This is a genomic window from Streptomyces sp. NPDC006332 (assembly GCF_040612855.1).
Lineage (GTDB): Bacteria > Actinomycetota > Actinomycetes > Streptomycetales > Streptomycetaceae > Streptomyces.
In genome coordinates, this window is sequence record NZ_JBEXRA010000053.1 from 1 (window position 1) to 54,939 (window position 54,939).

Annotated in this window: 55 protein-coding genes and 1 pseudogene (1 of these 56 only partly in view); 25 read left to right on the plus strand and 31 right to left on the minus strand. The window is 71.0% G+C overall.

Features of this window, described 5'->3' with window-relative positions; translation table 11 throughout:
- Positions 1-360: 360 nt before the first annotated feature.
- Positions 361-1,002, minus strand: a complete 642-nt coding sequence (locus ABZ027_RS34470) for a DNA-3-methyladenine glycosylase (protein ID WP_356775331.1) — start codon at positions 1,000-1,002, stop codon at positions 361-363.
- A gap of 137 nt (positions 1,003-1,139) precedes the next feature.
- On the opposite strand from ABZ027_RS34470, the gene ABZ027_RS34475 reads away from it, so the two are divergent.
- The 3 genes from ABZ027_RS34475 (at position 1,140) to ABZ027_RS34485 (ending at position 3,160) form a co-directional block, all read left to right on the plus strand.
- Positions 1,140-1,922: a sporulation protein gene (locus tag ABZ027_RS34475; RefSeq protein WP_356775333.1), complete on the plus strand. Its 783-nt coding sequence runs from the start codon at positions 1,140-1,142 to the stop codon at positions 1,920-1,922.
- 42 nt (positions 1,923-1,964) lie between these two features.
- On the plus strand, positions 1,965-2,507 hold the full coding sequence (locus ABZ027_RS34480) for a YbhB/YbcL family Raf kinase inhibitor-like protein (protein WP_356775335.1): 543 nt from the start codon (positions 1,965-1,967) through the stop codon (positions 2,505-2,507).
- A 146-nt stretch (positions 2,508-2,653) separates the two neighbouring features.
- Complete coding sequence (locus tag ABZ027_RS34485; RefSeq protein WP_356775337.1) at positions 2,654-3,160, plus strand: HNH endonuclease; 507 nt, start codon at positions 2,654-2,656, stop codon at positions 3,158-3,160.
- Between the two features lie 106 nt (positions 3,161-3,266).
- Here the strand turns inward: ABZ027_RS34485 and ABZ027_RS34490 are convergent, their stop codons facing one another.
- The 3 genes from ABZ027_RS34490 to ABZ027_RS34500 form a co-directional block, all read right to left on the minus strand.
- Positions 3,267-4,214, minus strand: a complete 948-nt coding sequence (locus ABZ027_RS34490; RefSeq protein ID WP_356775339.1) for an SPFH domain-containing protein — start codon at positions 4,212-4,214, stop codon at positions 3,267-3,269.
- A 138-nt stretch (positions 4,215-4,352) separates the two neighbouring features.
- Positions 4,353-4,784, minus strand: coding sequence for an NfeD family protein (locus tag ABZ027_RS34495; RefSeq protein WP_356775341.1), 432 nt, complete (start codon positions 4,782-4,784; stop codon positions 4,353-4,355).
- A gap of 95 nt (positions 4,785-4,879) precedes the next feature.
- On the minus strand, positions 4,880-5,677 hold the full coding sequence (locus tag ABZ027_RS34500) for an ABC transporter ATP-binding protein (RefSeq protein ID WP_356775343.1): 798 nt from the start codon (positions 5,675-5,677) through the stop codon (positions 4,880-4,882).
- Between the two features lie 152 nt (positions 5,678-5,829).
- Between ABZ027_RS34500 and ABZ027_RS34505 the strand changes: the two genes are divergently transcribed.
- Positions 5,830-6,618: a hypothetical protein gene (locus ABZ027_RS34505; protein ID WP_356775345.1), complete on the plus strand. Its 789-nt coding sequence runs from the start codon at positions 5,830-5,832 to the stop codon at positions 6,616-6,618.
- A 204-nt stretch (positions 6,619-6,822) separates the two neighbouring features.
- Here the strand turns inward: ABZ027_RS34505 and chpE are convergent, their stop codons facing one another.
- From chpE to ABZ027_RS34520, 3 genes are all read right to left on the minus strand, one after another.
- Positions 6,823-7,065: a chaplin ChpE gene (gene chpE, locus ABZ027_RS34510; protein ID WP_356775347.1), complete on the minus strand. Its 243-nt coding sequence runs from the start codon at positions 7,063-7,065 to the stop codon at positions 6,823-6,825.
- 169 nt (positions 7,066-7,234) lie between these two features.
- Positions 7,235-7,876 carry a response regulator transcription factor gene (locus ABZ027_RS34515; RefSeq protein WP_356775349.1) on the minus strand — a complete coding sequence of 214 codons (642 nt, stop codon included), beginning with the start codon at positions 7,874-7,876 and terminating at the stop codon, positions 7,235-7,237.
- Positions 7,869-9,038: a GAF domain-containing sensor histidine kinase gene (locus ABZ027_RS34520; protein WP_356775351.1), complete on the minus strand. Its 1,170-nt coding sequence runs from the start codon at positions 9,036-9,038 to the stop codon at positions 7,869-7,871. The genes ABZ027_RS34515 and ABZ027_RS34520 overlap by 8 nt, the downstream gene beginning before the upstream one ends.
- Before the next feature lie 182 nt (positions 9,039-9,220).
- Here ABZ027_RS34520 and ABZ027_RS34525 point away from each other — a divergent pair, with 182 nt between their 5' ends.
- From ABZ027_RS34525 to ABZ027_RS34535, 3 genes and pseudogenes are all read left to right on the plus strand, one after another.
- Entirely contained in the window at positions 9,221-9,916 is a 696-nt protein-coding gene (locus ABZ027_RS34525) for an SDR family NAD(P)-dependent oxidoreductase (protein ID WP_356775353.1), read from the plus strand.
- Positions 9,913-11,006: pseudogene (locus ABZ027_RS34530) on the plus strand (S-adenosylmethionine:tRNA ribosyltransferase-isomerase). The gene ABZ027_RS34525 and the pseudogene ABZ027_RS34530 overlap by 4 nt, the downstream one beginning before the upstream one ends.
- A 296-nt stretch (positions 11,007-11,302) precedes the next feature.
- On the plus strand, positions 11,303-12,271 hold the full coding sequence (locus tag ABZ027_RS34535) for a transglycosylase SLT domain-containing protein (protein ID WP_356775355.1): 969 nt from the start codon (positions 11,303-11,305) through the stop codon (positions 12,269-12,271).
- A gap of 88 nt (positions 12,272-12,359) precedes the next feature.
- Here ABZ027_RS34535 and ABZ027_RS34540 read toward each other — a convergent pair whose 3' ends face one another.
- Positions 12,360-14,942 carry an FHA domain-containing protein gene (locus tag ABZ027_RS34540; protein WP_356775357.1) on the minus strand — a complete coding sequence of 861 codons (2,583 nt, stop codon included), beginning with the start codon at positions 14,940-14,942 and terminating at the stop codon, positions 12,360-12,362.
- Between the two features lie 241 nt (positions 14,943-15,183).
- Here ABZ027_RS34540 and ABZ027_RS34545 point away from each other — a divergent pair, with 241 nt between their 5' ends.
- Both ABZ027_RS34545 and serB read left to right on the plus strand, forming a co-directional pair.
- A complete protein-coding gene (locus ABZ027_RS34545; protein WP_356775359.1) occupies positions 15,184-17,193 on the plus strand; it encodes a streptophobe family protein in 2,010 nt (669 codons plus the stop codon).
- Positions 17,194-17,421: 228 nt separating this feature from the next.
- A complete protein-coding gene (gene serB, locus ABZ027_RS34550) occupies positions 17,422-18,645 on the plus strand; it encodes a phosphoserine phosphatase SerB (RefSeq protein WP_356775361.1) in 1,224 nt (407 codons plus the stop codon).
- A gap of 87 nt (positions 18,646-18,732) precedes the next feature.
- Here the strand turns inward: serB and ABZ027_RS34555 are convergent, their stop codons facing one another.
- The 4 genes from ABZ027_RS34555 to ABZ027_RS34570 all read right to left on the minus strand — a co-directional run bounded on the left by ABZ027_RS34555 (position 18,733) and on the right by ABZ027_RS34570 (position 21,286).
- Entirely contained in the window at positions 18,733-19,251 is a 519-nt protein-coding gene (locus ABZ027_RS34555) for a histidine phosphatase family protein (protein WP_356775363.1), read from the minus strand.
- Between the two features lie 65 nt (positions 19,252-19,316).
- Positions 19,317-19,523 (minus strand): hypothetical protein, encoded by a 207-nt coding sequence (locus tag ABZ027_RS34560; RefSeq protein WP_356775365.1) that lies wholly within the window; start codon positions 19,521-19,523, stop codon positions 19,317-19,319.
- Between the two features lie 162 nt (positions 19,524-19,685).
- Complete coding sequence (locus ABZ027_RS34565) at positions 19,686-19,802, minus strand: SGM_5486 family transporter-associated protein (RefSeq protein WP_086023195.1); 117 nt, start codon at positions 19,800-19,802, stop codon at positions 19,686-19,688.
- Positions 19,803-19,939: 137 nt separating this feature from the next.
- On the minus strand, positions 19,940-21,286 hold the full coding sequence (locus tag ABZ027_RS34570; RefSeq protein ID WP_356775367.1) for a CynX/NimT family MFS transporter: 1,347 nt from the start codon (positions 21,284-21,286) through the stop codon (positions 19,940-19,942).
- Between the two features lie 73 nt (positions 21,287-21,359).
- Between ABZ027_RS34570 and ABZ027_RS34575 the strand changes: the two genes are divergently transcribed.
- On the plus strand, positions 21,360-22,079 hold the full coding sequence (locus ABZ027_RS34575; protein ID WP_356775369.1) for a FadR/GntR family transcriptional regulator: 720 nt from the start codon (positions 21,360-21,362) through the stop codon (positions 22,077-22,079).
- Here the strand turns inward: ABZ027_RS34575 and ABZ027_RS34580 are convergent.
- From ABZ027_RS34580 to fabG, 3 genes are all read right to left on the minus strand, one after another.
- Positions 22,030-22,437, minus strand: a complete 408-nt coding sequence (locus ABZ027_RS34580; protein WP_356775371.1) for a hypothetical protein — start codon at positions 22,435-22,437, stop codon at positions 22,030-22,032. The two genes, ABZ027_RS34575 and ABZ027_RS34580, sit on opposite strands and share 50 nt — an antisense overlap.
- 174 nt (positions 22,438-22,611) lie before the next feature.
- Positions 22,612-23,379, minus strand: a complete 768-nt coding sequence (fabI, locus tag ABZ027_RS34585; RefSeq protein WP_356775373.1) for an enoyl-ACP reductase FabI — start codon at positions 23,377-23,379, stop codon at positions 22,612-22,614.
- A 5-nt stretch (positions 23,380-23,384) separates the two neighbouring features.
- Positions 23,385-24,104, minus strand: a complete 720-nt coding sequence (fabG, locus tag ABZ027_RS34590; RefSeq protein WP_356775375.1) for a 3-oxoacyl-[acyl-carrier-protein] reductase — start codon at positions 24,102-24,104, stop codon at positions 23,385-23,387.
- A 274-nt stretch (positions 24,105-24,378) separates the two neighbouring features.
- On the opposite strand from fabG, the gene ABZ027_RS34595 reads away from it, so the two are divergent.
- From ABZ027_RS34595 to tyrS, 3 genes are all read left to right on the plus strand, one after another.
- Entirely contained in the window at positions 24,379-25,902 is a 1,524-nt protein-coding gene (locus ABZ027_RS34595) for a TldD/PmbA family protein (protein ID WP_356775377.1), read from the plus strand.
- 82 nt (positions 25,903-25,984) lie between these two features.
- Complete coding sequence (locus ABZ027_RS34600) at positions 25,985-27,403, plus strand: metallopeptidase TldD-related protein (protein WP_356775379.1); 1,419 nt, start codon at positions 25,985-25,987, stop codon at positions 27,401-27,403.
- A gap of 57 nt (positions 27,404-27,460) precedes the next feature.
- Positions 27,461-28,729, plus strand: coding sequence for a tyrosine--tRNA ligase (gene tyrS, locus ABZ027_RS34605; RefSeq protein WP_356775381.1), 1,269 nt, complete (start codon positions 27,461-27,463; stop codon positions 28,727-28,729).
- Between the two features lie 88 nt (positions 28,730-28,817).
- Here tyrS and ABZ027_RS34610 read toward each other — a convergent pair whose 3' ends face one another.
- A complete protein-coding gene (locus ABZ027_RS34610; RefSeq protein WP_356775383.1) occupies positions 28,818-29,096 on the minus strand; it encodes a GlsB/YeaQ/YmgE family stress response membrane protein in 279 nt (92 codons plus the stop codon).
- Positions 29,097-29,340: 244 nt separating this feature from the next.
- Here ABZ027_RS34610 and ABZ027_RS34615 point away from each other — a divergent pair, with 244 nt between their 5' ends.
- Together ABZ027_RS34615 and ABZ027_RS34620 are read left to right on the plus strand one after the other, a co-directional pair.
- Positions 29,341-29,751, plus strand: a complete 411-nt coding sequence (locus ABZ027_RS34615) for a DUF3099 domain-containing protein (RefSeq protein WP_356775385.1) — start codon at positions 29,341-29,343, stop codon at positions 29,749-29,751.
- A gap of 232 nt (positions 29,752-29,983) precedes the next feature.
- A complete protein-coding gene (locus ABZ027_RS34620) occupies positions 29,984-30,208 on the plus strand; it encodes a hypothetical protein (RefSeq protein ID WP_356775441.1) in 225 nt (74 codons plus the stop codon).
- 31 nt (positions 30,209-30,239) lie between these two features.
- Here ABZ027_RS34620 and moaA read toward each other — a convergent pair whose 3' ends face one another.
- From moaA to ABZ027_RS34635, 3 genes are all read right to left on the minus strand, one after another.
- Complete coding sequence (gene moaA, locus ABZ027_RS34625) at positions 30,240-31,229, minus strand: GTP 3',8-cyclase MoaA (protein WP_356775387.1); 990 nt, start codon at positions 31,227-31,229, stop codon at positions 30,240-30,242.
- Positions 31,230-31,382: 153 nt separating this feature from the next.
- Positions 31,383-33,002: a cation acetate symporter gene (locus ABZ027_RS34630; protein WP_356775389.1), complete on the minus strand. Its 1,620-nt coding sequence runs from the start codon at positions 33,000-33,002 to the stop codon at positions 31,383-31,385.
- On the minus strand, positions 32,999-33,355 hold the full coding sequence (locus ABZ027_RS34635; protein ID WP_356775391.1) for a DUF485 domain-containing protein: 357 nt from the start codon (positions 33,353-33,355) through the stop codon (positions 32,999-33,001). The genes ABZ027_RS34630 and ABZ027_RS34635 overlap by 4 nt, the downstream gene beginning before the upstream one ends.
- Positions 33,356-33,633: 278 nt before the next feature.
- Here ABZ027_RS34635 and ABZ027_RS34640 point away from each other — a divergent pair, with 278 nt between their 5' ends.
- The 3 genes from ABZ027_RS34640 to ABZ027_RS34650 all read left to right on the plus strand — a co-directional run bounded on the left by ABZ027_RS34640 (position 33,634) and on the right by ABZ027_RS34650 (position 38,257).
- On the plus strand, positions 33,634-35,163 hold the full coding sequence (locus tag ABZ027_RS34640; RefSeq protein WP_356775393.1) for a S8 family serine peptidase: 1,530 nt from the start codon (positions 33,634-33,636) through the stop codon (positions 35,161-35,163).
- 115 nt (positions 35,164-35,278) lie between these two features.
- Positions 35,279-36,838 (plus strand): S8 family serine peptidase, encoded by a 1,560-nt coding sequence (locus ABZ027_RS34645; protein ID WP_356775395.1) that lies wholly within the window; start codon positions 35,279-35,281, stop codon positions 36,836-36,838.
- A 39-nt stretch (positions 36,839-36,877) separates the two neighbouring features.
- A complete protein-coding gene (locus ABZ027_RS34650) occupies positions 36,878-38,257 on the plus strand; it encodes a CoA transferase (RefSeq protein ID WP_356775397.1) in 1,380 nt (459 codons plus the stop codon).
- 3 nt (positions 38,258-38,260) lie between these two features.
- On the opposite strand, the gene ABZ027_RS34655 is transcribed toward ABZ027_RS34650, so the two are convergent.
- On the minus strand, positions 38,261-38,971 hold the full coding sequence (locus tag ABZ027_RS34655; RefSeq protein WP_356775399.1) for a VIT family protein: 711 nt from the start codon (positions 38,969-38,971) through the stop codon (positions 38,261-38,263).
- 261 nt (positions 38,972-39,232) lie between these two features.
- Between ABZ027_RS34655 and ABZ027_RS34660 the strand changes: the two genes are divergently transcribed.
- From ABZ027_RS34660 to ABZ027_RS34680, 5 genes are all read left to right on the plus strand, one after another.
- Positions 39,233-40,234, plus strand: coding sequence for a DEDDh family exonuclease (locus tag ABZ027_RS34660; protein ID WP_356775401.1), 1,002 nt, complete (start codon positions 39,233-39,235; stop codon positions 40,232-40,234).
- A 79-nt stretch (positions 40,235-40,313) separates the two neighbouring features.
- On the plus strand, positions 40,314-40,547 hold the full coding sequence (locus tag ABZ027_RS34665) for a hypothetical protein (RefSeq protein ID WP_356775403.1): 234 nt from the start codon (positions 40,314-40,316) through the stop codon (positions 40,545-40,547).
- A gap of 73 nt (positions 40,548-40,620) precedes the next feature.
- Positions 40,621-41,418, plus strand: coding sequence for an SURF1 family protein (locus ABZ027_RS34670; RefSeq protein WP_356775405.1), 798 nt, complete (start codon positions 40,621-40,623; stop codon positions 41,416-41,418).
- Between the two features lie 100 nt (positions 41,419-41,518).
- Positions 41,519-43,306, plus strand: a complete 1,788-nt coding sequence (locus tag ABZ027_RS34675) for a glycoside hydrolase family 15 protein (RefSeq protein ID WP_356775407.1) — start codon at positions 41,519-41,521, stop codon at positions 43,304-43,306.
- Between the two features lie 5 nt (positions 43,307-43,311).
- Positions 43,312-44,067: an SDR family oxidoreductase gene (locus ABZ027_RS34680; protein ID WP_356775409.1), complete on the plus strand. Its 756-nt coding sequence runs from the start codon at positions 43,312-43,314 to the stop codon at positions 44,065-44,067.
- A 45-nt stretch (positions 44,068-44,112) separates the two neighbouring features.
- Here the strand turns inward: ABZ027_RS34680 and amaP are convergent, their stop codons facing one another.
- From amaP to ABZ027_RS34705, 5 genes are read right to left on the minus strand one after another with little or no spacing between them, the layout of a single operon-like run.
- Positions 44,113-44,700, minus strand: a complete 588-nt coding sequence (amaP, locus tag ABZ027_RS34685; RefSeq protein ID WP_356775411.1) for an alkaline shock response membrane anchor protein AmaP — start codon at positions 44,698-44,700, stop codon at positions 44,113-44,115.
- Positions 44,697-45,362: a DUF6286 domain-containing protein gene (locus ABZ027_RS34690; RefSeq protein WP_356775413.1), complete on the minus strand. Its 666-nt coding sequence runs from the start codon at positions 45,360-45,362 to the stop codon at positions 44,697-44,699. Before ABZ027_RS34690 ends, amaP begins: the two co-directional genes overlap by 4 nt.
- On the minus strand, positions 45,359-45,742 hold the full coding sequence (locus ABZ027_RS34695) for a hypothetical protein (RefSeq protein WP_356775415.1): 384 nt from the start codon (positions 45,740-45,742) through the stop codon (positions 45,359-45,361). Before ABZ027_RS34695 ends, ABZ027_RS34690 begins: the two co-directional genes overlap by 4 nt.
- The gene (locus ABZ027_RS34700; RefSeq protein WP_356775417.1) at positions 45,739-45,933 is read right to left on the minus strand and encodes a hypothetical protein; all 195 of its coding nucleotides are present in this window, start codon (positions 45,931-45,933) and stop codon (positions 45,739-45,741) included. The genes ABZ027_RS34695 and ABZ027_RS34700 overlap by 4 nt, the downstream gene beginning before the upstream one ends.
- A gap of 34 nt (positions 45,934-45,967) precedes the next feature.
- On the minus strand, positions 45,968-46,447 hold the full coding sequence (locus tag ABZ027_RS34705; protein ID WP_356775419.1) for an Asp23/Gls24 family envelope stress response protein: 480 nt from the start codon (positions 46,445-46,447) through the stop codon (positions 45,968-45,970).
- An 86-nt stretch (positions 46,448-46,533) separates the two neighbouring features.
- On the opposite strand from ABZ027_RS34705, the gene ABZ027_RS34710 reads away from it, so the two are divergent.
- On the plus strand, positions 46,534-47,259 hold the full coding sequence (locus ABZ027_RS34710) for a nucleopolyhedrovirus P10 family protein (protein WP_356775421.1): 726 nt from the start codon (positions 46,534-46,536) through the stop codon (positions 47,257-47,259).
- 31 nt (positions 47,260-47,290) lie between these two features.
- Here the strand turns inward: ABZ027_RS34710 and ABZ027_RS34715 are convergent, their stop codons facing one another.
- The 3 genes from ABZ027_RS34715 to ABZ027_RS34725 all read right to left on the minus strand — a co-directional run bounded on the left by ABZ027_RS34715 (position 47,291) and on the right by ABZ027_RS34725 (position 50,392).
- Positions 47,291-48,103: an enoyl-CoA hydratase/isomerase family protein gene (locus ABZ027_RS34715; protein WP_356775423.1), complete on the minus strand. Its 813-nt coding sequence runs from the start codon at positions 48,101-48,103 to the stop codon at positions 47,291-47,293.
- A gap of 117 nt (positions 48,104-48,220) precedes the next feature.
- Positions 48,221-48,442, minus strand: a complete 222-nt coding sequence (locus tag ABZ027_RS34720; RefSeq protein WP_004002281.1) for a helix-turn-helix domain-containing protein — start codon at positions 48,440-48,442, stop codon at positions 48,221-48,223.
- 351 nt (positions 48,443-48,793) lie between these two features.
- Positions 48,794-50,392 (minus strand): ABC-F family ATP-binding cassette domain-containing protein, encoded by a 1,599-nt coding sequence (locus tag ABZ027_RS34725; RefSeq protein ID WP_356775425.1) that lies wholly within the window; start codon positions 50,390-50,392, stop codon positions 48,794-48,796.
- Positions 50,393-50,657: 265 nt separating this feature from the next.
- On the opposite strand from ABZ027_RS34725, the gene ABZ027_RS34730 reads away from it, so the two are divergent.
- Complete coding sequence (locus ABZ027_RS34730; protein WP_356775427.1) at positions 50,658-51,071, plus strand: VOC family protein; 414 nt, start codon at positions 50,658-50,660, stop codon at positions 51,069-51,071.
- Between the two features lie 12 nt (positions 51,072-51,083).
- Here ABZ027_RS34730 and ABZ027_RS34735 read toward each other — a convergent pair whose 3' ends face one another.
- From ABZ027_RS34735 to ABZ027_RS34745, 3 genes are all read right to left on the minus strand, one after another.
- Positions 51,084-52,508, minus strand: a complete 1,425-nt coding sequence (locus ABZ027_RS34735; RefSeq protein WP_356775429.1) for a hypothetical protein — start codon at positions 52,506-52,508, stop codon at positions 51,084-51,086.
- A gap of 265 nt (positions 52,509-52,773) precedes the next feature.
- Entirely contained in the window at positions 52,774-53,907 is a 1,134-nt protein-coding gene (locus ABZ027_RS34740) for an alpha/beta fold hydrolase (protein WP_356775431.1), read from the minus strand.
- A gap of 332 nt (positions 53,908-54,239) precedes the next feature.
- Positions 54,240-54,939, minus strand: partial view of a class II aldolase/adducin family protein gene (locus ABZ027_RS34745; protein WP_356775433.1) — the 3' portion only. 32 nt of this gene lie beyond the right edge of the window; the window shows 700 of its 732 coding nt (coding positions 33-732); the start codon falls outside the window, past its right edge; its stop codon occupies positions 54,240-54,242.

Here is a 54,939-nt window from a genome sequence, read left to right on the forward strand (position 1 = left end):
GAACGGACGCTTCCTTTGTACTCACCCGAGAGACTCTCTCGTGGCTTTCCTCCGGGCGCTTCCCTTCGGTCTTGCGTTTCCGACTCTATCAGATCCTTTCGGGTCCGATTCCCTGCCGGAGGGGGTTTGCCGGAAGGCCTTGGCTTTCGCCTGTCGGCCTTTCGACATTCACTACGTTAGCCGATTCCCGAGCCAACTCATAATCGAGTTCCGCAGGTTCCGAATTCGGACGTGCGGACACGTCGAACTCGCCCCCGCTGGAGGGAGTCGTAGGTAGTGGGTTGGCCACTTCCGGCTGCAGGCGATCGCCGTACCCGGTTCAAGCGGCTGGAGCTACGTTACGCATCTTGGGGAGGTGCGTCAACTTCGGCGACGCCTGGGCACGTGGGCCCGATAGGGGCTCACGGTCGGGTCGTTGGCGATCCAGTAGCGCCAGGGGTGCACGCCTCCGTCGCCGGCCACACCGGTGCGGGGGCCGTTCAGTACCTGGTCGGAGGGGACGGGCGTACCGGTCAGGACCCGTAGCGGGGTGTCCTGCGAGGTGCAGGCGTCGGTGCCGTTCAGGGATCGGTCCACGCCCAGGGCGGTGGCGAGGCGGGCCGGGCCTTTGGCCAATTCCTTGTCATTTCGGGCTGATAGGCGACGTTTCCGCGCAAGTTCGGCGCCGTCGACGATCTCGCCGGCACGGAGCAGAACGGCGCTCGCCCTGTCCTCGGGGCCGCACACCAGGTTCATGCAGAACCACATGCCGTAGGTGAAGTAGACGTACACGTGTCCGGGGGGACCGAACATCACGTCGTTGCGGGCGGTGCGGCCGCGATAAGCGTGTGAGCCGGGGTCGTTCGGGCCGTCGTAGGCCTCGACCTCCGTGAGGCGGAGAGCGATCGGGCCGTCCGGCGTGGTGCGTACGAGCGTGCGGCCCAGGAGGTCGGGGGCGACTTCCAGGACAGGTCGGTCGAAGAACTCCCTGGAGAGGGGCGTACGGTCGGGGGTCGCGATCATGCAGTCCGAGGGTAGTGCAGACGGGTGGGCGCAACGGGGTGGTGCGGGGGCCTTCGCCTTGCCAGGGTGAGGACCCGGAACCGGTCGCGACCGGAGCGCGTTTCTAAGGATCAAGGATCCACACGAGAGGGAGAGACATGGCGTTCAAGAAGCTGCTCGCGAGCCTGGGGGCCGGCGGGGCTTCGGTGGAGACGGTGCTGACCGAGGTCAACGTCGTTCCGGGTGGTGTCGTCCAGGGTGAGGTGCGGATCCAGGGCGGGTCCGTCGACCAGCAGATCGAGGCACTGTCGGTCGGTCTGCAGGCCAAGGTCGAGGTCGAGAGCGGTGACCAGGAGTACAAGCAGGACATCGAGTTCACCAAGCAGCGGCTCGGCGGCGCCTTCGAGCTGAAGTCGGGCGCCGTGCACGCGGTGCCTTTCGGGCTGGAGATCCCGTGGGAGACGCCGATCACGACGATCGACGGATACTCGCTGCCGGGGATGCACATCGGAGTGAGCACGGAGCTGGAGATCGCACGAGCGGTGGACTCCGGTGACCTGGACCCGGTCAACGTGCACCCGCTGCCCGCGCAGAAGGCGATCCTGGACGCCTTCATCCAGCTGGGCTTCCGGTTCAAGAGCGCGGACATGGAGCGGGGCGTCATCCGCGGTACGCGCCAGAGGCTGCCCTTCTATCAGGAGATCGAGTTCCTGCCGCCGCAGCAGTACCGCGGCCTGAACCAGGTCGAGTTGAGCTTCGTCGCGGACGCGAACGCGATGGACGTCATCCTGGAGATGGACAAGAAGCCGGGCCTGTTCAGTGAGGGCAGTGACACCTTCCGGTCGTTCCAGGTGGGGCTGCACGACTACCAGGGCACCGACTGGGCCGCGTACCTCAACCAGTGGCTGTCCGAAGTCGGCAGCAGGCGCAACTGGTTCTAGGCTCGGAACCACAGACTCCAGAACCGATCAGGAGGTACCGAGGTGCCCGAGCTCAAGAGGCGGCCACTCCCCCACGACTTCCATCCGCCCGTGCCGTCGTTCACGGTGGCGAGCGAGGAGGTCGCGGAGGGCGCGACGCTCAAGGACGCTCAGGTCCACGCGGTCGGCAACACCTCGCCGCACCTGCGGTGGGAGGGCTTCCCGCCCGAGACCAAGAGCTTCGCCGTGACCTGCTACGACCCCGACGCTCCCACCGGCAGCGGGTTCTGGCACTGGGTCGTGTTCGACATCCCGGCCTCAGTGACGGAGTTGCCGACCGGTGCGGGCAGCGGCAAGTTCGAGGGGCTGCCGGAGGGTGCCGTACAGGCGCGGAACGACTACGGGACGAAGGAATTCGGTGGGGCCGCCCCTCCGCCGGGGGACGGGCCGCACCGGTACGTGTTCACGGTGTACGCGGTGGACCAGGAGAAGCTCGGTCCGGACTCGGACGCCTCTCCCGCCGTCGTGGGCTTCAACCTGAGGTTCCACGCCATCGCGCGTGCCCAACTGGTCGGTGAGTACGAGGTGCCCGCCGAAGAAGCCTGACGTTCATGGAACGTTTGCCCGCCCCTGGTCATGGAAGTGATCAGGGGCGGGCACTTTTTATTTCGTTGTCCATCTCGGCGTGCCCGGCCAGAGTTGATCCCAGTCCGCCGAGGGGTGGGCGGGTGCACACGGGAGGTGGGCTGGTCATGCGGGACACGCTGGTACTGAACGCGAGCTTCGAGCCGCTGTCGACGGTGACGTTGAACCGAGCCGTCGTTCTGGTGCTCCAGGACAAGGCCGTCGTCGAACAGTCCCACCCGGAACTGCGCATGCGCGGAGCCGCGGTCGACATACCGGCGCCCCGGGTGATCAGGCTGTGCAGGTACGTGAGGGTGCCCTTCCGAAGACAAGCACCGTGGTCGAGGCGCGGTGTCCTGGTGCGGGACCGGCACAGGTGCGCGTACTGCGGCAGACGGGCGACGACCGTGGACCACGTGGTGCCGCGATCGCAGGGTGGTCAGGACACCTGGCTGAACACGGTGGCGTCGTGCGCGCAGGACAACCACCGCAAGGCCAACCGGACTCCGGAGGAGGCGGACATGCCGCTGCTGCGGCTGCCGTTCGAGCCGACGCCGGCTGACGCGATGCTGTTGTCTTTGGGCAACGACGACCTGGGGGCGCTGCCGGACTGGCTGGCGCGGGAGGCGGCGTAGCGGCTGCCGGGACGGGTCGTGTTGCGGGCGCGGGTCCGTTGTGGCCGGTCGCGCAGTTCCCCGCGCCCCTGGGGTGGGTGCGGGGAACCTTTGTTTTGAGGCGGTGTCAGTCGATCGACGGCTTTTCGCGGCGTTCGGTGCCGCCGTTGCCGGAGTTGCCTGCGCCCGGAACGCCGCCCATGCCGCCGAAGTTGCCCATGGCGCCGGACAGGCCCTTGAGGGCGTCGCCGATCTCGCTGGGCACGATCCAGAGCTTGTTGGCGTCGCCCTCGGCGATCTTCGGGAGCATCTGGAGGTACTGGTAGGACAAGAGCTTCTGGTCCGGGTCGCCGGCGTGGATCGCCTCGAAGACGGTACGGACCGCCTGGGCCTCGCCCTCGGCGCGCAGGGCGGCGGCCTTGGCCTCACCTTCGGCGCGCAGGATCTGGGACTGCTTCTCACCCTCGGCGGTGAGGATGGCGGCCTGGCGCGTACCTTCCGCGGTGAGGATCGCGGCGCGCTTGTCACGGTCGGCGCGCATCTGCTTCTCCATCGAGTCCTGGATGGAGGTCGGCGGTTCGATGGCCTTCAGTTCCACGCGGTTGACGCGGATGCCCCACTTGCCGGTGGCCTCGTCGAGGACACCGCGCAGGGCCGCGTTGATCTCCTCGCGGGAGGTCAGGGTCCGCTCCAGGTCCATCCCGCCGATGATGTTGCGCAGCGTGGTGACGGTGAGCTGCTCGATCGCCTGGATGTAGCTGGCGACCTCGTAGGTCGCGGCCCGGGCGTCGGTCACCTGGTAGTAGATGACGGTGTCGATGTTGACGACCAGGTTGTCCTGGGTGATCACCGGCTGGGGCGGGAACGGCACGACCTGTTCACGCAGGTCGATGCGGTTGCGGATGGTGTCTATGAACGGGACGACGATGTTGAGTCCCGCGTTGAGTGTCCGCGTGTAGCGGCCGAACCGCTCGACAATGGCCGCGCTGGCTTGCGGGATGACCTGGATCGTCTTGATCAAGGCGATGAAGACCAACACCACCAGGATGATCAAGACGATGATGACCGGTTCCATCCTGTTCCCCGACCCCTTCTCCGTGGCGCTTTCGGAAGATCTTATGGTTGTTGAAGATCTTGCTGGTCGAGTCTGACAGACCGTCGCGTGCCTCGTGACCGTTCCGTTCAGTTACGTCCCGCCCCCAGCGGGCAGAGGTCACATGACGATCGCGGTGGCGCCCTCGATCTCCACGACGTCCACTTCCTCGCCTACTTCGTAGGCATGGCCGGTGTCCAGGGAGCGGGCCGACCAGACTTCGCCGGCGAGTTTGATCCGGCCGCCGGAGCCGTCCACGCGTTCCAGGACGACGGCCTGTCTGCCTTTCAACGCATCCACACCGGTGGCGAGTTGGGGTCGCTGTGAACGCTGCCGGGTGGCGATGGGCCGTACGACGGCGATGAGGGCGACCGAGACGATCACGAAGGTGAGCACCTGGACGACCACGCCTCCGCCCAACCCGGCCGCGGTGGCGGCGGCCACCGCGCCCACCGCGAACATGCCGAACTCCGGCATCGCGGTCACCACGAGCGGGATTCCGAGCGCTGCCGCGCCGACGAGCCACCACACCCATGCGTCGATGTCGTTCACGTGGTCATGGTAGGGCCGCGGGTCCTGCCGCCGACAGGGCGCACAGTGCCTGGGAACAGCTTCTTACCCGGGTTTTCACACGGTCCGGGCCGGTTTCAGGACAGCGGCAGGCCCCGCGCGGTCCAGCGGTCGCCGACCTGCTCGACGACGAGCGGGAGACCGAAGCAGAGGGAGAGGTTGCGGGAGGTGAGTTCGAGCTCCAGCGGACCGGCCGCGAGCACCTTGCCCTGGCGGATCATCAGGACGTGGGTGAAGCCGGGGGCGATCTCCTCGACGTGGTGGGTCACCATGAGCATCGAGGGCGCGATCGGGTCGCGGGCGAGACGGCCGAGGCGGCGTACCAGGTCCTCGCGACCGCCGAGGTCGAGGCCGGCGGCGGGCTCGTCGAGGAGGAGCAGCTCGGGGTCGGTCATCAGCGCGCGGGCGATGAGGGTGCGCTTGCGCTCACCCTCGGAGAGCGTCCCGAACCTGCGGTCGACGTACTCGCTCATGCCGAGGCGGTCGAGGAAGGCGCGGGCGCGCCGCTCGTCCACGTCCTCGTACTCCTCCTGCCAGCCCGCGGTCATGCCGTAGGCGGCGGTGAGCACGGTCTGCAGGACGGTCTGGCGCCGGGGGAGCTTGTCCGCCATGGCGATGCCGGCCATACCGATGCGCGGGCGCAGTTCGAACACGTCGGTGCCGGGGGTGCCGAGGGTCTCGCCGAGGATGGTGGCGGTGCCCTTGCTGGGGTAGAGGTAGCTGGACGCGACGTTCAGCAGGGTGGTCTTGCCGGCGCCGTTCGGGCCCAGGATGACCCAGCGCTCACCCTCCTTCACCGACCACGAGACCTGGTCCACCAGAGCCCGGCCCTCGCGGACCACGGATACGTCCTGAAGCTCCAGAACATCGCTCATGAGCGCGTTGTCTCCCCTTGCAGTGTGGCCGGTCTCGGCTGTCGCGTTCGCCTGTGGCTCGATCCGCCGCGCCGGTGGGCGCAGCCCCTCGAAGAAATCTACGCCACCGGTCCCCCGCTCCATTCAATCGGTCCGGTCCTTAGGGTGGAGGCATGCTTTCGGAACCGCGTTCAGGACGCCTTGCCGCCTGGGGAAATGCCCTGTTGGCCGGACTTGTCTCGCCGGACGACGCCGTACTGGCCATCGTGGGCGAGGACGCGGTGCACCGCGTGGAGGGGCTGCCGGGGGAGTCGGCGCCCGTCGGTCTCACGCTCGCGTTGGGGCGGTTGCGGTCGCTCGGGGTGGTGGGACTGCGGATCGCGCTGCCCGCGCCCGGGCATCCGCTGGGGCTGAGCGGACCGCCGGAGTTCAACGCGCGGGCCTTGGACGCGGAAGAGGCCGTGGTCTGTCACGGGGCCGCACTGGGGCTGGTGCCGGAGGTGTTCGAGGCCGGCCCCGAGGGTGATGTGCATGTCGAGGTGGTGTGGCACGTGCTTCCCGTGCGGGAGGCGCCGCCCGCGGACGTGCCGTCGCTCGGGGAGGCCGAGCGGGAGCTGGCGGAGGCGCTGCGGGATGCGACCGAGGTACTCACGCGGCTGGATGTGGCCGGATCGGGGCCGGTGGCCGAGGCCGCGGTCGAGGCGTACCGGGCGCGGGCCGAGGTGGGCCGGGAAGTGTTGGCGCCGGGGTATCCGCCGCGGGCGGTGCGGGTGCTTGAGTTGGCGCGGCGGGTGGGACTGCTCGTTTCCCTGGCCTACGGGAACGGGCACGGGGGTGCGGTCAGCTCCGCTGAGATGAGGGCGCGTTCCGAGGCTCTGCGGCCGGTGGAGCGGACGGCTCGGCGGGCGGCTGTCGCCGCGTACAACGCGTATGTGGAGGAGCGGGAGAGGGGGGTGCGGTGAGCGTCGGTCGCGCCCTGAGGAGCGTTCTTCCCGCGGGTGCGTGGTCGGCCCGGCCGCGGGTGGTGCGCTGATCGACGCCGGAGGGCCAGGGACGGTACGGGGATCCGGCCGCCCTCCGGTTCGGATCCGACGCGAGACGAAAAGGGACCGGCCTCCCGGGTGGGCCCGGGAGGCCGGAGGTCACTGCCCGTTCGGCGACGGGTGTCAGCGGTTGATGCCGAGGTTGCCGAAGGCGGGGTTCAGCACACCGACGACGTTCACACTGTTGCCGACCGCGTTCACCGGGACGTGCACCGGAGCCTGGATCAGGTTGCCCGAGGCGACGCCCGGGGAGCCCACGGCCTTGCCGTCGGCGTGCGCGTCGGTGGCGGAAGCCATTCCGGCACCGGCGGCGATCAGCCCGCCGGCAACCATCGTCACGGCCGCTGCCTTCTTCAGGTTCTTCACTTCTGAGCCCTCCCTAGCGATTGCCGCGGCAGTCGCCGCAGCACGCACTGGAGAACGGCGGGGATCGGCGAAGGATGCGCCATCCGGGGGACATTCCCACGACGGTATGAATCTCTGACTGGAGTGGAACGCTCCGTATTGCCGTGCGGAGCGCGCGCCGGGGTGCGTCTCAGCCGGTCACACCATGGCGTACGGCCCACAGGGCCGCCTGGGTGCGGTCGGCCAGGTCGAGCTTCATCAGGATGTTCGAGACGTGTGTCTTGACGGTCTTCTCGGACAGGACCAGGGCGCGGGCGATCTCCCGGTTGGAGCGGCCGTCCGCTATCAGTCCGAGCACCTCCCGCTCCCGCTCCGTGAGCGAACCGCCTCTGCCCTGGCCCGAGTTGCTGTCCTCCTGCGACAACAAGGCGCCCGCGACCTCCGGTTGGAGGAGGATGTGGCCCGCGTGGACGGAACGGATGGCGCCGGCCAGGGCATCGGGGTCGATGTCCTTGTAGACGTACCCCGCGGCGCCGGCGCGCAGGGCCGGGACGACCGTGCGCTGCTCGGTGAAGCTGGTGACGATGAGGACGCGGGCGGGGTTGTTCAGTTCGCGAAGTTTGCGCAGTGCGTCGACGCCGTCCATGCCCGGCATCTTGACGTCCATGAGGACCACGTCGGGTTTCAGTTCCTCGGCACGGGCGACGCCCTCGGCGCCGTCGGCCGCCTCGCCCACGACCTCGATGTCGTCCTGGACCTCGAGGAACGTGCGCAGTCCCCGGCGGACCACTTGGTGATCGTCGACGAGCAGCACCTTGATGGGGTCAGCCACCGGGGACCTCCAACTCGATCGTGGTGCCCTTGCCGGGCGCCGATTCCACCGTCAGCCTGCCGCCGACCCCGCTCGCGCGGTCCCGCATGGAGACCAGGCCGAGGTGACGCCCCGCGCGGCGTACCTTCTTCGGATCGAAGCCGCCGCCGTCGTCCGTCACCCGGAGCACGGCGCCGCTGCCGCGTCGTTCCACCGCCACGTCGATGTGTCCGGCGTCCGAGTGCCGCAGGGCGTTGTGCAGGGCTTCCTGAGCGACGCGGAGCACGGCTTCCTCCTGGGACGCGGGCAGAGCGCGGACGCCGTTGCTGAGGAAGGTCACGCGCGCGGAGTGTGCCCGGTCGAGGACCTGGACGTGGGTGCGCAGGGTCGCGACCAGTCCGTCCTCGTCGAGGGCCGCGGGGCGCAACTCGACCACCGCGGCGCGCAGTTCGTCGGCGGCCTCGGCGGCCAGCGCGGCGACCTGCTGGAGTTCGCCCTTGGCGCGGGAGGGGTCACGGTCCACCAGGGCCGCGGCGGCCTGGGCGGTCAGGCGCAGGGAGAACAGCTTCTGGCTGACCGCGTCGTGCAGTTCGTGGGCCAGCCGGGAGCGTTCCTCCGCGATGGTCAGCTCGCGGCTGCGTTCGTACAGGCGGGCGTTGGTCAGGGCGATCGCCGCGTGCTGGGCGAGGATCCCCAGGAGCTCCGCGTCCTCCTCGGTGAAGCCGCACCGGCCTTCCGCCTCGGGGCTCGGGAGGGTCCCTTCCCGGTGCCGCTGCTTGTTCGCGAGGAACAGGGCGCCGATGACCTCCTCGCCGTCGCGGATCGGCAGGCCCAGGAAGTCCGACATCTCCGGGTGCGCGGAGGGCCAGCCCTCGAAGCGGGGGTCCTTGCGCACGTCGGCGAGGCGCTGCGGGCGGGCCTCCTGCAGCATCGCCGCGAGGATGCCGTGCTGGCGCGGGAGCGGGCCGATGGCCTTCCACTGGGCGTCGCTGACACCGTCCACCACGAACTGGGCGAAGCCGCCGTGATCGTCGGGGACGCCGAGCGCGGCGTATTGCGCGTCGAGCAGTTCACGCGCGGAGGCGACGATCGTCTTGAGGACGTCGCGCACCTCCAGGTGCCTGCTCATGGCCAGCAGCGCGGAACTCACCGCGGCGAGGCCGGACCGGGGACCTTGACTCATGTCCTCACGGTACCGGCGGGGTGTGACAGCGCGGATCGGACCTGTGGCGGCCGTCGCCTAGGGCGGGGGGCCTAGGGCGAAGGACCCCGCCCGTCTGGGGCCCGCGTCCGAGGCGGCGGGGGTGAGCCGGTTCCTACGGTGGGGGCATCCCGATCAGGAGGCATCGAGGACGAGGGGTTGTCATGCCAGTAGCGATCATCACGGGGGCCTCGAAGGGGCTGGGGCGGGCGCTGGCCGACGCTCTGGCCGACCGCGGCTGGGACCTGGTGCTCGACGCCAGGGGCGGCGCGGCACTCGCGGCGGCGGCCGACGCGCTCTCCGGGCACGGGACGCGTGTGACGGCGCTGCCGGGGGACGTGACGGACGCCGTCCACCGCGCCGGGCTGGTGGCGGCGGCGCGGGAGCTGGGCGGGCTCGACCTGCTGGTCAACAACGCGAGCGCGCTTGGTGCCGAACCGCTGGTCCGGCTGGCGGGGCTGCCGCCGGCGGGACTGCGGCGGGCGCTGGAGGTGAACGTGGTGGCCGCGCTCGGCCTGGTCCAGGAGGCGCTGCCGATGCTGCGTGCCTCCGGGGCGGGCGCGGTGATCGCGGTCAGCTCGGACGCGGCCGTGGAGGCGTACGAGACGTGGGGCGGCTACGGGGCGTCGAAGGCGGCCCTGGACCATCTCACGGCGGTGCTGGGCGAGGAGGAGCCCGGGTTGCGGGTCTGGGCGGTCGACCCCGGCGACATGGCGACGGACCTGTACGCGGCGGCCGTACCCGGGGACGAGGACCTGCGGCCCGAGCCGGTGACCGTGGTGCCGGCGTTCCTGCGGCTGCTGGACGAGCGGCCCGCGAGCGGTCGGTACGGAGCCGTCGCGCTGCTGGAGTCGCCGTGACGCCGGTGGTGAAGGTGCCGGAGGAGCTGTCGGCGCGGGTGCCGGCCGAGCAGCGTGAGCACGGGCGGGACCGGGACGCCGTACGACTGCTCGTGTCGCGGGGCATGGAGGTGTCGCACCACGGGTTCGTGGAGTTGCCCCGGCTGCTGCGGGCGGGGGATCTGCTGATCGTCAACACGTCACCCACGCTGGCGGCGGCCGTGGACGGGCGGATCGGGCAGGCGCGCGTGGTGGTGCACTTCTCCACCTGCGGGGACGACGGGCGGTGGGCGGTGGAGCTGCGGGATCCCGACGGGACGGGCACCACGCGCGCGCGTACCGGAGGGCCCGCGGGGACGGAGGTGCGGCTGCCGGGCGGGGTGCGGCTGGAGCTGGAGGAGCCGGTGGGCGCGGGGAGCGAGCGGCTGTGGTGGGCTCGGGTGTCCGCCGCGAGGGGCTCGGGCGTCCTCGGGCTGATGCGGGAGTACGGGCGGCCGATTCGCTACTCCTACACGGAGCGGGACCAGCCGTTGTCCGTGTACCGGACGGTGTTCGCGCTGCCCTCGGCGGACGGGTCGGGAAGTGCGGAGATGCCGAGCGCGGCGCGGCCGTTCACCGCGCGGATGGTGGCGGAGCTGGTGAGCCGGGGTGTCCGGTTCGCGCCGGTCACGCTGCATGCCGGGGTGGCCTCGGCACAGGCGCACGAGCCGCCGTATCCGGAGCGGTTCGCGGTGTCTCAGGCCTCGGCGGAGTCGATCAACGCGGTGCGGGCGGGGACGGGGCGGGTGGTGGCGGTCGGTACGACGGCCGTGCGGGCCGTCGAGTCGGCGGCCGGGCCCGACGGGGTCGTGCGCGCGTGTGCGGGGTGGACGGATCTCGTGGTCACCCCGGAGCGCGGGGTGCGGGTGGTGGACGGGCTGCTGACCGGGCTGCACGAGCCGGAGGCCTCGCATCTGCTGATGCTGGAGGCGGTCGCCGGACGGGCCGCGGTCGCCCGTGGTTACGAGGAGGCGCTGCGCGGGCTCTACCTGTGGCACGAGTTCGGGGACGTGCACCTCGTCCTCCCGCCCGAACCCCTCACTCACAGCATTGCGTCAGCAACTGTTGGTGAGACTGCCGCCCCTCCAATGTGAGCCCGGACATAGGGCGCACATCACGTACGAGGGCAAATAGGAGACAAAGGGTTCCTGCCTGAACGGGGCAGACGTTCCAGTCTGTCCCGATTTGCCCTTCCCCGGTCCACTACCCGGGGTCGTACGTCACACCTTTGCATGGGCATTTTGCGGCCGCTAAGAATGGCTGCCATCGCTCAGCGCCGCGGGTTCGGACCGCGGCGTTTGTGCCGGAAGCACCTGTCCCCCACCGGACGACGAGCGACCTCCGCGCTATTCGAAGAGGTCCATCCGCATGCTCCAGAACATCAAGTTCCGCACGCTCCAGAACGTCCAGAACGTCAAGTCCCGCACCCTGCGGAACGCCCAGGACATCAAGTCCCGCACGCACCGCAACGTTCAGGACATCAAGTCCCGCACGCTCCAGAACATCGAGGGCATCAAGTCGCGAGCGCCCGAGAACATCCAGAACATCAAGTCCCGAAGTCGCGCCCTGCCCAAGAAGCACAAGATCGGGATCGCCGGTGTCTCCGCGCTCGGCGCCGCCGCGATCGCGTTCAGCGCGGTGCCGGGCGGGCAGACGACCACCTCCGAGGCGGCCGCCCCCACCCACGTGACCTACAGCGCCGAGCAGCTCAAGGGCCTGCAGTCGGGCGTCACCGAGCAGCTCACCGGCGCCGGCCCGCAGGGCAAGGCCGTCGACGCGGGCAAGGCCGTCGACGCGCAGGCCAAGGCGCAGGCGGCTGCCAAGGCCAAGGCGCAGGAAAAGGCGGAGGCGGCGGCCAAGGCCAAGGCTGCGGCCCGGGCCCAGGCCGCCGCGAAGAAGCGGGCGGCCGAGGCGGCCGCCAAGAAGAAGGCCGAGCAGGCCCGCAAGGCGAAGAAGGCCGCGAGCCGGTCCGCCAAGCGTCCGCACATGAAGACCGTCGCCGCGAAGAAGACCTACGCCAACAACCTCAACGGCTGGATCAGGGAGTCCCTGGACATCATGAAGGCCAAGGGCATCCCGGGTTCGTACAACGGTCTGTACCGCAACATCATCCGGGAGTCCTCGGGCAACCCGAACGCGATCAACAACTGGGACATCAACGCCATCAACGGCATCCCGTCGAAGGGGCTGCTCCAGGTCATCCCGCCGACGTTCAAGGCGTACCACGTCGCGGGCACGTCCTGGAACATCTACAACCCGGTCGCCAACATCACCGCCGCCGCGAACTACGCCGCCGACAGGTACGGCTCGATGGACAACGTCAACAGCGCGTACTGAGGCCGCGCGGACCTCTTCACGCCGAAGGGCGGCACCCCCACCGGGGTGCCGCCCTTCACTGTCGTACGGAACTGTCGTACGAAGAAGATCACTTGCGCATGACCTCGGGCTCGTGGCGGCGCAGGAAGCGGGCCACGAAGAAGCCGCAGATCACGCCGAGGACCATCAGGGCGGCCATGTCCATGCCCCAGGCGCCGACCGTGTGCTCCCACAGCGGGTCGGTGTCGCCACCGTCCTTGGGCGGGCTGATCTTGTTGAAGTCCAGCGTGGCGCCCGCTGCGGCCACCGCCCAGCGGGACGGCATCAGATACGAGAACTCGTTGACGCCGACCGCGCCGTTCAGGGTGAACAGGCAGCCGGTGAACACGACCTGGATGATCGCGAACATGACCAGCAGCGGCATGGTCTTCTCGGCCGTCTTCACCAGCGAGGAGATGATCAGGCCGAACATCATCGAGGTGAAGCCGAGCGCCATGATCGGGATGGACAGCTCGATCATGGTGGCGCTGCCGAGGACCACGCCCTCCTTCGGGATCTCCCGGCCGGCGAACCCGATGACGCCGACCAGCAGGCCCTGGAACACGGTGATCAGGCCGAGCACGAACACCTTGGACATCAGGTACGCGGAGCGGGACAGGCCGGTGGCGCGTTCCCGCTCGTAGATGACCCGTTCCTTGATCAGCTCACGGACGGAGTTCGCGGCGCCCGCGAAGCAGGCGCCGACCGCGAGGATCAACAGGACGGTGGTGGCCGTGCCGTTCGGGATGATCCGGCCGGACTTCGGGTTGGCGGGGTTGGGCAGCAGGCTGTTGCCGGAGTCGATGAGCAGGCTCACCGCGCCCAGGACCGCCGGCAGGATCACCATGAGGGCCAAGAAGCCCTTGTCGGAGGCGATCACCGAGGTGTAGCGGCGCACCAGGGTGACGAACTGGGACATCCAGCCCTGCGGCTTCGGCGGCTTCATCGCCTGCATCGGCGGCATCTGTACGGACTGTGGTGCGACGGCGTCGATGTCCGCGGCGTACATCTGGTAGTGCTGTGAGCCCTTCCAGCGTCCCGCCCAGTCGTAGTCGCGGTAGTTCTCGAAGGCGGAGAAGACGTCGGCCCAGCTGTCGTAGCCGAAGAAGTTCAGTGCCTCCTCCGGCGGACCGAAGTAGGCGACCGAGCCGCCGGGCGCCATCACGAGGAGCTTGTCGCAGATCGCCAGCTCGGCGACGGAGTGGGTGACGACGAGGACCGTACGGCCGTCGTCGGCGAGGCCGCGCAGCAGCTGCATGACATCGCGGTCCATGCCCGGGTCGAGGCCGGAGGTCGGCTCGTCCAGGAAGATCAGTGACGGCTTGGTGAGCAGCTCCAGAGCCACCGAGACGCGCTTGCGCTGGCCGCCGGAGAGGGAGGTGACCTTCTTCTCCTTGTGGATGTCCAGCTTCAGTTCGCGCAGCACCTCGTCGATACGGGCCTCGCGCTCGGCGCCCGTGGTGTCGGCGGGGAAGCGCAGCTTGGCCGCGTACTTGAGGGCCTTCTTGACGGTCAGTTCCTTGTGCAGGATGTCGTCCTGCGGGACCAGACCGATGCGCTGGCGCAGCTCGGCGAACTGCTTGTAGAGGTTGCGGTTGTCGTAGAGGACGTCGCCCTGGTTGGCGGGCCGGTACCCGGTGAGCGCCTTCAGGAGCGTCGACTTGCCGGAACCGGACGGACCGATGACCGCGATCAGCGACTTCTCCGGGACGCCGAAGGAGACGTCCTTGAGGATCTGCTTGCCGCCGTCGACCGTGACGGTCAGATGGCGGGCCGAGAAGGACACCTCACCGGTGTCGACGAACTCCTCGAGACGGTCGCCGACCAGGCGGAACGTGGAGTGGCCGACGCCGACGATGTCGTTCGGGCCGAGCAGCTGCGAGCCGCCCTTGGCGATCGGCTGGCCGTTGACGTACGTGCCGTTGTGCGAGCCCAGGTCACGGATCTCCTGGCGGCCGTCGGGCGTGGCGTGGAACTCCGCGTGGTGCCGGGAGACCTGGAGGTCGGAGACGACCAGCTCGTTGTCCAGCGCCCGACCGATCCGCATCACGCGGCCCAGCGAGAACTGGTGGAACGTGGTGGGGCTTCGGTCGCCGTAGACCGGCGGCGCCCCCGCGCCACCACCGGGAACCTGCTGGGCGTACGGGTCACCCGGGCCCTGCTGCTGCGGGACCTGCGGCGCGGCGCCCTGCTGCGGCTGCTGCCAGCCGGGGTGCGGGGCCTGCTGGGGCGAGGCCGGTTGGGGCGGTGCCTGCTGCTGGGAGGCCTGCTGGGGCGGGGCCGCTGCCCAGCCGGGGCCCGCGCCCTGGGCCGCGTACGGCTGCTGTTGGGGCTGTGCCTGCGGCGAGGCGACGGCGGCCGCGGCCGCGGAGAGGTCCAGGCGCGGCCCGTCGGTCGGGTTGCCGAGGTGCACGGACGAGCCGGGGCCGATCTCCATGTGGTGGACCCGCTGCCCCCGCACGAACGTGCCGTTGGTGCTGCCGTGGTCCTCGACGACCCAACTGCGGCCGCTCCAGCTGATCGTGGCGTGCCGCCACGAGACCCTGGCGTCCTCGAGCACCACATCCCCCTGCGGATCACGTCCGAGGGTGTAGGGCCTGGACGCATCGAGCGTCCAGGTCCGTCCGTTCAATTCCAGTACGAGTTCCGGCACTCCATGCCCCACCTGAGTAGTCCCCCGAGTTACCCCCATCACAGGGAGTCTAGGGATGTCGAACATCGTCGGGAACTATTTCAGGCTCGGCCCTCTGACCGAAACCCGGGCCTTGTGAAGAAGGAGTACGTCCGTTTCGACTGTTTCCGTTGACGGGGTTGAAACCGGCCCGGAGAGTGGTAAACGACGCGAGGGGGACATGCGCGGCGACTCGGCCGTGCAGCGGATCGGGGGGTCTGCCATGAGTGCGTTCCTGACCGGCGGGACCGAGAAGCCGGGCACGAGGCTGCCGTGGGGCGACATCCTGATCGCCGCGATCGCCTCCGTGAGCTGGGCGTTGATCGGCATGGCGGGTACGGCGGCGCTCGGCCTGCATCTGCTCCAAGCCGACACCGCGAGTTCGCTCGGCCCGATGACCGCGGCGGTTGTGGCTCTCGGTGCGGGTGGTTCCATAAGTCCGTCCGGCGATGTCTCCGCATTCGGGCTGAGGGGCGCTGAGGCGACGACAGCCATCGAGATCACGCCACTCGGGGTCAGCCTGGTGGGCGCGCTGCTGCTGTCGTGGTTCTTCTTGAGGTCCTTGCGTACGGCGGGAGTTGTGATCGCCCCCTCCGAACTCCTCGCGCGGGCGGGGGCGGTGGTCGCGGTGTTCGTGGCGACACTGGGCGGGCTGGCCTGGGCGGGCCACGACGTCATCACCATCGACGGGAGCTCACTGGGTCTGGACGATCTGCCCGGCGGTGGGGGCGGCGGCATCGAGATTCCCGGGGTGGGCGACCTCGGGGACATCGGGGACATCGGGGGGCTGCTGCCGGACCGGATCGGCGGGCTCATCGACGCGAAGGCGTCGGTCGGTTTCACGGTGGACACCGCGCCGACCCTGCTCGGCGGGCTCGGCTGGTCGGCCGCGGTCCTGCTGATCGCGCTGCTGGCCTCGCGCCGGACTCCGCTGCCGCGCGGCTGGGAGGCCGTGCACCGGGTGGTCCGACCGGCCGCGTCCGCCCTGGTCACGGTGGGGCTGGTGGCGGTGGCCGCGGGGTTCGCGGCGGCGGCGTACGCGGCGATCGGGGACGACCATCCGAAGCGGATCGTGGGAGCGGCGCTGCTGGGCGCGCCGAACGGGGTGTGGCTGGGTGTTCCGATCGGCCTGTTCGTGCCGTGGAACGGCAGGGCCACGGGCGAACTGACGCGACTTCTGCCGGCCCCCATGGACGACCTGCTGGGCAACGGCTCGAACCAGTCCGTCACGCTGGGTCGCCTGGCCGAACTGGACGGGCGGGTGTGGCTTCTGGGGGTCGCGGCAGCGCTGATGATGCTTTCGGCGGGGGTCCTGATGGCTGTGCGGACGCCGGTGGGTGCGGGGGGTCCCCCGGATTCGGGGTCGGCTCGGGGCGGGGGGCCGTGGGCCGCAAAGGACGCGGGGGCAGCTGGGACGGGGAGCTTCGCGGGCGCGGGGTCCGGGGGTGTACGGCGTCCGGGGACCGCGGGTTTCGCGGGGCGGTGTGCCCTGCGGCTGGGGATCGCGACCGCGTTGGCGTTGCCCCTGCTCGCCTGGCTGACGGAGGTGTCGGTGGACGCCTCGCTGTCCGTGCTCGGCTTCGACGCGTTCGGGGCCGGGATCGACCTGCACGGGCATCTCGGTGCGGCGTTGCTTCTCGGCGGGCTGTGGGGCGCGGTCGCGGGAGCCCTGGGTGCGCTGCTCGCCCGTGCGACGGGGGCGGCGGGGCGACGGGCGGCGCCGCTGGCACGGGGGGACGTGGCGGGCGTGCGGGGCGTGGGGGCGCCGGGGGCGGACGGGGGGCATGGTCCGTACGAGGGTGAGGGCGGCGGGCGGTACGGGGACGGGGGCAGCGGGCCGTACGGGGGCGAGCCTGGGCGGCCGTCGAGTCGGTACGGGGCCGGGGCCGGAGGGCCGTACGCCGGTGAGGCCGGGCCCTACTCCCCCGGCTCGCCGCACCGGCCACCGAACCCGGCCACCAACCCGTATCTGCGGGTGCCGGAGGAGCCGCGGGACGCGCGGCCACCGGAGACAAGGCCGGCGCCCGGGCCGGGGCGTCCGCCCGGTGTCGACATGTACGGCGCGCCCACGGTGGCCCAGCCGCTGGGACCGCCTCCCCGAAAACCCCGCAAGCCTCCCGAGCCGCGGCCCGAAGGCCGCCCGCGGTCCCCGCAGGACGACGGACCGCCCCCACCGCCACCGCCCCTGGCTCCTCCCCCGCCGCCGGGGAGGCCGAAGCGGGGACGAGACTGACCCGCCCACCCCGCGGAGCAGTCCTGCGGAGTCGACCGGCGGCCGATGCCGTGGTCGCACGGCCTTCGACGACGGAGTGGCTCAGCCGCCGTCGCCGCGGTGGTCCGCGCCGCGAATCGGTGGTCGACACGTAAGGTCAGGGCCACCGCCACGTCACCCACTGTTCCGTGTCCGTCAGACGGACCTGGGGAGCGGGCGGCACTGCGTGCCGGATACGGTGGAACCACCATGAGCGCTTCGCAGACCTCATCCTATGAGTCCTCTGACGTCCCCACCCTTCTCGTCAAGATCTTCGGGAAGGACCGGCCGGGCATCACCGCCGGACTCTTCGACACCCTCGCCGCCTACTCCGTCGACGTGGTCGACATCGAGCAGGTCGTCACACGTGGCCGGATGGTGCTGTGCGCGCTCGTGACCGCGCCGCCCCGCGGCCTCGACGGCGATCTGCGCGCCACCGTCCACAGCTGGGCGGAGTCGATGAAGATGCAGGCGGAGATCATCTCCGGCCTCGGCGACAACCGGCCGCGGGGCCTGGGGCGTTCCCTGGTCACCGTGCTCGGACATCCGCTGACCGCGGAGGCGACGGCGGCGATCGCCGCTCGTATCACCCGGGCCGGCGGCAACATCGACCGTATCTTCCGCCTGGCCAAGTACCCCGTGACGGCCGTGGAGTTCGCGGTGTCCGGTGTGGAGACGGAGACCCTGCGCACCGCCCTGGCGACCGAGGCGGCGGCCCTCGGGGTCGATGTCGCGGTGGTCGCGGCGGGCCTGCACCGGCGGGCGCAGCGCCTGGTCGTCATGGACGTGGACTCGACGCTCATCCAGGACGAGGTGATCGAGCTCTTCGCCGCGCACGCCGGGTGCGAGGACAAGGTCGCCGAGGTGACCGCGGCCGCGATGCGCGGCGAGCTGGACTTCGAGCAGTCGCTGCACGCGCGTGTGGCTCTGCTGGAGGGGCTGGACGCCTCGGTGGTGGACAAGGTCCGCGCCGAGGTGCGGCTGACGCCGGGGGCGCGCACGCTGATCCGCACGCTGAAGCGGCTCGGCTTCCAAGTCGGTGTGGTGTCGGGTGGGTTCACCCAGGTCACCGATGATCTGAAGGAACGGCTGGCACTCGACTTCGCCCAGGCCAACACGCTGGAGATCGTCGACGGGAAGCTGACCGGCAAGGTCACCGGCGAGATCGTGGACCGTGCGGGCAAGGCGCGGCTGCTGCGCCGGTTCGCCGCGGAGGCGGGCGTACCGCTGTCCCAGACGGTGGCGATCGGTGACGGGGCCAACGACCTGGACATGCTGAACGCGGCCGGACTCGGGGTCGCCTTCAACGCCAAGCCGGTGGTGCGGGAGGCCGCGCACACGGCGGTGAACGTCCCGTTCCTGGACACGGTCCTGTATCTGCTGGGCATCACCCGCGAAGAGGTCGAGGCGGCGGACGCGCACGTGGAGGACTGAGCGGGACCTCGTACGAGAACCGAGCACAACGTCATACGAGAGGGGCCCGGCGCTGGGCCCCTCTCGCGTGCGTCTCGCGGGGTCGGGTCAGTCGGACGGTGCCCAGTAGTCGAGGAGGGTGGCCACGCCCGGCTCCAGCGCCTTCCAGGAGCCGTCGAACGACAGGACGGCGAAGGCGGCGGCCGGGAACCCGCGCAGGCTCATCCGGTCACGGGCGTCGCCCTCGGCCGAACCGGCGAGGATGTCGGCGAGACCCTGCACACCGGGGTTGTGGCCGACCAGGAGGACCTGCCGCGCGTCGTCGGGGGTTTCGTTGAGCAGGGCGATCAGCTCACCGGGCGAGGCCTCGTAGATTCGCTCCTCGTAGACCGTCTTAGGTCGCTGCGCGAACTCCTGGACGGCGAGTTTCCAGGTCTCGCGGGTCCGGGTCGCGGTGGAGCACAGGGCCAGATCGAAGGAGAGACCGGTGTCGGTCAGTCTCCGTCCGGCTTCGGCCGCGTCCTTTCGGCCCCGATCGGCGAGCGGTCGCTCATGATCGGCGACCTGTGGCCAGTCGGCCTTCGCATGCCGGAAGAGGACGATCCTGCGGGGTTCTGCGACGCTCATGGGATCCAGCTTCGCATGAAACAGGCCATCGGGCCCGGAGAGTTGACGGGCGGCTTCGGCCGTGCTCAGCGTGATATCAGCTGCTGGAGGCGCTCGAAGAGCCGGGTGACGGCGGGGTCCCCGGTCGCCGCCTGGGCGTCCGTCGGGTTCAGGATCAGTGCCAGCAGAACGATGAAGGCGAGCGTCGGCAGGGCGAGCGCCCACCAGGGCAGCCGGATGTCCACGCCGCCCCGGGGGGCCGGGTGGGGCCGGGTGTGCGTAGGAGCCGACATGGGTGCCTCCGCTTCGAGTGGTCCGTGTCCGCCTCTCGCGGCCACATCTCGAAGCTACGGAATCCGCGCCCGTCAACCCATCCGGTGATCCACCCAGTTGACCCTGACCCTCACCCCCTAGGGGATGGTGGTGCTAGCCCCACCCCTGGGCGGACGATCAGGTCACGGCGAGGCGATCGTCGCGATGATGGCGATGATCACGAAGATGGCGAAGAACGAGCCGAAGACCAGCAGCATCTTCTTCTGGCCGTTCTGGGGATTCGGATCGAGCACTGGCATACGGCAAGTCTCGCACCAGTCCCCTGTGACGCCTCCCCCGGGGTGAGGCCAGAGGCTCCCGCGCCCGGTCAGCGGGCGGCCTCGGACGCCGCCGTGCGGCCGGATCGGGCCGCCTCGTCCCCCACCGTGCGGCCCGATCAGCGGGCCGCCTCGTCCTCCACCGTGCGGTTGCGTCCGGCGAGGACGCCCACCACCATCTGCGGCACCATGAGGGCCGCCATCAGGGCGATCGGCAGACCCCAGCCGCCGCTGCTCTGGTAGAGGACACCCACCAGGAGCGGGCCCGGGATGGAGATCAGGTAGCCGGTGCTCTGTGCGAAGGCCGACAGCTGGGCGACGCCGGGACCGGTCCGGGCCCGCATCCCGACCATCGTGAGGGCGAGCGGGAAGGCGCAGTTGGCGACGCCGAGCAGCACGGCCCAGGCCCAGGAGCCGCCGGCCGGCGCGAAGTACAGGCCCGCGTACCCCGCCAGACCGCAGACACCGAGCACCAGGACGATCGGCCCCTGGTGCGGCAGCCGGGTGGCGACTCGCGGGATGACGAAGGCCAGCGGCACGCCCATGACCATCGTGACGGCGAGCAGCAGTCCCGCCGTGCCCGCGGGGACGCCCGCGTCCCGGAAGATCTGCGCCATCCAGCCCATGGTGATGTAGGCGGCGGTGGCCTGGAGGCCGAAGAAGACGGCGAGCGCCCAGGCGGTACGGCTGCGGGTGATCCGTATCGCGGCCGGTGCCTCCTCGCGCGAGGGTTCGGCCGCGGCTCGCGGTGCCGCGGATGATCCGGTGCCCCGGTCCCGTACGAGCGGAATCCACGGCAGCACGGCCGTCGCCGCCAGGACGGCCCACACCGCGAGCCCGGAACGCCAGCTGCCGCCCAGCGCCTCGGTCACCGGCACGGTCACGGCCGCCGCCGACGCCGTGCCGAGCGCGAGGGCCATCGAGTAGAGGCCGGTCATGGAGCCGACCCGGTCCGGGAACCAGCGCTTGACGATGACGGGCATCAGGACGTTGCTGACCGCGATGCCCATGAGGGCGAGGGCGCTGGCGGCCAGGAATCCGGCCGTGCCGCCCGCGTACGGCCGGATGAGCAGGCCCGCGGCGATGGCCGCCATGCCCGCGCACACCACCGCGCCCGGCCCGAAGCGGCGGGCCAGCCGCGGGGCCATGACGCCGAAGACGGCGAAACACAGCGGAGGTACGGAGGTGAGGAGTCCGGCCACGCCGCCGCTCATGCCGAGTCCGTCGCGGACCTCTTCGAGGAGCGCGCCGAGACTGGTGATGGCGGGGCGCAGGTTCAGGGCGGAGAGCACGATGCCGACGACGACCAGGCGAGTAGCCCACGCGCGCGAGGTGTCGCCGACGGGTGCGGCGGCTTTCTGGAAGTCGCTCGGGGCCGACCCGCGTGGACCTGGTACGCGGGGCGGATGGCTGACGTTCGGGGCCTTCGTCGTCCGGGTTTCCTCGCTTGGCATGTGGCCCATCATAGAATCATAGGATGATTGGTTGTCCACTCCCGGGTCGCTTCTGTCGGCCCCGCCCGTGCGAAGGTGTTGTGCCATGCCCCTGAGCCATCCCCGCCGGTCGGCACTGTCCGAGCAGGTCATCGCCGCGCTGCGGCACCAGATCACGTCGGGCGAGTGGCCGGTCGGCTCGCGGATCCCGACGGAGCCGGAGCTGGTCGAGCAGCTCGGGGTCGCCCGCAACACGGTCCGCGAGGCCGTCCGCGCGCTCGCGCACAACGGCCTGCTGGACATCCGTCAGGGCTCGGGCACCTATGTCGTGGCGACCAGCGAGCTGGCGGGGGTGATGCACCGCCGCTTCGCGGACGCCGACCCCCGGCACATCGCCGAGCTGCGCTCCACGCTGGAGTCGTCGGCCGCGCGGCTCGCCGCCGAACGGCGCACCGAGAAGGACCTCAAGCAGCTCGACGCGCTCCTGGTGCGACGCGAGGAGGCCTGGGACTCCGGCGACACGGAGGCGTTCGTGACGGCGGACGCGACCTTCCACCTGGCGGTGGTGGCCGCCTCCCACAACGACGTGATGTCCGCGATGTACGCCGATCTGGGCGAGGTGCTGCGGGACTGGCTGCGTGAGGACGTCGGCGCGGAGCTGACGCCTCAGGCGCACATGGACCACGCACGGCTGGTCGACGCGATCCGCGCGGGTGACGCGCCCGCGGCGGCTGCGGAGGCCGCGAGCTATCCGTTCCTGTGCCGCCCGGGCCGGTTCAGCGCTCCGGCCGGTCCTGCGGCTGCCGGGGCTCCCGGCGGTGGCTGACCCACACCCTCCGGACCTCCTTCCAGCAGCGGCCGGTCAGCCGCACGGTCTGGGCGGGCCCTGCCGCGACCTCGGCGCCGTCACCGTCGATGTCCCACCAGCGGTCGCATTCGATGTGCAGGCTGACGAAATCGACCGGCACATAGGGGTTGTGGCAGTAGGCGGTCACCCGGGAGCCGGTGATCCGGCTGCGGCAGGTGGCGCCGAACGGCTCCGGGACCGCGCCCTTCCGTACCTGCACACGCGCGTGCCGCACCGCTTCGTACGGCGTGGCGTCGTACGGCATCGCGTCGTACGACAGGGACAGCACGAGACAGACCGCGACGGTCAGTGGGGCCAGGCTTCGGGACAGGCACACAAGGGGACCTCCTCGGCCGGGCTGGGGAGGGGGGCGTGTGGTGAACGCCTACTCCAGAGTGCGCGGTCGTGGCCGCTGTGCGCCCGGTCGAGGGGGCCGAACGGCTGATGGGTGCGGGCCCGCGTCCGGAAGGACAGCGAGCCCGCACCCATCAAGCGTGTCGCGGCGGTGGTGTCACGCGCCGACAGCGTGCAGTCCGCCGTCCACGTGGACGATCTCGCCCGTGGTCTTCGGGAACCAGTCGCTCAGCAGCGCGACGACGCCCTTGCCGGCCGGCTCGGGGTCCTTGAGGTCCCACTCCAGCGGGGCGCGGTTGTCCCACACGGAGGCCAGCTCGGCGAAGCCCGGGATGGACTTGGCGGCCATCGAGCCGAGCGGGCCCGCGGAGACGAGGTTGCAGCGGATGTTCTGCTTGCCCAGGTCGCGCGCCATGTAGCGGCTGGTGGCCTCCAGGGCGGCCTTGGCGGGGCCCATCCAGTCGTACTGCGGCCAGGCGTACTGCGCGTCGAAGGTGAGGCCGACGACGGAGCCGCCGTTCTGCATGAGCGGCAGGCAGGCCATGGTCAGCGACTTCAGGGAGTACGCCGAGACGTGCATGGCCGTGGCGACCGACTCGAACGGCGTGTTGAGGAAGTTGCCGCCGAGCGCGTCCTGCGGCGCGAAGCCGATGGAGTGGACGACGCCGTCGAGCCCGCCGAGCTCCTCACCGACGATGTCGGCGAGCCGGCCGAGGTGCTCGTCGTTGGTGACGTCGAGCTCGATGACCTTGGTGGGCTTCGGCAGCTTCTTCGCGATGCGCTCGGTCAGCGTGGGCCGCGGGAACGCGGTCAGGATGACCTCGGCGCCCTGCTCCTGGGCCAGCCTTGCGGTGTGGAAGGCGATGGATGCCTCCGTCAGCACACCGGTGATCAGGACGCGCTTGCCCTCGAGGATTCCGCTCATGGTGATCAGTGACCCATTCCCAGTCCGCCGTCAACGGGGATGACGGCTCCAGTGATGTACGAGGCTTCGTCCGAGGCGAGGAACCGCACCGCCGCGGCGATTTCCTCCGGCTGCGCGTACCGGCCGAGCGGCACCTGCGACACGATGCCGGCGCGCTGCTCTTCGGTGAGGGTCTTCGTCATGTCGGTGTCGACGAAGCCGGGTGCGACGACGTTGAAGGTGAGGTTGCGGGAGCCCAGCTCACGGGCGAGGGAGCGGGCGAAGCCGACCAGGGCGGCCTTGGAGGCGGCGTAGTTCGCCTGCCCCGGGGAGCCGTAGAGCCCGACCACCGAGGAGATCAGTACGACACGGCCCTTCTTGGCGCGCAGCATGGCGCGGTTGGCGCGCTTGACCACGCGGAAGGTGCCCGTGAGGTTGGTGTCGATGACCGAGGTGAAGTCCTCCTCGGACATCCGCATCAGGAGCTGGTCCTTGGTGATGCCGGCGTTGGCGATCAGGACCTCGACCGGGCCCTGCTCGGCCTCGATCTCCTTGTAGGCCTGCTCCACCTGCTCGGAGTCGGTGATGTCGCACTTGACGGCGAGGCAGCCAAGTTCCGTCAGGGCGGCCGGCGGCTCGCCCGAGCGGTACGTGATGGCGACCTTGTCGCCGGCGTCGGCGAACGCGCGGGCGATGGCGAGGCCGATGCCCCGGTTGCCTCCGGTGACGAGAACCGAGCGGCTCAACGGATCACCCTTTCGATAGCGGTCGGACACACCCGCCCGGACACCTGGATGACAGGCGGCTTCTCCCCGAAAACCTATCGGTCGCGGCCCGCGCGCGGACAATCGGGCGCCCACAGTGGCTTACCGGCCGCGCTGTCGGGTCCCTACAGAAACCTGCGGCTGCCGGTCGGAAACGTATGGTCCGCGGGCGGGACGGCACGACATGATCGGAGCGACCACGGACCACGACCACGGACCACGATCACGACCATCACGTCGACAGAAAGAGACGCAGGTGCCTCATAGCATCGACGAAGCCTTCACGGCACTCCCTCTACGCGCCCTCGCCGACGCCGCCCTCGCCCGCGCCCGCGCCCTCGGCGCGCAGCACGCGGACTTCCGGTTCGAGCGGGTGCGCAGCGCGTCCTGGCGGCTGCGGGACGCCAAGCCCTCCGGATCGTCGGACACCACCGACCTCGGGTACGCGGTGCGGGTGGTGCACGGCGGCAGCTGGGGGTTCGCGTCCGGGGTGGATCTGAGCCTCGACGCCGCCGCCAAGGTCGCGTCGCAGGCCGTGCAGATGGCCAAGCTGGCCGCGCAGGTGATCAAGGCGGCCGGGTCGGACGAGAGGGTGGAGCTGGCCGACGAGCCCGTGCACGCCGAGAAGACGTGGGTCTCGTCGTACGAGATCGACCCGTTCACCGTGCCCGACGAGGAGAAGTCGGGTCTGCTGGCCGACTGGAGCGCGCGGCTGCTGGCGGCGAACGGGGTGGACCATGTCGACGCCTCGCTGCTCACCGTGCACGAGAACAAGTTCTACGCCGACACGGCCGGGACCGTGACCACGCAGCAGCGCGTCCGGCTGCACCCGCAGCTGACCGCCGTGTCGGTGGACGAGTCGAGCGGCGAGTTCGACTCCATGCGGACCATCGCACCGCCGGTGGGACGTGGCTGGGAGTACCTCACGGGCACCGGCTGGGACTGGGAGAGCGAACTCGACCAGATTCCCGAGCTGCTCGCCGAGAAGATGCGCGCGCCGAGCGTCGAGGCAGGGCTGTACGACCTGGTCGTCGACCCGTCCAACCTGTGGCTGACCATCCACGAGTCCATCGGACACGCGACGGAACTCGACCGTGCGCTGGGCTATGAGGCCGCCTACGCCGGCACCTCCTTCGCGACCTTCGACCAGTTGGGCAAGCTGCGCTACGGCTCCGAGCTGATGAACGTGACCGGCGACCGCACCGCCGAGCACGGCCTGGCGACCATCGGGTACGACGACGAGGGCGTGGAGGGCCAGAGCTGGGACCTGGTGAAGGACGGCACGCTCGTCGGCTACCAGCTGGACCGGCGGATCGCGAGGCTGACCGGGTTCGACCGGTCCAACGGATGCGCGTTCGCGGACTCCCCCGGGCACGTGCCCGTGCAGCGGATGGCCAACGTGTCGCTCCAGCCCGACCCGGCCGGGATGGCCACGGAGGATCTCATCGGAGGCGTGGACCGCGGGATCTACGTCGTCGGTGACCGGTCCTGGTCGATCGACATGCAGCGCTACAACTTCCAGTTCACCGGGCAGCGGTTCTTCAAGATCGAGAACGGGCGGATCACCGGACAGCTGCGGGACGTCGCCTACCAGGCGACGACCACCGACTTCTGGGGTTCTATGGCCGCGGTGGGCGGGCCGCAGACGTATGTGCTGGGCGGCGCCTTCAACTGCGGCAAGGCCCAGCCGGGGCAGGTCGCGGCGGTCTCGCACGGCTGCCCGTCGGCTCTCTTCAAGGGCGTCAACATCCTCAACACGACTCAGGAGGCCGGTCGATGAACGTCAACTCCAGGATCTGCCGGGGGTCCGGGGGTTGTCCCCCGGGACAGCACGGTCTCAACACGACTCAGGAGGCCGGTCGATGAGCCCTCGTGTGCCCAACGGAACCACATCGTCGGCGGACAAGCCGCACGAGATCGTCGAGCGGGCCCTCGAACTGTCCCGGGCCGACGGCTGTGTGGTGATCGCCGACGAGCGGTCGACCGCGAACCTGCGCTGGGCGGGCAACGCGCTCACCACCAACGGTGTCACGCGCGGACGCACCCTCACCGTCATCGCGACCGTCGACGGTCAGGAGGGCACCGCCTCCGGGGTGGTGTCGCGGTCCGCCGTGACCGCGGCGGAACTCGAGCCCCTGGTGCGGGCCGCCGAGGCCGCCGCGCGCGGTGCCGGGCCCGCCGAGGACGCACGGCCGCTGGTCACCGGCGTACCGGAGTCCCCCGACTTCCAGGACGCGCCCGGCGAGACCTCGTCGGCCGTGTTCGCCGACTTCGCGCCGGCGCTCGGTGAGGCGTTCGCTCGGGCCCGGGCCGGCGGCCGCGAGTTGTACGGCTTCGCCAACCACGAACTGGTCTCCAGCTACCTCGGCACCTCCACCGGACTGCGGCTGCGGCACGACCAGCCCAACGGCACGCTGGAGCTGAACGCCAAGTCGCCGGACCGGACACGGTCGGCGTGGGCGGGGCGCTCCACCCGGGACTTCAAGGACGTCGACCCGGCGGCGCTGGACGCCGAACTCGCCGTCCGCCTCGGCTGGGCGGAGCGGCGGATCGAGTTGCCCGCCGGACGATACGAGACGCTGCTGCCGCCGACCGCCGTGGCGGACCTGCTGATCTACCAGATGTGGTCGGGGTCCGGCCGGGACGCGGTCGAGGGGCGCACGGTGTTCTCCCAGCCCGGCGGCGGCACCCGCGTGGGCGAGAAGCTGACCGAGCTGCCGCTGACGCTGCGCAGTGATCCGAACGAGCCGGGTCTGGAGTCCGCGCCCTTCGTGCTCGCGCACACCTCCGGCGGCGACCAGTCGGTCTTCGACAACGGTCTGCCCCTCACGGCCACCGAGTGGGTGCGCCGGGGAGAGCTGAGCAACCTGCTGACCAGCCGGCACAGCGCTGAGCTGACCGGTCTGCCGGTCGCGCCGGGGATCGACAACCTCATCCTCGACGGGGGCGAGGACCGCTCCCTGGAGGAGATGGTCGCGAACACCGAGCGCGGGCTGCTGCTGACCTGCCTCTGGTACATCCGCGAGGTCGACCCGGCGACGCTGCTGCTCACCGGCCTGACCCGGGACGGCGTGTATCTCGTGGAGAACGGCGAGGTGAGCGGCGAGGTCAACAACTTCCGGTTCAACGAGTCCCCGGTCGATCTGCTGGGCCGGGCCGCCGAGGCCGGGCGCACCGAGAAGACCCTGCCGAGGGAGTGGAGCGACTGGTTCACCAGGGCCGCGATGCCCGCGCTGCGGATCCCCGATTTCAATATGAGCTCTGTCAGTCAGGGCGTATAACCTCGTAGGCGGCTGTCACCCGACGGCCCGAAGGTCATCCAAGGAGATACGAGAACCGTGACGGACATCGTCGACGAGCTGAAGTGGCGTGGGCTGTGGGCCCTGTCCACTGACGAGGACGCTTTGCGCAAGGCGCTCGCGGACGGTCCCGTCACGTTCTATTGCGGTTTCGACCCGACCGCGGCCAGTCTCCACGTCGGCCACCTGGTGCAGGTGCTCACCATGCGCCGGCTCCAGCAGGCGGGTCTGCGTCCGCTGGCCCTGGTGGGCGGGGCGACCGGCCAGATCGGCGACCCCCGCCCCACGGCCGAGCGCACGCTGAACGACCCGGAGACGGTCGCGAACTGGGTGAGCAGGCTGCGCGGGCAGATCGAGCCGTTCCTGTCCTTCGAGGGCGAGAACGCCGCGGTGATGGTGAACAACCTGGACTGGACGGCCGGCCTGTCCGCGATCGAGTTCCTCCGTGACATCGGCAAACACTTCCGCGTCAACAAGATGCTCACCAAGGACTCGGTCGCCCGGCGCCTGGAGTCCCAGGAGGGCATCAGCTACACGGAGTTCAGCTACCAGCTGCTCCAGGGCATGGACTTCCTGGAGCTGTACCGCCGCTACGGCTGCACGCTCCAGCAGGGCGGCAGCGACCAGTGGGGCAACCTCACGGCGGGGCTCGACCTGATCCACAAGCTGGAGCCCGAGGCCGAGGCGCACTGCCTGGCGACGCCCCTGATGGTCAAGGCGGACGGCACCAAGTTCGGCAAGACCGAGGGCGGCGCCGTCTGGCTCGACCCGGAGATGACGACGCCGTACGCGTTCTACCAGTTCTGGCTGAACGTGGACGACCGGGACATCTCGACGTACATGCGGATCCTGTCCTTCCAGTCCCGTGAGGAGCTGGAGGCACTGGAGAAGCAGACCGAGGAGCGTCCGCAGGCTCGCGCCGCTCAGCGCGCGCTGGCCGAGGAGCTGACCACGCTGGTGCACGGCGCCGACCAGACGGCCGCCGTGATCGCCGCGTCCAGGGCCCTTTTCGGTCAGGGCGAGCTGGCGGAGCTCGACGAGAGGACGCTGACCGCGGCCCTCTCCGAGGTGCCGCACATCCAGGTCACCGAGCTCGCTCCGGTCGTCGACCTGTTCGCCGAGGTCGGCCTGGTCGCCAGCAAGTCGGCCGCCCGCCGGACGGTCAAGGAGGGCGGTGCCTACGTGAACAACGCGAAGGTGGCCGCCGAGGACGCCGTCCCCGCCAAGGAGGACCTGCTGCACGGGCGCTGGCTGGTGCTGCGGCGGGGGAAGAAGAACCTCGCCGCCGTTGAGGTCATCGGCGCGTAGAACGCCGTCGGGGCGCGGGTTCACTGGCGACTGCCGCTTCGTCGTGGCTTGTCGCGCAGTTCCCCGCGCCCCTATCGGGCCGCTTCCCTCACGCCTGTTGTTTCCTCTTGCCCAGTGTCGCCATGTACGCCATGTCGCCCAGGGCGACGATGACGACCGCGGCGACGATCTGGAAGAGGTGCCGCCACCAGTCGATGCCGGACGTGGCCTCGACGCCGGCCGCACGGGCGATCGCGTTGCCGACGATCGCTCCGAGGATGCCGCAGATGGTGGTCAGCCAGAGGGGGCTGTGCTGCTTCCCGGGGATGATGGCCTTGGCGATCAGACCCAGCACGAATCCCACGATGATCGCCCACAACCAGCCCATGGCTGCCTCCTCGTACGGCTCGACGTGAGCATTACGCCCAGTGTCGGCCCGACTGCGGTACGCCGCATGTCGGGTGGTGCCGTACGCGATACGGCCGAAGCCGTCCGTCCTGATGGGAGGCGACCCGACCTCGTGGGCTGCGCAGCCGCGGCGTACCGTGGAGGTGTTCGGGCACTGCTCCTCGACCGGGGGCGGGCCGGGCGTCGGGGCGGGGAGGGCCGATGCGGGCGGATGGTGGAATGTGATGCGGAAGCAGCATGGCGGTGGCAACGCCCAGGTGTTCCGGATCACCGGCGCCCGGACGGGGCTCGAGGAGGACGTGCGGGGACGGCAGCGCCGGTACGTCATCTCGATGACGATCCGTACGGTGTCGGTGATCCTCGCGGCGACTCTCTGGAACGTGGAACGGCACGTCGCGATCGTCGCGCTGGTGCTGGGCGCGGTCCTGCCGTACATCGCCGTGGTCGTCGCCAACGCGGGGCGGGAGAACGCGCCGTCGCTGCCGTCCACGTTCGTGACCGTGCCGACGCGGCCGATGATCACACCGCCGAGCACCGATGAGGGGTCCGCGGAACCCGGCGCGGAACCCCGCGCGGAAGACGTCAAGGCGGACTCCGGGCAGGGTGTGCGGAACGAGCCACACGAGCGGGCGTGATCATGGCGCGTCCCCGTCGGGCGCCGCGCAACCGGAAGTCAGTCCCCCACCAAGCTCAAGAAAAGCTCAGATCAATCACGTTGTTCCGGTGCCGGGCGACGGGTTACCCGTGACATACTTCGTAAGCGCTCCGCATCCCCCGTCGGAGCGACAGACCGACGCCGGGCAGCTCCCCCCGTGGCTGCTCGGCGTCGCCTTTTCTGTCCACCGATCGGGTTAGGGTCGGGCTGTGATGGTCCCTGATCCTGATGCGCCGATCTGTTCCGCCAAGGGCTGCCGTGCCGCCGCCCTGTGGGTGCTGGCCTGGAACAACCCGAAGCTCCATCCGCCGGAGCGCCGCAAGACATGGCTGGCGTGCGAGGAGCACCGGGAGCATCTGTCGCAGTTCCTCGGGGTGCGGGGCTTCCTGAAGGACGTGGTGTCCTTCGCGGACTGGACAGCCCGCGAAGGCTCCTAGGGACCTGGTCTCACAACCCAGGTCCCAGGTCCTAGCCGCCGATCGCGGACATCGGCCGGTCCGGCTGGACGAACGTCGGGTCGTCCAGGCCGGCGCCCGCCTTCTTGCCCCACATCGCGAGGCGCCAGATGCGGGCGATCTCCTCGTCGGGGGCGTCCGAGCGCAGGGCCGCGCGCAGGTCGGTCTCCTCACGGGCGAACAGACAGGTGCGTATCTGGCCGTCGGCCGTCAGGCGGGTGCGGTCGCAGGCCGCGCAGAACGGGCGGGTGACGGACGCGATGACACCGACGCGGTGCGGACCGCCGTCCACGATCCAGCGCTCGGCGGGGGCCGAGCCGCGCTCGTCGGAGCCCTCCGCGGTCAGTTCGAAGCGGGTGCGCAGGGAGGCGAGGATGTCTCCGGCGGTGATCATTCCGTCGCGCTTCCAGCCGTGCTGGGCGTCCAGCGGCATCTGCTCGATGAAGCGCAGCTCGTAGTCGTGTTCCACCGCCCAGGCCAGCAGGTCGGGTGCCTCGTCCTCGTTGAGGCCAGGCATCAGGACCGTGTTGACCTTGACCGGGGTCAGGCCCGCGTCGCGGGCGGCTTCCAGGCCCGCGATGACGTCCTGGTGGCGGTTCCTGCGGGTGAGGGTCTTGAAGACGTCCGGTCGCAGGGTGTCCAGGGAGACGTTGACCCGGTCAAGGCCGGCCGCCTTCAGAGCCGGCGCCGTGCGCTGGAGGCCGATGCCGTTGGTGGTGAGGGACATCTGGGGGCGCGGCTCCAGGGCGGCGACCCGCTCGACGATGCCGACCAGGCCCGGGCGGAGCAGTGGTTCGCCGCCGGTGAAGCGGACCTCCTCGATACCGAGGGTGGTGACGGCGATGTCGATCAGGCGGACGATCTCGTCGTCCGTGAGCAGGTCCGGCTTGGCCAGCCACTGCAGGCCCTCCTCGGGCATGCAGTAGGTGCAGCGCAGGTTGCACCGGTCGGTCAGCGAGACCCTCAGATCGGTGGCCGCCCGGCCGTAGGTGTCGATGAGCACGTGGGCCCCCTCCCTCGCGGATCAACAATTTCCCGACACCTGCGAGCCTACGCGACACTACTGACATCGAAAGAGCCCGATTCCCCCGAGGGACGAAGCGGCCGCGTCGCAGGGGCTGCGACGCGGCCGCTCAGGGGGCGGATCGGGGCCGGATCAGTGGGCGCCGGTGCCGGTCAGGGACCGGACCTCCAGCTCGGCGTACTTGGCGGCGTCCGGCTCCTCCTTGGACAGGACCGTGCCGAGCCAGCCCATCAGGAAACCGAACGGGATCGAGATGATGCCCGGGTTCTTCAGCGGGAACCAGGCGAAGTCGACGTCGGGGAACATCGCCTTCGGGTCACCGGAGACGACCGGCGAGAACAGCACCAGGAAGACGGAAACGACCAGGCCGCCGTAGATCGACCACAGGGCGCCCTGGGTGGTGAACCGCTTCCAGAACAGGCTGTAGAGGATCGTCGGCAGGTTGGCGGAGGCCGCGACCGCGAAGGCCAGGGCGACCAGGCCGGCGACGTTCAGGTCGCGCGCGAGGGCGCCCAGGAGGATGGAGACGGCACCGATGCCGATGGTCGCCAGCCGGGCTGCCCTCATCTCCTCCTTCTCGGTGGCCTTGCCCTTCTTGATGACGTTCGCGTAGATGTCGTGGGCGAACGACGAGGACGAGGCCAGTGTCAGGCCGGCGACCACGGCGAGGATCGTCGCGAAGGCCACCGCCGAGATGGTGGCGAGCAGGATCGCGCCCCACGTCGAGTCGACGCCGCCGAGGTGCAGGGCGAGCAGGGGCGCCGCCGTGTTGCCGGACGGGTTGGAGGCGATGATCTCGTCCTGGGAGATCAGCGCCGCGGCACCGAAGCCGAGGGCGATGGTCATCAGGTAGAAGCCGCCGATGATGCCGATGGCCCAGTTCACGGACTTCCGCGCGGCCTTGGCGTTGGGCACCGTGTAGAAGCGGATCAGGATGTGCGGCAGGCCGGCGGTGCCGAGCACCAGGGCGATGCCGAGGGAGATGAAGTCCAGCTTGGTGGTGCCGGTCGCGCCGTACTGGAGGCCCGGCTCCAGGAAGGCCGAGCCCTTGCCGCTGTTCTCGGCCGCCGTGCCCAGCAGGTCGGAGATGTTGAAGTTGAACTTCAGGAGCACCAGGAAGGTGATCAGGATGGTGCCGCCGATGAGCAGCACGGCCTTGACCATCTGGACCCAGGTGGTGCCCTTCATACCGCCGATGGAGACGTACACGATCATCAGGACGCCGACCAGGGCGACGATGCCGATCTTGCCCGCGTCGGAGGTGATGCCGAGCAGCAGCGAGACGAGGACACCCGCGCCCGCCATCTGGGCCAGCAGGTAGAAGATCGAGACGACGATGGTGGAGGTGCCGGCGGCGGTACGGACCGGGCGCTGGCGCATGCGGTACGCGAGCACGTCACCCATGGTGTAGCGGCCGGAGTTGCGCAGCGGTTCCGCGACCAGCAGCAGGGCCACCAGCCAGGCGACCAGGAAGCCGATGGAGTAGAGGAAGCCGTCGTATCCGAACAGGGCGATGGCGCCCGCGATGCCGAGGAAGGACGCGGCGGACATGTAGTCGCCGGAGACCGCGAGGCCGTTCTGGAAGGCGCTGAACTGGCGGCCGCCGGCGTAGAAGTCGGCGGCGTCCTTGGTCTGGCGGCCCGCCCACACGGTGATGACGAGGGTCGCGACGACGAACACGGCGAACAGGGAGATGATCAGTGGCCGGTGCTCGCTTGCCTCACCGGCCGCCAGGGTGATCGCGGGGCTCATGCGCCGCCCTCCATTCGGGTCTTGATGGCCTCGGCCTTGGGGTCGAGCTGCGCGGCGGCGTGCCGCGAGTACCACCAGGCGATGAGGAACGTGGTGAGGAACTGGGCGATGCCGAGGACGAGGGCCACGTTGATGTTGCCGAAGAGCTTGGTGCCCATGAAGTCGCCCGCGTAGTTCGACAGCAGGACGTACAGCAGGTACCAGGCGATGAAGCCGATGGTCAGCGGGAAGGCGAACGAGCGGTGGGAGCGGCGCAGTTCACCGAACTCCGCGCTCTTCTGCACCTCGGTGAACTCCTCGGGTGAGGGGAGTTTGTGTGTCTCTTTCGAGGGTGGCGGTGCGTCGGTGGCCACGGAGTCTCCTCGCGTTGCGGATGCGGTTGTGACGGGGATCGGGGGCGCGTGTCCTCGCGCTCCCTGTCCAAGGTCACGGCGGCGCGCAAGGACCGGTTCAACAACGAGGCCGTCTTTGTGAAGTCACCTCAGGTAAGTCATTGCTGGCCAGCGACTTCGGAAGATAGCTTCGGGCCAGCACCACCCGTCATGTACCTGCCCGAGCACCACCTGTGCCTCGGGCCGGTCCCGTTTCCGGTCCTGTTGCCGGATGCGTTCCCGGATGAAGTGGAGACCCCATGCCTCATCTGCGTTCCAGACGCCGTCTCGCCCTCGCCGTCCCTCTCGTCCTCTCGCTGACGGCCTCGCTCGGCTTCCTGCCCGCGGCGGCGTCGGCCGCGCCCAGTGTGGAGAGTTCGGCCCGCGCGACGGACGCGCCCGCCTTGGCGTATGTCGTCAACACCAGGCTGGACCACCGCACGATCGCGTCGGTGCAGAAGGCCGTCACGGCGGCCGGCGGCACCGTCGTGACCACGTACGAGAAGATCGGCGTGATCGTCGCCCACTCGTCGAACCCCGCCTTCGGCAAGGAGATACGGGCCGTTCGCGGGGTGCAGTCGGCGGGCGCCACCCGGACCACGCCGCTGACCGCGGCGGGGACGACGGACGAGGGCGCGGCCCGGTTCCTGACGAAGGAGCAGGCGGCGAAGGTGGCGAGCGCCTCCGCCCGCACGCCGGACAGCGAGCCGCTCGAGGCCGACCAGTGGGACCTGCGCGCGATCGGCGCCGACCGGGCCGCGAAGATCAACCCGGGCAGCCGCAAGGTGACCGTCGCCGTGATCGACACCGGCGTCGACGACACCCACCCCGACCTCGCCCCGAACTTCTCCGCCGGCCAGTCGGCCAACTGCGTCGGCGGCGTCGCGGACACCAGCGCCGGTGCCTGGCGCCCCTACACCGCGGAGGACTACCACGGCACGCACGTGGCCGGTGAGATCGCCGCGGCCCGCAACGGCATCGGCGTCGCCGGAGTGGCGCCCGGGGTCAAGGTCGCCGGCATCAAGGTGAGCGACCCGGACAACGGCCTCTTCTACCCCGAGAGCGTGGTGTGCGCCTTCGTGTTCGCCGCCGACCACGGCGTGGAGATCACGAACAACAGCTACTACGTTGATCCGTGGATGTACAACTGCATGGACGATCCAGACCAGAAGGCCATCGTCGACGCGGTCAACAGGGCGCAGCTGTACGCCCAGAAGAAGGGCACGCTCAACCTGGCGTCGGCGGGCAACTCCAACCACGACCTGGACTCCGACGCGATCCTCGACGACACCAGCCCCGACGACTCCACGCCGGTCGAGCGGACCATCGACCCGCACGAGTGCTTCGACGTGCCGACGCAGTTGCCGGGTGTCGTCACCGTCAGCGCTACGGGCGTACAGAACCTCAAGTCGTACTACTCCTCGTACGGCAAGGGTGTCGTGGACGTCGCGGCGCCGGGCGGTGACCGGAAGTACCAGCTGCCGGACACCCCGTCGAAGGACGGCCGCATCCTGTCGACGATGCCGAACGGCGAGTACGCCTTCCTGCAGGGCACGTCGATGGCCTCGCCGCACGCCGCCGGTGTCGCCGCGCTGCTGAAGTCGAAGTATCCGCACGCCACCCCGGCCGTACTGCGGGCGCTGCTCAAGGCGCAGGCGGACAACCCCGGTTGCCCGGCCTCCTACGACCAGGACGGCGACGGAACGCAGGACGCGGTGTGCGAGGGCGGCAAGCACGTCAACGGCTTCTACGGGTCCGGCATCGTCAACGCGCTGCGCGCGGTGAAGTAGCCCGCTGCCCCATGGCATCCCTTTCCCCTGACGTCCCTTCGCCGGGGCGTCCCCGCCGCTTCGGACATCCCGAACGGCTCGCTCGTACCGCCAACGAACTGGAGACCCTGACACCATGACCGCGCCTCACCCGCGTTACCGCCGAGCGCTCACCGTCCCGCTCGGCATGGCCATGGCCACAGCGGTGGCGTTCCTGCCCAACACCGCGGCCGCGGCCGACGCGCCCGTCGCCGATGTCACCGGCGCCGTGAACGACGTCCTCGCCTCGGTCACGGGGGCGGACGCGTCCGCGCTCAGCTACGTCGTCAACGTCCGCCCCGGGCACGGGCCTTCGGCGCAGGTGAAGAAGGCTGTCGCCGAGGCCGGCGGCACGATCGTGACGTCGTACGACCAGATAGGCGTGGTCGTCGTCCACTCGTCGAACCCGGACTTCGCCAAGACGGTCCGCAAGGTGCGGGGGGTCGACTCGGTCGGCAACACGCGCAACGCTCCGCTGCCCGCGCAGTCGACGACCGACCTGGGGACGCCGAAGACGCTCAGCGCGACGGAGGTCGCCGCCGCGGAGGCCAAGTCCGCCGCCGGGCAGGACCCGCTGGAGTCCCAGCAGTGGGACCTGGCGGCCATCAAGGCGGACAAGGCGCACGAGAAGTCGCTGGGCAGCCGCAAGGTGACGGTCGGCGTGATCGACACCGGCGTCGACGACACCCACCCCGACATCGCGCCGAACTTCGACCGGGCCGCGTCGGTCAACTGTGTGACGGGCAAGCCGGACACGACCGACGGGGCGTGGCGGCCGAGCTCGGCGGAGAGCCCGCACGGCACGCACGTGGCCGGTGAGATCGCGGCCGCGAAGAACGGCGTCGGCATGACCGGCGTGGCGCCCGGGGTGAAGGTCTCCGGCATCAAGGTGTCCACCACCGACGGCTACTTCTACACGGAGGCCGTGGTCTGCGGCTTCATGTGGGCGGCGACGCACGGCGTGGACGTCACCAACAACAGCTATTACACCGACCCCTGGTACTTCAACTGCACCGACGACCCGGACCAGAAGGCGCTGGTGGAGGCCGTCTCGCGGGCCTCGCGGTACGCGGAGAAGAAGGGCACGGTCAATGTCGCCGCGGCCGGCAACGAGAACTACGACCTCGCGGCCGACGAGATCACCGACCCGTCCTCGCCGAACGACGGCACGCCCTCGGACCGGGTGGTCGACCCGTCGAAGTGCCTTGACATCCCGACCCAGTTGCCGGGTGTGGTGACGGTCGCGGCGACCGGTGCGAAGGGCATCAAGTCGTCCTTCTCCAACCACGGTCTGGGGATCATCGACGTGGCCGCTCCCGGCGGCGACTCGACGGCCTACCAGAAGCCTGAGGCGCCCGCGACGGACGGCAGGATCCTGGGCACGCTGCCCGGCGGCAAGTGGGGCTACATGGCGGGTACGTCGATGGCGAGCCCGCACGTGGCGGCCGTCGCCGCGTTGATCAAGTCGACGCACCCGCACGCCTCTCCGGCCCTGGTGAAGGCCCTGCTGTACGCCGAGGCGGACGCGACGCCGTGCACGAAGCCGTACGACATCAACGGGGACGGCAAGGTCGACGCGGTGTGCGAGGGATCGAAGAACCGCAACAGCTTCTACGGCTGGGGCGTGGTGGACGCGCTGGACGCGGTGACCAGGTAGGTTCATATATTGATCGAGTCAATACTGCATAGTGCAGTCATGACTACGATCAAGTCCGCATGGGCCGCGGTGGGCGGCGATCCCGCCCACCTCTCCCGCGTGTCGACCGTCGAGCGGGCAGGCGCTCTGCAAGGGCGCCTGCCCGTACGGGAGTTGGCGCGGGCCTGCGTGGGGGCGTGCGCCCTGGCCGCCGCCGAGCTCGGGGCGCGACGGGCCGGGCTGTCGGAGGTGCCCCGGGTGCGGGTGGACGACGGGGCCGTCGCGACCGCGTTCGTCAGTGAGCGGCATCTGCTGGTGGACGGGCGGGCCCCGGTCGCCTTCGCGCCGCTGTCCCGGTTCTGGCGGACGGCGGACGGGTGGGTGCGCACCCACGCCAACTACCCGCATCACCGGCGGCGACTGCTCGCCGCACTGGGACTGTCCGAGGAGCGGCCCTCGGTGGAGACCGCGCTGGCCGAGCGGTCCGCCCTGGAGGTCGAGGAGGCCGTGTACGCCGCGGGGGGCCTCGCCGTCGCCCTGCGCACACCCGACGCATGGGCCGCGCACCCACAGCGGGCCGCGGTGGCCGCCCGGCCCCTCGTGGAGCGCGAACGGACGGACGTCACGCCACCGCGCCTGCTCGCTCCCCTGGACGCCGGCGCTCCCCTGCTGCCCGCCGCCGGCCTGCGCGTCCTGGACCTGACCCGGGTCATCGCCGGCCCGGTGGCCACCCGCACCCTGGCCCTGCTGGGCGCGGACGTGCTGCGCGTGGACCCGCCGCGACTGCCCGAACTCCCCGACCAGCACGCCGACACAGGGTTCGGGAAGCGGTCCGCCACCCTCGACCTCGCGGCCGACCGGCGGACCTTCGAGGAACTGCTCGCGGCGGCCGACGTGGTCGTCACCGGGTACCGGCCGGGCGCCCTGGACCGGTTCGGGTTGTCGGCGCGGGCTCTCGCCGAGCGACGGCCCGGGGTGGTCGTGGCGCAGTTGTCGGCGTGGGGCGGGTACGGGCCGTGGGCCGGGCGACGCGGGTTCGACAGTCTGGTGCAGGTGGCCACCGGGATCGCCGCGCTCGAGGGGTCGGTCGAGCGGCCGGGCGCGCTGCCCGCCCAGGCACTGGACCACGGAACGGGGTACCTGCTGGCGGCGGCCGTACTGCGGGCGGTGACCGAGCAGTCGTACGACGGGGGCAGCCGTGTCGTACGGGTGGCGTTGGCACGTACGGCTGAGTGGTTGCTGCGTGACCTCAGGCCGGGCGACGCGGAAGGCACCGCGGGCGGTACGCCGTACGACGGGCCGGGGCCGTGGCTGGCCGAGTCGGACAGCGGGCTCGGGCGGCTGCGGTACGCGCGCTCGCCCGTCTCCTTCGCGGGCGGGCCGGCCGACTGGACGCGACCTCCGGGGCCTTGGGGGTCGGACGCCGCCAACTGGAGCTGAGGGTCACAGCCCCGCCGCCCCCAGCAACGCGCCCGCCGCGTAGGTCACCCCCATCGCGAGCGCGCCGCCCGTGACATTGCGCAGCATCGCCCGGCCCGGTCTGGCCGCCCCCAGCCGGGCGCTGCTCCAGCCGGTCAGGGTGAGCGCGGCGAGGACCGACACCACCGTGACCGGCACTCTCCAGTCCGCGGACGGCAGGACGATCGCCAGCAGCGGCAGCAAGGCCCCGACCGTGAACGCGAGGAAGCTCGCCCACGCCGCGTGCCACGGGTTGGTGAGCTCGTCCGGGTCGATGCCGAGCTCCACGCGCGCGTGCGCCCGCAGCGCGTCGCGTTCCGTCAACTGGACGGCGGCTTCCCGGGCCACCTCATGGGTGAGCCCGCGTTCCGCCAGCAGCTGGGTCAGCTCCTCCAGCTCGGCCTCGGGCTGCTCGCGCAACTCCCGCCGCTCCAGCGCCAGGGCCGCCTTCTCCGAGTCGCGCTGGGTGGAGACGGACACGTACTCCCCCGCCGCCATCGACAGGGAACCGGCCAGCAGACCCGCGAGGCCGGCCGTGAACAGGGTGGAGCGGTTCGCCGTGGCGCCGGCCACGCCGACCACGAGACCGGCGGTGGAGACGATGCCGTCGTTCGCGCCCAGGACCGCCGCACGCAGCCAGTTGAGGCGCGCGCCGAGCGCTCCGCCGTGGGCCTCGTCATGAGTGGGTTCGGTCACATCCGGAGGATCGCACTCCCGCGGTCGGCCGCCCCGCACCGACGCGGACCGGCGTCAGGAGACGGAAACGCGTGCCGCGTGCGAACCCCAAGCCGGGTCTGCGGCGGTTGCGGCCCGGGCCGAACCTCCCACCCGGCAAAGGGACTTCGGCGCGCGACGGTACGGCCCTCCCGCCGGGACCCGAACAGGCGGGCGGGGCCCGGTACCTGACGGACGGGTACGGGACGGTGCTGTCAGTCGTGGCCCGTATCCTCAGGGACCATGCTCGAAGACCTCACGACCGCAGCGTCCTCCGCCACGGTATGGCCGGCCGCGTATCCGAAGGGATACGCGGTCGTTGACGTGGAGACCACCGGCCTCGCCCGCCACGACCGGATAATCTCCGCGGCCGTCTACCGCCTGGACGAGCGCGGCGAGGTCGAGGACCACTGGTACACGCTGGTCAACCCGGAGCGCGACCCGGGGCCCGTGTGGATCCACGGTCTGACGAACGACGTGCTGGAGAGCGCGCCCCTCTTCGAGGACATCGCCGAGGAGTTCTCGGCCCGGCTCGACGGCCGGGTGCTGGTCGCTCACAACGCCGTCTTCGACTGGCAGATGATCGCCCGGGAGTACGCGCGCGCGGAGCGCGAGGCCCCGGTGCGGCAGCGGCTGTGCACCATCGCGCTGTCCAAGGAGCTGGGTCTGCCGCTGCCCAACCACAAGCTGGAGACCCTCGCGGCGCACTTCGGCGTCGTACAGCAGCGGGCGCACCACGCGCTGGACGACGCGCGCGTGCTGGCGGAGGCGTTCCGGCCGAGCCTCAGGGCCGCGGCCACCGGTGGCGTCCGGCTGCCCCTGCACGAGTGCCGGCCGCTGACCGAGTGGTCGGCGGACCCGGCCACCCCCCGGATCGGGCAGCAGGCGGGCGCGGGTGGCTACGGCGGCTACCGCCCGACCAGTTGGCGCCCCGCCCGTAAGAGGCCCGCGTGCCCCTACCCGAACCCGGGCCGCTACCAAGAGGGCGGGCCGCTCAAACAGGGCATGCGGGTCGCCTTCTCCGGGGACACGTCCGTCGAGCGCGACCTGCTGGAGGACCGCGCGACCGAGGCCGGGCTGCACGTCGCCACCAGCGTCTCCCGGCTGACCAGCCTGCTGGTCACCAATGACCCCGACTCCGGCACCTCGAAAGTGGTCAAGGCCCGGCAGTACGGCACCCCGGTCGTCGACGAGGCGGCGTTCGGGCAGCTGCTCGGGGATGTCGAGCCGGCCACCTCGGGGTGACCGTACGGACGGGTGATTGCCGGGCGACTCGCCCGGCGTCGCCTCGCTCCCACGGCACGGACGGCTCACCCTGTGGCGCATGGCGACATGTGAAGTATGCGGCAACAACTACGGAATGACCTTCGAGGTGCACGCCCAGGGCTCGGTGCACGTCTTCGACTGCTTCGCCTGCGCGATCCACCGCATGGCTCCCCTCTGCGAGCACTGCCGGGTGCAGATCATCGGGCAGGGCGTCGAGGTCGAGGGCCACTGGTACTGCGGCGCCCACTGCGCCCGCGCGGAGGGAAAGGCGGGCATCGTCGACAAGGTCTGACGCCGAACGGCCCGAACGGTACGAAGCGGCCCCCACCGCGATGCACCCCACGACCGAGTTGTACGGTCGTGGGGTGTACCGCTTCCTTCTGTCCCGGCAGTGGGTGATCCTCACGCTGGTCGCCCTGCTTCTCATCCCCACGATGATCAGGCTGGGCATCTGGCAGATGCACCGCTACGAGGAGCGCACGGCCCGCAACCAGCTGGTCTCCAACGCGCTGTCCGCCGAGCCGGTGCCGGTGGAGAAGCTGACCTCCCCCGGACACGTCATCACCACCGGCGAGCGCTACCACACCGTGACCGCGAAGGGCCGTTTCGACACCGATGACGAGGTCGTCGTGCGCCGCCGCACCAACTCCGACGACGAGGTCGGCTACCACGTCCTGACCCCGTTCGTCCTCGACGACGGCAAGGTCCTGCTGGTCAACCGGGGCTGGATCCCCGCCGACGGTCCGAGCCAGACCGCGTTCCCCAAGATCCCCGCACCGGCCCGCGGGGAGACCACCGTCACCGGTCGGCTGATGCCCGACGAGACCACCGCGGCCAGCGGAATCAAGAACGTCAAGGGGCTGCCCGACCGGCAGGTCATGCTGATCAACAGCGCGCAGGAGGCACGCCGCCTCGGCGCGCAGGTGCTCGGCGGCTACATCGCGCAGACGGCGCCGGAGCCCAAGGGCGACACCCCGGAGCTGGTCGGCAGGCCCGGCAACGAGGACGCGGCGCTGAACTACGCGTACGCCATCCAGTGGTGGCTGTTCGCCGCGGGCGTCCCGGTCGGCTGGGTGGTCCTGGTCCGGCGCGAGCTGCGTGACCGGCGCGAGGCCGAGGCCGAGGAGCGGACCACCGAGGAGTCGCAGCCGGCGGCGGTGTAGGCGCCGCGCCCCCGCAGCCCGCCCGCCACGCCGCACGCCACCTCACCCGCCCGGCCCCCGCCCCGGATTGTCCCGCCCGGGGTGCGGGAACCCGCACTGCGTGCACCCCCGTATCGAGGACTACGCCCTCATCGGCGACGAGCAGACCGCCGCCCTGGTCGGCCTGGACGGTTCCGTCGACTGGCTCTGCCTGCCCCGCTTCGACTCGGCCGCCTGTTTCGCCAAGCTCCTCGGCGACGCGGACAACGGCCACTGGCGGATCGCTCCCAAGGGCGCCCCGGGCCGCTGCGCCCGACGCGCCTACCGCCCCGACACCCTCGTCCTCGACACCGAGTGGGAGACCGACGAGGGCAGCGTGCGGGTCACCGACCTGATGCCGCAACGGGAGCGCGCCCCTGACCTCGTACGCGTCGTGGAAGGCCTCAGCGGCCGGGTCACCATGCACAGCACCCTGCGGCTGCGCTTCGACTACGGCGCGGTCGTGCCGTGGGTGCGCCGGTCGGACGGCCACCGGGTGGCCGTCGCGGGGCCCGACTCGGCGTGGCTGCGCAGCGAACCCGCGGTGCGCACCTGGGGCGAGGACTTCGGTACGCACTCGGAGTTCACTGTCGCCGAGGGCGAGAAGGTCGCGTTCGTGCTCACCTGGCACCCCTCGCACGAGCCGCGCCCGCCGCTCGTCGACCCGTACGAGGCCCTGGAGACCAGCGTCGCCGACTGGCAGGCGTGGGCGTCCCGCTGCCGCTACGACGGCCCCTACCGGGACGCCGTGGTGCGCTCGCTGATCACCCTCAAGGCCCTCAGCTACGCTCCGACCGGCGGCATCGTGGCCGCCGCGACCACCTCGCTGCCCGAGGAGGTCGGCGGGATGCGCAACTGGGACTACCGCTACTGCTGGCTGCGGGACTCCACCCTCACCCTGGGCGTCCTGCTGTCCTGCGGCTACCACGAGGAGGCCGAGGCCTGGCGGAACTGGCTGCTGCGAGCGGTCGCCGGCGATCCGGCCGACCTGCAGATCATGTACGGCCTGGCGGGTGAGCGGCGGCTGCCGGAGTTCGAGTTGTCGCACCTGCCCGGATTCGCCGGCTCCTCGCCCGTCCGGATCGGGAACGGAGCCGTCGACCAGCTCCAGCTGGACGTGTACGGCGAGGTCATGGATTCGCTGGCGCTGGCGCGGGCGGCCGGACTGCCCGCCACGGGGAACATGTGGGCACTGCAGCGCGCCCTGATGACGTTCCTCGCGTCTGCTTGGCGGCAACCGGACGAGGGGCTGTGGGAGGTGCGCGGTGGCCGCCGCCAGTTCGTCCACTCGAAGGTGATGGTGTGGGTGGCCGCCGACCGTGCCGTGCGCGCCCTGGAGGCGAACCCGAAACTGCGGGGCGACCTCGACGACTGGCGCGCCATGCGCGACGAGGTGCACCGGGAGGTGTGCGAGAAGGGCTACGACCCGGAGCGGAACACCTTCACCCAGTCCTACGGCTCCCGCGAACTCGACGCGGCGCTGCTGCTGATCCCGCGCGTCGGCTTCCTGCCACCCGACGACCCGCGGGTGATCGGCACCATCGACGCGATCCGCGAGGACCTGGGCCACGGCGGGTTCCTGCGCCGTTACAGCGTCGAGGAGAGCGGTGTCGACGGGCTGCCGGGAAGCGAGGGCACGTTCCTCGCGTGCTCGTTCTGGCTGGCCGACGCCCTGCAGATGACGGGCCGCACGAAGGAGGCCCGGGAGCTGTTCGATCGACTGGTCGGGCTCGGCAACGATGTGGGCCTGCTGTCCGAGGAGTACGACCCGGTGGCGGGCGTCCAGCTCGGCAACGTTCCCCAGGCGTTCAGCCACATCGGCCTGGTCAACACCGCCCTCGCCCTGTTCGGGGGCGACGGGGCAGGATAGAGGGCATGGATCTTGGACTGAAGGACCGGGTGTACGTCGTCACCGGAGCCACCCGCGGTCTCGGCAACGCCGCCGCGCGCGAGCTCGTCGCGGACGGGGCGAAGGTGGTCGTCACAGGTCGGGAGGAGAAGGGCGTCGCCGAGGCGGCCGCCGCGCTGGGGCCGAACGCGGTGGGGGTCGTCGCGGACAACTCCGAGCCGGAGGCGGCGCAGCGGCTGATCGCGGCGGCGCGGGAGCACTTCGGCGGGTTCGACGGAGTGCTGGTCAGTGTCGGAGGGCCGGCGCCCGGGTTCGTCGCGGACAACACGGACGAGCAGTGGCAGACGGCGTTCGAGTCGGTGTTCCTGGGTGCGGTGCGGCTCGCGCGGGCGGCAGCGGCCGAGCTGGAGGCCGGTGGTGTCATCGGGTTCGTGCTGTCCGGGTCGGTGCACGAGCCGATTCCCGGGCTGACGATCTCCAACGGGCTGCGGCCGGGGCTGGCAGGGTTCGCGAAGTCGCTGGCCGACGAGCTGGGACCGCGGGACATCCGGGTGGTGGGGCTGCTGCCGGCCCGTATCGACACCGACCGGGTGCGTGAGCTGGACGGGTTGTCCGCCGATCCGGAGGCCACCCGGGCGGCCAACGAGTCGCGGATTCCGCTGCGCCGGTACGGCAGGCCCGAGGAGTTCGGGCGGACGGCCGCGTTCCTGCTGTCGCCCGCGGCCTCCTACCTGACGGGAATCATGGTGCCGGTGGACGGCGGGATGCGGCACGGGTTCTGAGGCCGCCCCTTCATGGAGGGGCCACGGGGCCACGGGAAAGGCGGGTCAGCCGACCCTTTCCGGTCGGTGTTTGACCCCGCTCAGCCGGACCTCCGCCGGCAGTGACGCCAGGCCCGCCGAATTCCGGGCGCGGTTGAGCGCGCCCTCGGTGAAGTCGTGCAGGGCCGTTCCCGGGTCCACGTGCGGTTCCAGTTGGAGACGCACACGGGCCTGGGGGGCGGTCGGGCGGCCGGTGAGGTGTGCCTGGGCGCGCGACACGCCCTCCAACTCGCCCGCCTGGTCCGCCAGTACGCCCTCCAGGGCGCGGCCCCGCAGCAGCGCGCCCTCACCGTCGCCGGTGTCCACCAGCACCGTGGTGAGCCGGCGTCGGCGCAGTACCGCCGTCAGCCACCACAGGGTGAGCAGGACGAGGACGGCGAGCACCGCGATGACGGTCGGCCACCACCAGTCGGAGTCCCGCCAGCGCGTCCGCTCGGCATCGGAGAGCAGCACGTCGTGCTTGCCGTCGTGGATCCACCAGGAGGGGGGCGTGGCGCCCAGTCCCACGGCGAGCACGGAGCCGCCGAGGATCACCAGAACGAGGCCGACGACTCCGATCAGTACGCGGTTGACGGTCCTGAGCACCGTCCTCACCCCTTCCGTCCAGGTCGTGCCATACGCACCGACAGCGCGTGCGGGCGGTCCACTCCCAGGCCGCGGATCGCCTCGGTGAGCGTGGCGTCCAGGTCGGCGCGTACGTCGTCCAGCTCGCGGAAGTGGGAGACCGCGCGGACGTCGGCCCGGGAGCGGCGCACCCTTACCCGCGCCGCCTGCACGCCGGCGACCTCCATGGCCCGGTCGCGCAGCACCGTCGCCGCCGCGGTCCGGTGCAGTCCCGCGCGGACATCGGTGTGGGGGCGCCGCATCGGGAGCACGGCGCGCAGGCCGGGGGTGAGGGCCAGCACGATCAGCCACAGGCCGAGGGCGGCGGCGACGCCCGCGCCGACGAGCACCCAGATGTCGTCCAGGGGGCGCTCGGCGAGCTGCCTGGCGAGGTTCTTGCGCCAGGCCATGGCGTCCCGGCCGGCCCGTACGGCGGCGATGTCGTACAGGAAGGCGCCGGCGACGACGAAGAGCAGCAGCGCCACGATCCCCGCGGGGACGCGGCGCGCCGACCAGAAGCGGCCGCTGCCGCGCGCCTCGTCCGTCTTCGCGTCCGGCGCCTGCGGGGCCTGATGCTCCCCGCCGGTGTCGGCCGCCTTCTCGATGACCGGCAGTCGTTGTGTGGTGCCCTCGGAGCCTTGGGGCTCGCTCATCGCGTCCTCCCCTGTGAGGTGCCCTGTGCCGTCACCGGGTGCAGCCGCTCCACCTGCACGGCGACCTCCGGCACTTTCATGCCCACCAACGCGCCTACCCGCTCGGCGACGTGCCGACGCACCGAACCGCATCGGGCGCCGATGTCGCAGGGGTAGTCGAGTTCCAGGTGCACGCGGACCCGGGCGGTTCCGTGGTGGACGACGACGGAGGCGTGCGGGGGCGCGGCCTCGGCGGGCAGTTCACCGAGCGCCTCACGCGCCGCCCGTCCGGCGACCTTCGCGACGACCCGGTCTGCGATCCGGGTCGCGCCCCGCTCGCCCGCCGGAACGACGGACCGGGATCCGCGGAGCCCATCGGCTCCTTCGGTCACGGACGTCATCTCCGCCGGTCGCGTCGCTCGTCACGGGTGCGGAAGAAGTCGCCGAGGTCCAGGTCACCCTCCAGCAACCGGCCGGCGATGAATCCGATCGCGCCCAGGGCGGCGACCAGCACGAAGGCACCGAACCCGCCGAAATAGCCGGCGAAGCCCAGTGCCATGCCGGCGATCATGCCGACCACGGCCATGCTCATGGCGACTCCGTTTCACTTGTCAGTCGTCAGTGCGTCACTGGAGTCGGGTTTCCGGCTCCTCGTCCTCTTCCTCCGGCAGCTTCACGTCGCTCACCGCGATGTTGACCTCGACGACCTCGAGGCCGGTCATCCGTTCCACCGCGGCGATGACGTTCTCCCGCACCGCCTTGGCCACGTCCGAGATCGATACGCCGTAGTCGACGACGATCTCCAGGTCGAGCGCGGTCTGCACCTCGCCGACCTCGACCTTCACCCCGCGCGTCGCGGCCTTGGACCCGCCGGGCACCCGGTCCCGTACGGCACCGAAGGTGCGGCTCAGCCCGCTGCCCATCGCGTGCACGCCGAGAACGTCCCGGGCGGCGAGCCCGGCGATCTTCTCCACGACACCGTCGGCGATGGAGGTACGGCCCCGGCTGCCCGGGTCTCCGCCGCCCCGCCGTACGGTCTTGCGGGCCTGTACGGGCGTGTCACCTTCGGAGGTCTGTGTCCGGTTCTGCTGTGTCATGTCACTCATCGCCGTATACGTCCCTTCCGATCGTCCTTTGACCACCGTAAGCGGGGTTGCGGGATCTCGCGCCGGGGATGCGGCAGGCTGGGGCAATGACAGTGGACCGGTGGACGCAGACCGTGCGGCATCAGCTGGGGCTGGGCAGGCTGCTGCCCTTGGGGGACGCGCGGGACGGCGCGTGGATCTCGGAGTCCGCGGCCGACGCGGTGCTGCGGCGCGCGGCCGCGAGCATGCGGGACGTGCGGCTGGGCCCGGTGCGGATCCAGCTCGCGGATCCCGAGGACACCGAGGAGTCCGTCGTACCGTCGCCGCCGAGCGCGCTGCCGCCGGGTCCGCTGCGGGCGACGGCCGAGTTCGCCGCCACCGCGGGCGAACCGCTGCCGGCTGTGGCGGCGCGGCTGCGAGCGGTGCTGCTGGCCGCGGCGGAGGGCCTGGGTCTGGCGGTGGCGGAGGTGGACCTTCGGGTGAGTGATCTGATCGACTCGCCGGCCGCGGAGCGGGAGCCTGCTCCCGTGCGACCGCCGGAGCCGGCCCCCGCGGGGGCGAACGGGCACGCCGACGCGCGGCACGCGGCCGACGCGGCCGAGTCCGTTCCGGGTGTGGCCCATCTGACCGGCACGCTGGGGAGCCCGGTGCACATCGAGGAACGCCGGACGGGACCGGCCGCCGCGCTGCCCCGACGCCATGTCCGGGTGGAACTGGCGGTGCGCGCGGACCACCACCGGGCACTGGACGTGGCCCGGGAGGTCCGCGCGAGGGTGGGGCAGGCGTTGCCGGATCACCCGACGGTGGCGGTGCTGGTGACCACGGTCAGGTGAGGGCCGGGCCGTCGATAGTCTGGTCGGGGACCTATTCGCCCACGCCGGCCAGGTCCCGCAGCCGTCGGGCCTGCGCGGCCCGCTCAGCGGTGCGCTGCGCGTCGTAGTCACGGCCCGACGCGCCGAGCAGCAGGGCCTTGGTCTCGATCACCGCGTCCCTGGGCGCGGCGAGGATCGCCGACGCGAGGTCCCGTACCGCTGCCGACAGCTGGTCCGCGGGCACGGCGACATTGGCCAGGCCGGTGCTCACGGCCTCCTCGGCGTGCACGAACCGCCCGGTCGCGCAGATCTCCAGCGCGCGGGCGTAGCCGACCAGTCCCACCAGCGGATGCGTACCGGTCAGGTCCGGTACGAGTCCGAGGCTGGTCTCGCGCATGGCGAACTGCACGTCGTCGGCGACGACGCGCAGGTCACAGGCGAGCGCGAGCTGGAAGCCCGCCCCGATGGCATGCCCCTGCACCGCGGCGATGGACACGATGTCGCTCCGTCGCCACCAGGTGAAACCCTCCTGATACCCGGCGATGGTCGCGTCCAGCTCGGCGTCCTCGCCCCGTGCGAGGTCGACGAACGACGGCTCGCCGTCGAAGCCCTCGGGCGTGAACGCCTGCCGGTCGAGTCCGGCGGAGAAGGACTTGCCCTCGGCACGCAGCACCACGACACGGACCGACCCCGGCAGGAGCCGCCCGGTTTCGGCCAAGGCCCGCCACAGAGCGGGGCTCTGCGCGTTGCGCTTGGCCGGGTTGGTCAGCGTCACCGTCGCGATCGCGTCGTCGACGGTGAGCCGTACCCCGTCCTTGTCGAATGCGGGAACCTCGGGAACAACGTCCTGGTCGGGCGAAGCCATGCGGCGCCTCCGGTGAGTGCGGTCAACAGAGCGATGCTAAGTGACTGCACAGTAACCACCCGGTCGATCAATCAACCGACCGGGTGGCCACTATCGAAGCCGATGGGCCGCCCGGGTTCAGGACGACGCGGCCTTCTTGCCCCGCGTCGCCCCGCCACGCCCACGCAGCGTGACGCCCGATTCACTGAGCATCCGGTGTACGAAGCCATACGAGCGGCCGGTTTCCTCGGCCAGTGCCCGAATGCTCGCACCGGAGTCGTACTTCTTCTTCAGGTCTGCCGCGAGCTTGTCGCGCGCGGCGCCGGTTACCCGGCTGCCCTTCTTCAGAGTCTCGGCCACCCGGTCCTCCTCATGGGAAGTGCGCTCTGGTCTCCTCATGATCACCCCTCCGGCGCTTCATGGCCACCCATTCGGCAAGGTCCGTGCGAGACGGTTTTGACGACAGGAGTGCGTCCGCACATCCGGAATGCGTCATTCCAGGACGTGGCGTTCGTACCGCCGAACGGGTTCGTTCGCGAAGTTCCAGGTCAGAGACGTGCGACGGCCGAGCCCTCGTCGATAGAGGGCTCGGCCGGGAAATCGATGTAGGACACACTTCGGTACGAGGAGATCTCACACAGATGGTGGATCACGGATCGGCCGAATGATCCATACGCGGTGGATCAAGCCTTCGATCAAGCGTGCCGACCGTCAGGCGAGAGCGACGAGATCCGCGTAGTCGGCTCCCCAGAGGTCCTCGACGCCGTCGGGCAGCAGGATGATCCGCTCCGGCTGGAGTGCCTCGACGGCGCCCTCGTCGTGGGTGACGAGCACGACCGCGCCCTTGTAGGTGCGCAGCGCGCCGAGGATCTCCTCGCGGCTGGCCGGGTCGAGGTTGTTCGTCGGCTCGTCGAGGAGCAGGACGTTCGCCGAGGACACCACGAGGGTCGCCAGCGCCAGACGGGTCTTCTCACCGCCGGAGAGGACCCCGGCCGGCTTGTCGACGTCGTCGCCGGAGAACAGGAACGAGCCGAGTGTCTTGCGGACCGCGACGAGGTCCAGGTCGGGGGCGGCGGAGCGCATGTTCTCCAGGACCGTGCGCTCCGGGTCCAGGGTCTCGTGCTCCTGGGCGTAGTAGCCGAGCTTGAGTCCGTGGCCCTCGATGACCTGGCCGGTGTCGGGCTTCTCGGCGCCGCCGAGGAGCTTGAGCAGCGTCGTCTTGCCCGCGCCGTTCAGGCCGAGGATGACGACCCGGGAGCCCTTGTCGATGGCCAGGTCGACATCGGTGAAGATCTCCAGCGAGCCGTACGACTTGGACAGTCCCTCGGCCATCAGCGGGGTCTTGCCGCACGGGGACGGCTCCGGGAAGCGGAGCTTGGCGACCTTGTCGGACTTCCGCTCGGCCTCGAGACCGGCCAGCAGCTTGTCGGCACGACGGGCCATGTTCTGCGCGGCGACGGTCTTGGTGGCCTTGGCGCGCATCTTGTCGGCCTGCGAGTGGAGGGCGGAGGCCTTCTTCTCGGCGTTCTGCCGCTCCCGCTTGCGGCGCTTCTCGTCGGCCTCGCGCTGCTGCTGGTAGAGCTTCCAGCCCATGTTGTAGACGTCGATCTGGGAGCGGTTGGCGTCGAGGTAGAAGACCTTGTTGACGACCGTCTCGACCAGGTCCACGTCGTGGGAGATCACGATGAAACCGCCGCGGTACGTCTTGAGGTAGTCGCGCAACCAGACGATCGAGTCGGCGTCGAGGTGGTTCGTCGGCTCGTCGAGCAGCAGCGTGTCCGCGTCGGAGAAGAGGATCCGGGCCAGTTCGACACGGCGCCTCTGACCGCCGGAGAGCGTGTGCAGCGGCTGGCCGAGCACCCGGTCGGGCAGGTTGAGCGCGGCGGCGATGGTGGCGGCCTCGGCCTCGGCGGCGTATCCGCCCTTGGTGAGGAACTCCGTCTCCTGGCGTTCGTACTGCCGCAGCGCCTTCTCGCGGGTGGCGCCCTGGCCGACCGCGATGCGCTGTTCGTTCTCGCGCATCTTGCGGATCAGTACGTCGAGGCCGCGCGCGGACAGGATGCGGTCACGGGCGAGGACGTCGAGGTCGCCGGTGCGGGGGTCCTGGGGGAGGTAACCGACCTCGCCGGAGCGGGTGATGGTGCCGCCGGCGGGGGTTCCCTCACCGGCCAGGCACTTGGTGAGGGTGGTCTTGCCGGCGCCGTTGCGGCCGACCAGGCCGATGCGGTCGCCCTTGGCGACACGGAAGGTGGCGGACTCGATGAGGACGCGCGCACCGGCGCGCAACTCGATACCGGAGGCGGAGATCACGGACAGACTCCAGGGCGGATGGGGGCGGAATGGGCGGCTGAGGGCGTTCCCGCCGTCTAATGCGCGAGGAGAATGGCCATGAGGCCAGTCTAACGGGGTCCTGCAACCACTTTTCTGCGTACAGGTGTTCGGGCGGCGTCCTCGGGGGGTCGTCGCGTCCCCGGAAGTGGGACGTCGTCGTCTTCGGCAGGGCGCTGTCAGTGGGTGCTGCGAGACTGGACAGCGGACGGGATTTCCGGCATGTGGTCACAAAGGAGTGATCGGGATGGCAGGTACCAGCGGCGGGCGTCCGAGCATCTATCCGACCCTGCTCTACGCGGACGCGAAAGCGGCGATCCGGCAGCTGACGGAAGCCCTGGGATTCACCGAACTGTCGGTGTACGAGGGCGAGGACGGCTCGGTGCTGCACGCCGAGCTGGTGCAGGGAAACGGCGCGGTCATGGTCGGCTCGAAGGGCCGCGGCGGTGTCTTCGACACGGCGATGAAGGACTCGGGCACCACCGGGGTGTACGTCGTCGTGGACGACGTCGACGCACACCACCGGCGTGCCGTGGACCACGGCACGGAGATCCTGATGCCCCCGACCGACCAGGACTACGGCTCACGGGACTACATGGCCCGGGACATCGAGGGCAATGTGTGGAGCTTCGGCACATACGCGCCCGAGACGGGGAGCTGACGGCCCGGCGGTTCAGCTGCCTCCCGTGTGCACCTGGAAGGCGGCGCGGCGCACGGCCTTGGCCAGGGCCGGGTCGGGGTGCGCGGCGGCGAGCGCGACCAGGACCTGCACGGTGCGGGGGTGACCGACAGCACGCACCTCCTCGAGGAGCGCGGGGACCGTCGGCTGCAACGCGGACTCCAGGTGCCGCACCAGCATCGGGGCCTCGCCGTGGTCGGCGACGGCGGCGGCGGTGTCGACCCACAGCCAGGTGGCCTCGTCCCGGGTGAGCACCTCGTGGGCGTCCTCGGGGTCGATCCCGTCGTGCTCGGCGAGCCACAGCAGGGCGTACGGGCGCAGCGTGGGCTCGTCGGCCACGGAGCGGACGTCGTGCTCGGCGGGGGCGCCGACGACGCGCAGGGCCTCGAAGGCCAGGCCGCGCAGCAGGGCGTCCTCGCCGCGGGCGGCGCTGAGCAGCTCGGAGACGGCGTTGCCGACGGGGCGGGCGGCGAGCCAGGCCCGGTATTCGGCGCGGGCCGCGTTGGGGCGCAGCTGGGCGCAGCCGCGGAGCATGCCCTCGGCTGCCTGCTCGATGTTCCCGGCGGGGCTCTGCGCGGCCACGCAGATCTGCTCCAGCTTGACCCAGACCGCCCAGTTGCCGAGCGGGGTGAGGGTGGCCTGTCCGTCGCCGTAGGTGAGCGCGCCGACGGAGGCGAGGGCCTGCAGTGCCCATTCGAGAAGGGGGGCGAGGGGAGCGAGGGGGATGTCGGCGAGGGGCTCCGGCCGGGGCGGTTCGGGGCGGTCCGGCACGGGCTGGGGCCCGTAGGAGATCTCGCAGCGTTCCGTGCGCAGCTCGATGACCCGCTGCTCCAGGAGGTCGAGGAGCTGCTCCACGGGGACCGGACCGGCGGACAGCTGGAGGAAGGAGAGCACCTGCGGCATGGCCGAGACGACCTCGGCGACGGCCGACGGCTCGTGGCCGGAGGGTTCCGGGGAGGCGAGCGACCAGGCGTCGAAGAGGGCGACCCAGCCGCGCAGTACGGCACTGTCGTCGCGGTTCCAGGCGCGCAGCCGCCAGCCGGGGCGGGCGCTGTCGCCGTGCACCTCGATGAGGCCGGCCAGGCGGGCGGTGTCCCAGTCGGCGCGGACCTGAGCCGCGGTCAGGCCCAGATCGGCCGCCGCCTGTTCGGCGGTCTCGTCGGAGAGGGTGCCCTTGCCCTCGGGGCTCGCTCCGTCACGGCCGGGGCGGAGGGTGGCGTCGGCCCACCGCGCGACACGGGCCGCGGCGGCCAGACCTGAGCGCGCCATTCTGGCCAGTTCCGCGGGGGCCGGGGTGCCCTCCGGCGGGCGCGGTGCGGGGCGGCTCGGGCGCCGCTGGTTCACAGCTCGGGGGGCGGCGGCCAGGGGTCGCGGGCGGACGAGTCGAAGCCTGGAGTCGCGCGGGATACGGGACGTCACAAGTGCAGTCTTCCGGTTGACCGTCCGAAAACCCAAACGGAATGCCGTGGCGGCCGGTGGACAGGGCCGGGGCAGCGGCCTCGGGCATGGCCGGAAGCCGAGATCAGGCCAGTGGTACGGCCTTAAACGGAACCTGCGGTACCGGGGGTTGGCGAGGGCTGCCGACGAGGGGCGAAGGGCGAGCCGGCGGCGTGGGTGTGGGCGGTCGGGCGAACCCGCGGTGCCGGTGGGGGGCGGCCACGGAGGCGGAACCGCGAGGGGAGCGTCACATCAGCGGGGTCAGGAAGCGGCGCAGTGTCTCTTCGTAGTCCTCCGGGTCGGCGTTCCACATGGCCGCGTGCGGGGCCTGGCGCACGGTGTGGAGGGCTACCCGCTGGGACTGCTCGGCGGCGAGGCGGCGGGAGGGGCCCCAGGGGGCCACCTGGTCGTCGGGACCGTGGAAGATCAGGGTCGGCGCCAGGGGGTGGCCCGGCGCGGCGGCGTCGGCGCCGACGAGGGGCTCGGCGGACATGCCGGTGCGGCCCTGCGCGGCGCGCACCGCGAGCGGCAGCAGGGCGCCCGGGGTGCGGCCGGCCGCGGCGAGGGCGCGCAGCGTCGCCTCCCAGCTGAGCACCGGGGAGTCCAGGACGAGTCCGGCGATCCGGTCGCTCAGGTCCGAGCGCCCGGCGGCACGCAGCGCCATGGTGGCGCCGGTGGACCAGCCGTACAGGACGACCTGGCGGGCACCGCCCGCTACGGCGTAGTGGATGGCCGCGTCCAGGTCGCGCCACTCGGTCTCACCGAAGTGGTTCAGGCCGTCCGGGCGGCGGGGGGCTCCGGGGTCGCCGCGGTAGGCGAGGGCGAGCACCGGAAAGCGGTGGTGGTGCAGGAACTCCATGATGTTCATGGGGTGTTCGCGCGTGGTGCCCAGGCCGTGCACGGCGATCACCCAGGTGTCCCGGATCCCGGGCACGAACCAGGCGGGCAGGGTGCCGAGTTCGCCCAGGATCTCCACGTCGGTGTGGTCCAGGCCGAGCGCGGTGCCCGGGTCGCCGACGTGGAGGCCCGGGGTGAGCCAGACCTTGTCGCCGGGCTTCACGGTGCCGTGCGTGACGCGCTCCAGTCGGCGTACGACGGTGTCCGCGGAGTGGGTCTCGGTGCTGAGGACGGGGCCGACGACCGCGTGCGATCCGTCGCCGCTCAGGCCGTAGGTTCCCGGGCGCAGGGCGGCCAGGTCACGGGTGACGGCGATCCGGCCCGCGGCCGTGGCGTGCACGGTGAGCCGGGGTTCCGTGGGCAGGGGGCGGCCGGGCGGCGCCTTGAGCGCGGTGTCGCCGGCGAGGCGGCCGGCGACGACGCTCGCCGCGCCGGCGGCGAGGACTGCGGTGACGGCAGCGGCCGTCGTTTTGACAGTGCGCACCCGTCCAGTGTCCCGGCGGACCCCGTCACGGGCCAGCGGGAGGACGGCGCGGATTGAATCCTCCCCCCGCTGGAGCAGGGGGATTCCTGGCTCACGCTGCCTGCGGGTCAGCGACCCGACAGGTCTTCCACGATCAACACCAGCCGGGTTGAAACCAGCCCGGTTCGGTACGGCAAAGCTTGGAGGTGCCTGTGCTGTCTTGGCTCTCGACCAGCACGGTGTACGCGCTTGGTTCTCGCAACGCACGGCGTGCAGCTTACCCGATCAGGTGGACGGTGTTTTGCAGTGGCCCGCGTGGCTCACGCCTCGCCGGCCCCGCCGCCCGCCGCGCCTCACCCCCGCTGCCCGTACCCCCGCAGCCGCTCCCCCACCTCCGTCAGCTGCGCCTCGGTCAGCAGCGTCGGCGACAGTCCCGGGACCGAGGACGCCGTCAGCCACAGGCGGCACATCCACTCCAGCTGGGCCGTACGGTCGTAGGCCTGGTCGAGGGTGGCGCCGTGGGTGAGGGTGCCGTGGTTCTGGAGGAGGCAGCCGGAGCGGTCGACGAGGGCGCGGAGCATGTTCTCGGCCAACTCGTCGGAGCCGTACGTCGCATAGGGGGCGACCCGGACGGGGCCGCCGAGCGCGACGGTCATGTAGTGGACCGCCGGGAGCTCGGGGACGAGCGTGGAGACGGCCGTGGCGTGCACGGCGTGAGTGTGGACCACCGCGCGGGCGTCGGTGGTGCGGTAGACCGCGAGATGCATGGGCAACTCGCTGGTGGGGACGAGCGTCCCGAGCACCTGGCGGCCGTCGAGGTCGACGCCGGTGACGTCCGTCGGTGTGAGCCGGTCGTAGGGCACGCCGGACGGCGTGACCAGCACGGTGTCCCCCACCCGCACGGACACGTTGCCGGAGGTGCCGACGACCAGCCCCTCGGCCACCGTCCGGCGGGCGGTGGCGACGAGCGCCTCCCAGGCGGACGCCTCCTCGGGGAGCACGCTCCTCCCCTGCGGTCGGCGCACCTCCCCCGCGCCGTCACGCGCGCCTCGT

What these genes read in the sequence shown, in the direction of transcription:
- ABZ027_RS34490 (WP_356775339.1), bottom strand. Translation starts at nt 4,214, where the DNA reads ATGGAACCGGTCATCATCGTCTTGATCATCCTGGTGGTGTTGGTCTTC.
- ABZ027_RS34570 (WP_356775367.1), bottom strand. Translation starts at nt 21,286, where the DNA reads ATGATGGGCCACATGCCAAGCGAGGAAACCCGGACGACGAAGGCCCCG.
- ABZ027_RS34505 (WP_356775345.1), top strand. Translation starts at nt 5,830, where the DNA reads ATGCTTTCGGAACCGCGTTCAGGACGCCTTGCCGCCTGGGGAAATGCC.
- serB (WP_356775361.1), top strand. Translation starts at nt 17,422, where the DNA reads ATGAGCGCTTCGCAGACCTCATCCTATGAGTCCTCTGACGTCCCCACC.
- ABZ027_RS34710 (WP_356775421.1), top strand. Translation starts at nt 46,534, where the DNA reads ATGACAGTGGACCGGTGGACGCAGACCGTGCGGCATCAGCTGGGGCTG.
- ABZ027_RS34620 (WP_356775441.1), top strand. Translation starts at nt 29,984, where the DNA reads ATGGTCCCTGATCCTGATGCGCCGATCTGTTCCGCCAAGGGCTGCCGT.
- ABZ027_RS34600 (WP_356775379.1), top strand. Translation starts at nt 25,985, where the DNA reads ATGAGCCCTCGTGTGCCCAACGGAACCACATCGTCGGCGGACAAGCCG.
- ABZ027_RS34705 (WP_356775419.1), bottom strand. Translation starts at nt 46,447, where the DNA reads ATGAGTGACATGACACAGCAGAACCGGACACAGACCTCCGAAGGTGAC.
- fabI (WP_356775373.1), bottom strand. Translation starts at nt 23,379, where the DNA reads ATGAGCGGAATCCTCGAGGGCAAGCGCGTCCTGATCACCGGTGTGCTG.
- ABZ027_RS34520 (WP_356775351.1), bottom strand. Translation starts at nt 9,038, where the DNA reads ATGAGTCAAGGTCCCCGGTCCGGCCTCGCCGCGGTGAGTTCCGCGCTG.
- ABZ027_RS34695 (WP_356775415.1), bottom strand. Translation starts at nt 45,742, where the DNA reads ATGACGTCCGTGACCGAAGGAGCCGATGGGCTCCGCGGATCCCGGTCC.
- ABZ027_RS34470 (WP_356775331.1), bottom strand. Translation starts at nt 1,002, where the DNA reads ATGATCGCGACCCCCGACCGTACGCCCCTCTCCAGGGAGTTCTTCGAC.
- ABZ027_RS34665 (WP_356775403.1), top strand. Translation starts at nt 40,314, where the DNA reads ATGGCGACATGTGAAGTATGCGGCAACAACTACGGAATGACCTTCGAG.
- ABZ027_RS34690 (WP_356775413.1), bottom strand. Translation starts at nt 45,362, where the DNA reads ATGAGCGAGCCCCAAGGCTCCGAGGGCACCACACAACGACTGCCGGTC.
- ABZ027_RS34650 (WP_356775397.1), top strand. Translation starts at nt 36,878, where the DNA reads ATGACTACGATCAAGTCCGCATGGGCCGCGGTGGGCGGCGATCCCGCC.
- ABZ027_RS34680 (WP_356775409.1), top strand. Translation starts at nt 43,312, where the DNA reads ATGGATCTTGGACTGAAGGACCGGGTGTACGTCGTCACCGGAGCCACC.
- ABZ027_RS34575 (WP_356775369.1), top strand. Translation starts at nt 21,360, where the DNA reads ATGCCCCTGAGCCATCCCCGCCGGTCGGCACTGTCCGAGCAGGTCATC.
- ABZ027_RS34645 (WP_356775395.1), top strand. Translation starts at nt 35,279, where the DNA reads ATGACCGCGCCTCACCCGCGTTACCGCCGAGCGCTCACCGTCCCGCTC.
- ABZ027_RS34535 (WP_356775355.1), top strand. Translation starts at nt 11,303, where the DNA reads ATGCTCCAGAACATCAAGTTCCGCACGCTCCAGAACGTCCAGAACGTC.
- ABZ027_RS34610 (WP_356775383.1), bottom strand. Translation starts at nt 29,096, where the DNA reads ATGGGCTGGTTGTGGGCGATCATCGTGGGATTCGTGCTGGGTCTGATC.
- ABZ027_RS34500 (WP_356775343.1), bottom strand. Translation starts at nt 5,677, where the DNA reads ATGAGCGATGTTCTGGAGCTTCAGGACGTATCCGTGGTCCGCGAGGGC.
- ABZ027_RS34700 (WP_356775417.1), bottom strand. Translation starts at nt 45,933, where the DNA reads ATGAGCATGGCCGTGGTCGGCATGATCGCCGGCATGGCACTGGGCTTC.
- ABZ027_RS34555 (WP_356775363.1), bottom strand. Translation starts at nt 19,251, where the DNA reads ATGAGCGTCGCAGAACCCCGCAGGATCGTCCTCTTCCGGCATGCGAAG.
- ABZ027_RS34565 (WP_086023195.1), bottom strand. Translation starts at nt 19,802, where the DNA reads ATGCCAGTGCTCGATCCGAATCCCCAGAACGGCCAGAAGAAGATGCTG.
- ABZ027_RS34640 (WP_356775393.1), top strand. Translation starts at nt 33,634, where the DNA reads ATGCCTCATCTGCGTTCCAGACGCCGTCTCGCCCTCGCCGTCCCTCTC.
- ABZ027_RS34475 (WP_356775333.1), top strand. Translation starts at nt 1,140, where the DNA reads ATGGCGTTCAAGAAGCTGCTCGCGAGCCTGGGGGCCGGCGGGGCTTCG.
- ABZ027_RS34615 (WP_356775385.1), top strand. Translation starts at nt 29,341, where the DNA reads ATGCGGAAGCAGCATGGCGGTGGCAACGCCCAGGTGTTCCGGATCACC.
- ABZ027_RS34630 (WP_356775389.1), bottom strand. Translation starts at nt 33,002, where the DNA reads ATGAGCCCCGCGATCACCCTGGCGGCCGGTGAGGCAAGCGAGCACCGG.
- ABZ027_RS34730 (WP_356775427.1), top strand. Translation starts at nt 50,658, where the DNA reads ATGGCAGGTACCAGCGGCGGGCGTCCGAGCATCTATCCGACCCTGCTC.
- ABZ027_RS34525 (WP_356775353.1), top strand. Translation starts at nt 9,221, where the DNA reads ATGCCAGTAGCGATCATCACGGGGGCCTCGAAGGGGCTGGGGCGGGCG.
- ABZ027_RS34560 (WP_356775365.1), bottom strand. Translation starts at nt 19,523, where the DNA reads ATGTCGGCTCCTACGCACACCCGGCCCCACCCGGCCCCCCGGGGCGGC.
- ABZ027_RS34485 (WP_356775337.1), top strand. Translation starts at nt 2,654, where the DNA reads ATGCGGGACACGCTGGTACTGAACGCGAGCTTCGAGCCGCTGTCGACG.
- ABZ027_RS34545 (WP_356775359.1), top strand. Translation starts at nt 15,184, where the DNA reads ATGAGTGCGTTCCTGACCGGCGGGACCGAGAAGCCGGGCACGAGGCTG.
- ABZ027_RS34660 (WP_356775401.1), top strand. Translation starts at nt 39,233, where the DNA reads ATGCTCGAAGACCTCACGACCGCAGCGTCCTCCGCCACGGTATGGCCG.
- ABZ027_RS34715 (WP_356775423.1), bottom strand. Translation starts at nt 48,103, where the DNA reads ATGGCTTCGCCCGACCAGGACGTTGTTCCCGAGGTTCCCGCATTCGAC.